General features: G+C 61.8%; 51 protein-coding genes, 4 tRNA genes and 2 pseudogenes (1 of these 57 only partly in view). 42 read left to right on the top strand and 15 right to left on the bottom strand.

Annotated elements, in window-relative coordinates; all coding sequences use genetic code 11:
* A tRNA-Met gene (locus QQL85_RS14405) sits at positions 1–71 on the bottom strand.
* A 136-nt stretch (positions 72–207) separates the two neighbouring features.
* A tRNA-Met gene (locus QQL85_RS14400) sits at positions 208–284 on the bottom strand.
* A gap of 220 nt (positions 285–504) precedes the next feature.
* Between QQL85_RS14400 and dinB the strand changes: the two genes are divergently transcribed.
* On the top strand, positions 505–1,563 hold the full coding sequence (gene dinB / locus QQL85_RS14395; RefSeq protein WP_284354244.1) for a DNA polymerase IV: 1,059 nt from the start codon (positions 505–507) through the stop codon (positions 1,561–1,563).
* Positions 1,564–1,603: 40 nt separating this feature from the next.
* Here the strand turns inward: dinB and QQL85_RS14390 are convergent, their stop codons facing one another.
* From QQL85_RS14390 to QQL85_RS14380, 3 genes are all read right to left on the bottom strand, one after another.
* Positions 1,604–2,554: a hypothetical protein gene (locus QQL85_RS14390; RefSeq protein WP_284354204.1), complete on the bottom strand. Its 951-nt coding sequence runs from the start codon at positions 2,552–2,554 to the stop codon at positions 1,604–1,606.
* A gap of 20 nt (positions 2,555–2,574) precedes the next feature.
* Positions 2,575–4,290, bottom strand: coding sequence for a proline--tRNA ligase (locus tag QQL85_RS14385; RefSeq protein WP_284354203.1), 1,716 nt, complete (start codon positions 4,288–4,290; stop codon positions 2,575–2,577).
* Positions 4,291–4,449: 159 nt separating this feature from the next.
* Positions 4,450–5,730, bottom strand: a complete 1,281-nt coding sequence (locus QQL85_RS14380; protein ID WP_284354202.1) for an OprD family porin — start codon at positions 5,728–5,730, stop codon at positions 4,450–4,452.
* Between the two features lie 692 nt (positions 5,731–6,422).
* Here QQL85_RS14380 and QQL85_RS14375 point away from each other — a divergent pair.
* Together QQL85_RS14375 and QQL85_RS14370 are read left to right on the top strand one after the other, a co-directional pair.
* Positions 6,423–6,842 (top strand): HIT family protein, encoded by a 420-nt coding sequence (locus QQL85_RS14375; RefSeq protein WP_284354201.1) that lies wholly within the window; start codon positions 6,423–6,425, stop codon positions 6,840–6,842.
* Between the two features lies 1 nt (position 6,843).
* Positions 6,844–7,050: a SlyX family protein gene (locus tag QQL85_RS14370; protein ID WP_016712002.1), complete on the top strand. Its 207-nt coding sequence runs from the start codon at positions 6,844–6,846 to the stop codon at positions 7,048–7,050.
* A 60-nt stretch (positions 7,051–7,110) separates the two neighbouring features.
* On the opposite strand, the gene QQL85_RS14365 is transcribed toward QQL85_RS14370, so the two are convergent.
* Positions 7,111–7,704 (bottom strand): cold-shock protein, encoded by a 594-nt coding sequence (locus QQL85_RS14365; protein WP_284354200.1) that lies wholly within the window; start codon positions 7,702–7,704, stop codon positions 7,111–7,113.
* A gap of 281 nt (positions 7,705–7,985) precedes the next feature.
* Between QQL85_RS14365 and QQL85_RS14360 the strand changes: the two genes are divergently transcribed.
* From QQL85_RS14360 to QQL85_RS14225, 28 genes and pseudogenes are all read left to right on the top strand, one after another.
* Positions 7,986–8,459 (top strand): Dps family protein, encoded by a 474-nt coding sequence (locus QQL85_RS14360; protein ID WP_170031573.1) that lies wholly within the window; start codon positions 7,986–7,988, stop codon positions 8,457–8,459.
* Positions 8,460–8,599: 140 nt separating this feature from the next.
* Positions 8,600–8,929, top strand: coding sequence for a ribbon-helix-helix domain-containing protein (locus QQL85_RS14355; RefSeq protein WP_284354199.1), 330 nt, complete (start codon positions 8,600–8,602; stop codon positions 8,927–8,929).
* Positions 8,930–9,021: 92 nt separating this feature from the next.
* The gene (locus QQL85_RS14350; RefSeq protein ID WP_003254776.1) at positions 9,022–9,243 is read left to right on the top strand and encodes an FmdB family zinc ribbon protein; all 222 of its coding nucleotides are present in this window, start codon (positions 9,022–9,024) and stop codon (positions 9,241–9,243) included.
* Between the two features lie 93 nt (positions 9,244–9,336).
* Positions 9,337–11,112, top strand: coding sequence for an aspartate--tRNA ligase (aspS, locus tag QQL85_RS14345; RefSeq protein WP_284354198.1), 1,776 nt, complete (start codon positions 9,337–9,339; stop codon positions 11,110–11,112).
* A 114-nt stretch (positions 11,113–11,226) separates the two neighbouring features.
* Positions 11,227–11,973, top strand: coding sequence for a YebC/PmpR family DNA-binding transcriptional regulator (locus tag QQL85_RS14340; RefSeq protein WP_284354197.1), 747 nt, complete (start codon positions 11,227–11,229; stop codon positions 11,971–11,973).
* Between the two features lie 121 nt (positions 11,974–12,094).
* Complete coding sequence (gene ruvC / locus QQL85_RS14335) at positions 12,095–12,619, top strand: crossover junction endodeoxyribonuclease RuvC (protein ID WP_012273769.1); 525 nt, start codon at positions 12,095–12,097, stop codon at positions 12,617–12,619.
* 109 nt (positions 12,620–12,728) lie between these two features.
* Positions 12,729–13,346: a Holliday junction branch migration protein RuvA gene (gene ruvA / locus QQL85_RS14330; protein ID WP_110743812.1), complete on the top strand. Its 618-nt coding sequence runs from the start codon at positions 12,729–12,731 to the stop codon at positions 13,344–13,346.
* Entirely contained in the window at positions 13,343–14,389 is a 1,047-nt protein-coding gene (gene ruvB, locus QQL85_RS14325; RefSeq protein WP_284354196.1) for a Holliday junction branch migration DNA helicase RuvB, read from the top strand. Before ruvA ends, ruvB begins: the two co-directional genes overlap by 4 nt.
* Before the next feature lie 125 nt (positions 14,390–14,514).
* A complete protein-coding gene (ybgC, locus tag QQL85_RS14320) occupies positions 14,515–14,967 on the top strand; it encodes a tol-pal system-associated acyl-CoA thioesterase (RefSeq protein WP_284354195.1) in 453 nt (150 codons plus the stop codon).
* 2 nt (positions 14,968–14,969) lie between these two features.
* Positions 14,970–15,665, top strand: a complete 696-nt coding sequence (gene tolQ, locus QQL85_RS14315) for a protein TolQ (protein WP_010952367.1) — start codon at positions 14,970–14,972, stop codon at positions 15,663–15,665.
* A gap of 14 nt (positions 15,666–15,679) precedes the next feature.
* Complete coding sequence (gene tolR / locus QQL85_RS14310; RefSeq protein ID WP_003254760.1) at positions 15,680–16,132, top strand: protein TolR; 453 nt, start codon at positions 15,680–15,682, stop codon at positions 16,130–16,132.
* Complete coding sequence (tolA, locus tag QQL85_RS14305) at positions 16,132–17,250, top strand: cell envelope integrity protein TolA (protein ID WP_284354194.1); 1,119 nt, start codon at positions 16,132–16,134, stop codon at positions 17,248–17,250. The genes tolR and tolA overlap by 1 nt, the downstream gene beginning before the upstream one ends.
* A 26-nt stretch (positions 17,251–17,276) precedes the next feature.
* Positions 17,277–18,548, top strand: coding sequence for a Tol-Pal system beta propeller repeat protein TolB (gene tolB, locus QQL85_RS14300; protein WP_012051477.1), 1,272 nt, complete (start codon positions 17,277–17,279; stop codon positions 18,546–18,548).
* 54 nt (positions 18,549–18,602) lie between these two features.
* Positions 18,603–19,103 carry a peptidoglycan-associated lipoprotein Pal gene (gene pal, locus QQL85_RS14295; protein WP_012273762.1) on the top strand — a complete coding sequence of 167 codons (501 nt, stop codon included), beginning with the start codon at positions 18,603–18,605 and terminating at the stop codon, positions 19,101–19,103.
* Positions 19,104–19,109: 6 nt separating this feature from the next.
* Entirely contained in the window at positions 19,110–19,916 is an 807-nt protein-coding gene (ybgF, locus tag QQL85_RS14290) for a tol-pal system protein YbgF (RefSeq protein WP_284354193.1), read from the top strand.
* Between the two features lie 168 nt (positions 19,917–20,084).
* The gene (gene queE / locus QQL85_RS14285) at positions 20,085–20,732 is read left to right on the top strand and encodes a 7-carboxy-7-deazaguanine synthase QueE (protein ID WP_284354192.1); all 648 of its coding nucleotides are present in this window, start codon (positions 20,085–20,087) and stop codon (positions 20,730–20,732) included.
* Between the two features lie 17 nt (positions 20,733–20,749).
* Positions 20,750–21,424: a 7-cyano-7-deazaguanine synthase QueC gene (queC, locus tag QQL85_RS14280; protein WP_284354191.1), complete on the top strand. Its 675-nt coding sequence runs from the start codon at positions 20,750–20,752 to the stop codon at positions 21,422–21,424.
* 62 nt (positions 21,425–21,486) lie between these two features.
* A tRNA-Lys gene (locus QQL85_RS14275) sits at positions 21,487–21,562 on the top strand.
* Positions 21,563–21,973: 411 nt separating this feature from the next.
* Positions 21,974–24,154, top strand: a complete 2,181-nt coding sequence (locus tag QQL85_RS14270) for a hypothetical protein (RefSeq protein WP_284354190.1) — start codon at positions 21,974–21,976, stop codon at positions 24,152–24,154.
* Positions 24,155–24,166: 12 nt separating this feature from the next.
* Positions 24,167–25,813: pseudogene (locus QQL85_RS14265) on the top strand (glycosyl transferase family protein); the annotation flags it as partial.
* 68 nt (positions 25,814–25,881) lie between these two features.
* Positions 25,882–28,656 (top strand): NfrA family protein, encoded by a 2,775-nt coding sequence (locus QQL85_RS14260; RefSeq protein WP_284354189.1) that lies wholly within the window; start codon positions 25,882–25,884, stop codon positions 28,654–28,656.
* A gap of 11 nt (positions 28,657–28,667) precedes the next feature.
* On the top strand, positions 28,668–29,651 hold the full coding sequence (locus QQL85_RS14255) for an alginate O-acetyltransferase AlgX-related protein (protein WP_284354188.1): 984 nt from the start codon (positions 28,668–28,670) through the stop codon (positions 29,649–29,651).
* 3 nt (positions 29,652–29,654) lie between these two features.
* Entirely contained in the window at positions 29,655–30,782 is a 1,128-nt protein-coding gene (locus tag QQL85_RS14250) for an alginate O-acetyltransferase AlgX-related protein (protein ID WP_284354187.1), read from the top strand.
* Positions 30,772–32,346 carry an MBOAT family O-acyltransferase gene (locus tag QQL85_RS14245; RefSeq protein WP_284354186.1) on the top strand — a complete coding sequence of 525 codons (1,575 nt, stop codon included), beginning with the start codon at positions 30,772–30,774 and terminating at the stop codon, positions 32,344–32,346. The genes QQL85_RS14250 and QQL85_RS14245 overlap by 11 nt, the downstream gene beginning before the upstream one ends.
* Positions 32,347–32,360: 14 nt before the next feature.
* On the top strand, positions 32,361–32,594 hold the full coding sequence (locus tag QQL85_RS14240) for an acyl carrier protein (protein WP_284354185.1): 234 nt from the start codon (positions 32,361–32,363) through the stop codon (positions 32,592–32,594).
* A gap of 33 nt (positions 32,595–32,627) precedes the next feature.
* The gene (locus QQL85_RS14235; protein ID WP_284354184.1) at positions 32,628–34,100 is read left to right on the top strand and encodes an AMP-binding protein; all 1,473 of its coding nucleotides are present in this window, start codon (positions 32,628–32,630) and stop codon (positions 34,098–34,100) included.
* Positions 34,097–34,756, top strand: coding sequence for an alginate O-acetyltransferase AlgF (locus tag QQL85_RS14230; protein WP_284354183.1), 660 nt, complete (start codon positions 34,097–34,099; stop codon positions 34,754–34,756). Before QQL85_RS14235 ends, QQL85_RS14230 begins: the two co-directional genes overlap by 4 nt.
* Positions 34,757–34,762: 6 nt before the next feature.
* Positions 34,763–35,893, top strand: a complete 1,131-nt coding sequence (locus QQL85_RS14225) for an acyl-CoA dehydrogenase family protein (protein WP_284354182.1) — start codon at positions 34,763–34,765, stop codon at positions 35,891–35,893.
* A 14-nt stretch (positions 35,894–35,907) separates the two neighbouring features.
* On the opposite strand, the gene QQL85_RS14220 is transcribed toward QQL85_RS14225, so the two are convergent.
* The 5 genes and pseudogenes from QQL85_RS14220 to QQL85_RS14205 all read right to left on the bottom strand — a co-directional run bounded on the left by QQL85_RS14220 (position 35,908) and on the right by QQL85_RS14205 (position 41,472).
* Positions 35,908–36,912 (bottom strand): DUF4434 domain-containing protein, encoded by a 1,005-nt coding sequence (locus QQL85_RS14220; RefSeq protein ID WP_284354181.1) that lies wholly within the window; start codon positions 36,910–36,912, stop codon positions 35,908–35,910.
* 31 nt (positions 36,913–36,943) lie between these two features.
* Positions 36,944–37,903 carry a cation diffusion facilitator family transporter gene (locus QQL85_RS14215; protein WP_060498628.1) on the bottom strand — a complete coding sequence of 320 codons (960 nt, stop codon included), beginning with the start codon at positions 37,901–37,903 and terminating at the stop codon, positions 36,944–36,946.
* An 83-nt stretch (positions 37,904–37,986) separates the two neighbouring features.
* Positions 37,987–38,742 (bottom strand): methyl-accepting chemotaxis protein, encoded by a 756-nt coding sequence (locus tag QQL85_RS26785; protein ID WP_434482135.1) that lies wholly within the window; start codon positions 38,740–38,742, stop codon positions 37,987–37,989.
* A gap of 102 nt (positions 38,743–38,844) precedes the next feature.
* Positions 38,845–39,834, bottom strand: a pseudogene (locus QQL85_RS26780) (PDC sensor domain-containing protein); the annotation flags it as partial.
* A gap of 285 nt (positions 39,835–40,119) precedes the next feature.
* On the bottom strand, positions 40,120–41,472 hold the full coding sequence (locus QQL85_RS14205; protein ID WP_284354179.1) for an APC family permease: 1,353 nt from the start codon (positions 41,470–41,472) through the stop codon (positions 40,120–40,122).
* A 446-nt stretch (positions 41,473–41,918) separates the two neighbouring features.
* Between QQL85_RS14205 and QQL85_RS14200 the strand changes: the two genes are divergently transcribed.
* The gene (locus tag QQL85_RS14200) at positions 41,919–43,427 is read left to right on the top strand and encodes a YdgA family protein (protein WP_284354178.1); all 1,509 of its coding nucleotides are present in this window, start codon (positions 41,919–41,921) and stop codon (positions 43,425–43,427) included.
* A 295-nt stretch (positions 43,428–43,722) separates the two neighbouring features.
* Positions 43,723–44,781, top strand: a complete 1,059-nt coding sequence (nadA, locus tag QQL85_RS14195) for a quinolinate synthase NadA (RefSeq protein ID WP_016711984.1) — start codon at positions 43,723–43,725, stop codon at positions 44,779–44,781.
* A gap of 108 nt (positions 44,782–44,889) precedes the next feature.
* Here the strand turns inward: nadA and QQL85_RS14190 are convergent, their stop codons facing one another.
* Positions 44,890–46,326 carry a M48 family metalloprotease gene (locus tag QQL85_RS14190; protein WP_284354177.1) on the bottom strand — a complete coding sequence of 479 codons (1,437 nt, stop codon included), beginning with the start codon at positions 46,324–46,326 and terminating at the stop codon, positions 44,890–44,892.
* A 121-nt stretch (positions 46,327–46,447) separates the two neighbouring features.
* Here QQL85_RS14190 and QQL85_RS14185 point away from each other — a divergent pair, with 121 nt between their 5' ends.
* Positions 46,448–46,687 carry a sulfurtransferase TusA family protein gene (locus QQL85_RS14185; protein WP_016498337.1) on the top strand — a complete coding sequence of 80 codons (240 nt, stop codon included), beginning with the start codon at positions 46,448–46,450 and terminating at the stop codon, positions 46,685–46,687.
* 20 nt (positions 46,688–46,707) lie between these two features.
* A complete protein-coding gene (locus tag QQL85_RS14180) occupies positions 46,708–47,778 on the top strand; it encodes an AI-2E family transporter (RefSeq protein ID WP_284354176.1) in 1,071 nt (356 codons plus the stop codon).
* A gap of 34 nt (positions 47,779–47,812) precedes the next feature.
* On the opposite strand, the gene QQL85_RS14175 is transcribed toward QQL85_RS14180, so the two are convergent.
* Both QQL85_RS14175 and QQL85_RS14170 read right to left on the bottom strand, forming a co-directional pair.
* A complete protein-coding gene (locus tag QQL85_RS14175; RefSeq protein ID WP_284354175.1) occupies positions 47,813–48,286 on the bottom strand; it encodes a peroxiredoxin in 474 nt (157 codons plus the stop codon).
* A gap of 11 nt (positions 48,287–48,297) precedes the next feature.
* Positions 48,298–48,861 (bottom strand): glycine cleavage system protein R, encoded by a 564-nt coding sequence (locus QQL85_RS14170; protein ID WP_016488638.1) that lies wholly within the window; start codon positions 48,859–48,861, stop codon positions 48,298–48,300.
* Between the two features lie 259 nt (positions 48,862–49,120).
* Between QQL85_RS14170 and dapA the strand changes: the two genes are divergently transcribed.
* The 5 genes from dapA (at position 49,121) to QQL85_RS14145 (ending at position 52,826) form a co-directional block, all read left to right on the top strand.
* Complete coding sequence (dapA, locus tag QQL85_RS14165; protein ID WP_019098479.1) at positions 49,121–50,008, top strand: 4-hydroxy-tetrahydrodipicolinate synthase; 888 nt, start codon at positions 49,121–49,123, stop codon at positions 50,006–50,008.
* A 15-nt stretch (positions 50,009–50,023) separates the two neighbouring features.
* Positions 50,024–51,145, top strand: coding sequence for an outer membrane protein assembly factor BamC (gene bamC / locus QQL85_RS14160; RefSeq protein WP_284354174.1), 1,122 nt, complete (start codon positions 50,024–50,026; stop codon positions 51,143–51,145).
* A complete protein-coding gene (locus QQL85_RS14155) occupies positions 51,146–51,904 on the top strand; it encodes an MBL fold metallo-hydrolase (RefSeq protein ID WP_284354173.1) in 759 nt (252 codons plus the stop codon). It begins immediately after the preceding gene.
* Positions 51,905–51,934: 30 nt separating this feature from the next.
* The gene (gene purC, locus QQL85_RS14150) at positions 51,935–52,645 is read left to right on the top strand and encodes a phosphoribosylaminoimidazolesuccinocarboxamide synthase (RefSeq protein WP_016498342.1); all 711 of its coding nucleotides are present in this window, start codon (positions 51,935–51,937) and stop codon (positions 52,643–52,645) included.
* A 91-nt stretch (positions 52,646–52,736) separates the two neighbouring features.
* Positions 52,737–52,826 (top strand) — tRNA-Ser (locus tag QQL85_RS14145).
* 53 nt (positions 52,827–52,879) lie between these two features.
* Here QQL85_RS14145 and QQL85_RS14140 read toward each other — a convergent pair.
* Positions 52,880–53,152, bottom strand: a complete 273-nt coding sequence (locus QQL85_RS14140) for a DUF3077 domain-containing protein (protein WP_016711970.1) — start codon at positions 53,150–53,152, stop codon at positions 52,880–52,882.
* A 589-nt stretch (positions 53,153–53,741) separates the two neighbouring features.
* Between QQL85_RS14140 and QQL85_RS14135 the strand changes: the two genes are divergently transcribed.
* Positions 53,742–54,905, top strand: coding sequence for an ATP-binding protein (locus tag QQL85_RS14135; protein ID WP_284354172.1), 1,164 nt, complete (start codon positions 53,742–53,744; stop codon positions 54,903–54,905).
* Between the two features lie 343 nt (positions 54,906–55,248).
* Positions 55,249–56,072, top strand: the 5' portion of a protein-coding gene (locus QQL85_RS14130) for an SH3 domain-containing protein (RefSeq protein WP_284354171.1). 37 nt of this gene lie beyond the right edge of the window; only the first 824 of its 861 coding nucleotides appear in the window; it begins with the start codon at positions 55,249–55,251; the stop codon falls past the right edge of the window.

Raw genomic sequence — 56,072 nt, 5'->3', positions numbered from 1 at the left:
CGGGAGCCGGATTTGAACCGACGACCTTCGGGTTATGAGCCCGACGAGCTACCAGGCTGCTCCATCCCGCGCCTGTGGGATCGAATTCTACAGTTTATAAATGGCACGTCAAGCGCTATGTGTTGATTTTTCTAGGTTTTTTACGCAGTGCCTTTTCAGCGGGCAAAGAAAAAGGCCACTGCGTTAACAGTGGCCTTTTCTCGAATCTGGTTGCGGGAGCCGGATTTGAACCGACGACCTTCGGGTTATGAGCCCGACGAGCTACCAGGCTGCTCCATCCCGCGCCTGTGAGATCGAATTCTACGGATTTGCTTCCCATTGTCAAGCAAATATTCAGGAAAAACCTTTTTTGTTCAAACCCTTAGCGTTTGATAACAAGGTGCAGCTCAGGCGCGGCGGGGCTTTCAGGCCGATTATCGTGTAGCGAAGCGGTGAGCTGTTTCAGAGCAGGGTGCATGCGATACTATCTGTATGAATTTACAGTGCTGACGGTCATCCATGTCCTTGCGCAAGATCATCCACGTTGACTGCGATTGCTTTTACGCCGCAATCGAGATGCGTGACGACCCGCGCCTGGCCGGTCGGCCTATGGCAGTGGGGGGCTCGCCCGGCCACCGTGGGGTGATCGCCACCTGCAACTATGAAGCACGTGCCTATGGCGTTCGTTCTGCCATGTCTTCCCGGCATGCGCTGAAGCTGTGCCCCGACCTGTTGATCGTCAAGCCACGCTTCGAGGCCTACCGGGAGGCCTCGCGGGAAATCCACACGATATTCCGCGACTACACCGAACTGATCGAGCCGTTGTCGCTGGATGAAGCCTACCTGGATGTGAGCGACAGCCAGTGGTATTCGGGCAGTGCCACGCGCATTGCCGAGGATATTCGCCGGCGGGTCGCCCGCACCTTGCATATCACCGTGTCGGCGGGCGTGGCGCCAAACAAGTTCCTGGCCAAGATCGCCAGTGACTGGCGTAAACCCAACGGGCTGTTCGTGATTACCCCGGGCGAGGTGGAGGTGTTCGTTGCCGCCTTGCCAGTGGCCAGGCTACACGGGGTTGGCAAGGTGACGGCAGATAAGCTGGCACGGCTGGGCATCGAAACCTGCCTTGACCTGCGTGAATGGTCGCGCCTGGCCTTGGTGCGTGAGTTTGGTAGCTTTGGCGAGCGTTTATGGGGGCTGGCGCGGGGTATAGATGAGCGTGCCGTACACAATGACAGCCGCAGGCAGTCGGTCAGTGTGGAAAACACCTACGACACTGATCTGCCGGACCTGGCCAGTTGCCTGGCGCGGCTGCCCGAACTACTGGAAAGCCTGAACGAACGCATTGCCCGCATGGACAGCAGTTACCGGCCGGACAAGCCCTTCGTCAAAGTGAAATTCCACGACTTTAGCCAGACCACCATGGAGCAGGCCGGAGCCGGCAGAGACCTGGAGAGTTATCGGCAGTTGCTGGGGCAGGCGTTCGCGCGTGGAGGCAAGCCGGTACGCTTGTTGGGGGTGGGGGTGAGGCTGCGCGATTTGCGCGGGGCGCATGAGCAGTTGGAATTGTTCGTACCTGAATAAAAAGGGCCGCATATGCGGCCCATCGCGAGCAAGCTCGCTCCTACTGTCCGGGATCAGCTACCAGCCGGCCAGTGGCCTTGGTCAGCGACTGCAGAAATTCCTGCTGCAGCTCCGGATCGTTGCGGGTCAGCTCGATCAGGCTTTGTTCCATTTCACTGGCTTCTTCTTCCAGACCCAACTCGGACAGGCGCTTGACCCGGTGGACCCATTGGCCGACATCGTCATCTTCGAGGTCATCGAAGATCAGCTCATGGGCTTCGAGCAGCTTGTTGCGCAGGGTGGCGCTGACCAGCAGGCTGGCATCACCCCGTACCGCGTTGTCCTCGTCGAGTACCTGCAGGTGCAGGGTGCCGATGTGGTTGAGGTTCTGCTCGGAGAACGGGCTGTCGAGCAGGTTCAGGCGCAGCACGCCGTTCCTGTCGGTCGTCAGTTCGTGGGTCATCTTGCCAGCCTTGACCTCGACCAGGCGCTCGCTCCAGGGCACGCTGGTCGATTCCTCGCGTTTGCCTTTCTGCACTTCGCTGATTCCGGCCAGGTTCTGCTGGGCGCGGCCGTTGGACGGCACGTTCATGAACGGGTTCAGCCCGTCTACGCCGTAGCTGAGCCAGTCGTGGGTAATGCTTTCCGGCAGGTTGCCCAAGGCGAAGACATTGACCACGTTGGCGCCAACGCCCGCCACCACGGCCACTGCACCCAGCGGGATCTCGTAGATTTCTCGCCAGGGCTGATAGGGCGTGTAGCGGTCATAGCGCCGGGTAACTTCGAACTCGGTGACTTCGAAGCGCTTCTGCTCATGCACGCGCACGCGTCGTTGCGGAAGCTCCATCACCTTCGGCTCGCCGACATCGATCTGCAGGGTGTGCTCGAGCAGTTTGCGCTCGACGCGCTCCTCATGGTCGCTGCGCTGGGACATCTGGTTGGCGCAGCCGCTGACGAGCAGGGCGCCGCACAGTGCGGCGCCCCCCAGGGTAAAGGTACTTCGCTTGAACATGATCACTCGTGCATTGGTTATCAGCGGCGAACGCGGGCCTGCAGGAAGCTCAGCACTTCATTGAGCGGCAACGCCTGGGCGTCCTGCTCGGTGCGGTGCTTGTACTCCAGGTTGCCTTCGGCCAGGCCGCGATCGCTGACGACGATGCGGTGCGGGATGCCGATCAGCTCCATGTCGGCAAACTTGATGCCTGGGCTGGTCTTCTTGTCGCGGTCGTCCAGCAGCACTTCAAAGCCGGCGGCGGTCAGTTCGGCGTACAGCTTGTCGGTTGCCTCGCGGACTACTTCGGTTTCGTAGCGCAGCGGTACCAGGGCGATCTGGAACGGGGCCAGGGCGTCGTTCCAGATGATGCCCTTGTCGTCATAGCTCTGCTCGATGGCCGCTGCAACTACGCGGGATACACCAATGCCGTAGCAGCCCATCGACAGTACGACCGGTTTGCCGTTCTCGCCCAGTACCTGGCACTTCAGCGCCTCGCTGTACTTGGTGCCCAGCTGGAAGATGTGGCCCACTTCGATGCCGCGCTTGATTACCAGGGTGCCCTGGCCGTCCGGGCTAGGGTCGCCTTCCACCACGTTGCGCAGGTCGGCGACCTGTGGAACCGGCAGGTCACGTTCCCAGTTGACGCCAAAGTAGTGCTTGTCGTCGATGTTGGCACCGATGCCGAAGTCGCTCATCAGGGCAACCGAACGGTCGATGATGCATTCCAGCGGCAGGTTCAGCGGGCCGAGCGAGCCGGCGCCGGCGCCAATGGCGTCGCGCAGTTCGGCTTCGGTGGCCATGACCAGTGGGTCGGCAACCTGTTCCAGCTTGGTGGCCTTGATTTCGTTCAGTTCGTGGTCGCCACGGACGATCAGGGCAATCAGTTTGCCCTCCTCTGCGCCGCGTACGATCAGGGTCTTGACGGTCTTTTCGATCGCCAGGCCGAAGTTTTCCACCAGCTGGGCGATGGTCTTGGCGTTTGGCGTGTCGACCAGGCGCAGCTCCTCGGTAGGGGCTGGGCGCACGGTTTCACGCGGGATGGCCTCGGCCTTCTCGATGTTGGCGGCGTAGTCGGAGCTGTCGCTGAAGATCACGTCGTCTTCGCCAGACTCGGCCAGTACATGGAATTCGTGCGAATAGCTGCCACCGATCGAGCCGGTGTCGGCCTGCACTGGGCGGAAGTCCAGACCCAGGCGGGTGAACACATTGCTGTACGCCTGGTGCATGCGGTCGTAGGTTTCCTGCAGGGAAGCCTGGTCGGCATGGAACGAGTAGGCGTCCTTCATGATGAACTCGCGGCCACGCATCAGGCCGAAGCGTGGGCGGATCTCGTCACGGAACTTGGTCTGGATCTGGTACATGTTGAGTGGCAGCTGTTTATAGCTGGACAGCTCGTTACGGGCCAGGTCGGTGATGACTTCTTCGTGGGTCGGGCCAACGCAGAAGTCGCGCTGGTGACGATCCTTCAGGCGCAGCAGCTCCGGGCCGTACTGTTCCCAGCGACCGGATTCCTGCCACAGCTCGGCAGGCTGGATGCTCGGCATCAGCACTTCCAGGGCGCCGGCGGCGTTCATTTCCTCACGCACCACGGCCTCGACCTTGCGCATTACCCGCAGGCCCATCGGCAGCCAGGTGTACAGGCCAGAGGCCAGTTTGCGGATCATGCCGGCACGCAGCATGAGCTGATGGCTGATGACCACTGCGTCGGCAGGGGTTTCTTTCTGGGTGGCGAGCAAATATTGACTGGTGCGCATGGTTAGCCGTGTCGATTGCCTAAGACGTTGAAATAGCCCCGCATTGTACGGGGGTGAAACGAAGGCGTACAGGATGCCCCAGGGCGTGACGCTTGTCAGCCAAGAAAAAGCCCGGCGTGATCGCCGGGCTTTTCAGGTGCGGGGCACTGCAAGCCAGGCTTACAGGATGCTCAGCGGGTACTCCACGATCAGGCGCAGTTCGTCGATCGAGCTCGAACCGTAGTAAACGCCGTCGCTGGAGCGGTAGGTAGCCTGACGTACGCGGAAGCTCAGGTCTTTGGCCGGGCCGCTCTGCAGCACGTACTTGACGTCTACGTCGCGTTCCCATTCTTTACCGTTGTTGGTGCTTTCGGTCGTGGCGCCCGAGCCGCGGACATAGCGGGTCATGAACGTCAGGCCAGGTACACCGTACTCGGCGAAGTTCAGGTCGTAGCGAGCCTGCCAGGACTTCTCGTCTTCGGCGTTGAAGTCGGAGCGGGCAACGGAGTTGGCCAGGAAGATGGTGCCGCCACCGTCGACGCCGTAGGCGTAGTCGCCGTCGCCGCTGACTTTCTGGTAAGCCAGGGTGAAGGTGTGGGCGCCAATGTTGTAGGCGGCCGAGAGGCTGGCTGCGATGTTGTCCAGTTCGTTGCTGCCGTCGGCCTTGCTGACGAATGCACCGGTCAGGTTGTCGCCGATGGACTTGGTGTCATAGATGTTGAAGTCGAACACCAGGCCTTGCTTGTCGCTGATCGGCAGCGCCCAGTTGATGTTACCGTACCACTTGCGGAAGTGATCTTCGATGCGCGAGTAGTAGACGCTGGTGCTGAGGTTGTCATTGATGGCGTAAGTGCCACCGAAGACGTTGGCCTCGGTCAGGCGCAGGCTGTCGTGGTAGGTCTGGGCCTGCGCGTTCAGGGCAGTGAAGTGACCGGCGTGCAGGGTCAGGCCATCGATTTCGTTGCTGGTGATCAGGCCGCCTTCAGCAACCTCTGGCAGCAGTCGGCTGTCGTCGGTGGCGAGCACTGGCAGGGCGGTGAACTGGTCACCGAACTTCAGTACGGTATTGGAAACGCGCAGTTTCACTGCGCCGCCGCCTTCGGAGTAATCATCTTGCGAACGGCCGTCAGAGGCGGTCGGGAACAGGCCGGTGCCGGCGCGGCCTTTGCCGCTGTCCAGTTTCAGACCCAGCATGCCGATGGCGTCTACGCCGAAGCCCACGGTGCCTTGGGTGAAGCCCGACTCGAAGGTACCCAGGAAGCCCAGGCCGGTTTCTTCGACGCGGCTCTTGCCGCTGTCGTTGTTACGGAAGTCACGGCTGAAGTACAGCATGCGGGTTTTTACGTTCAGCTTGCTGTCTTCGAGGAAACCTTTGGACTCGTCTTGTGCCGAGGCCATTGCCAACTGCGAGGTCCCTGCCGCAACGGCCAGGGCGATCATGCTCCACTTCATCACGCGCATCGTGATTTGCTCCTTTGGTTTTTAGGAAGAGTACCGCTGCATCCATGTGTTTTAGTTATATGGAGCAGCTCTTTCTTGTTATGTCGGCGAAAATGTATAGCACGCTGACTGTTGTTGGCGATATGGCTATAAGCACTCTTTTCGGAACTTTTTCACCCTGTCGCTTTTAGGTATTTCCATGTCGCAAATCACGCCCTGGTATAAGGGCCGTACAACCCCAGCGCTGTTTCTGTAACCGTAACGAACCTGTAACTATCGGTTCTGGTTAGGGAAACTCCCTGGTAACCAATGCCGCTGTTGTTATTTGTCGCGCTCACCTGCTCATTGCAGATGTCGTGCCGACTTGGCGTGAAGGGAATGCAACAAGCGTGCTCAAAATTCGCAACACTTCATGAAATTTTCACAAAACCTGCTACCGAGGGTCGGAAAGTCCCGTAAACACGGGGTGAAGTCGGCTTTCGCACATGTTGGAGTCGAGAATCATTAAAATTTAAAAAGCTGCCATGAAAGTCAATGTGTTACCGCAACTTGTTCATCCAGAGTCGTTTGTGGGGTGACAGGTGTGGAGAGCGTGGACAGACGGCCTCATTTTGGTGCGAAAAGTAGCGCTGTGTTACCGGGAATGTGCAAGGTATCCTTGCAAGCCTGTTTTCCGCTTGAAGCGGGTTGGTTTTGCCTGAAGGAGATGTGCCGTGTTCGTTCTCGATTCGCGTTTGCAGCAGGATTCCCTGGTGCTGGGGGAGTTTGCGTTGTGCCAGTTGCTGCTGAGCAAGGATGCCAACTACCCATGGTTCATCCTGGTGCCCAAGCGTGCGGGTGTCAGCGAACTGTTCGAGCTTGATGCGGCGGAGCAGCAGCAGTTGTGGCAGGAAACCACCCTGTTGGCTGAAGCGCTGAAAACCAGCTACGGCGCCGACAAGATGAACGTGGCCACCCTGGGCAATGTGGTCAGTCAGTTGCACATGCATGTGGTCGTACGCCAGCGTGACGACGCCGCCTGGCCGGCACCGGTATGGGGCAAGTGCCCGGCCGTGGCCTATGGCGATGACCAGGTGCAAGCCATCCGTCAGCGTCTGCGTGGGCTGCAACTTGCTGGTTATCAGGAGGCCTGACATGTCGCTGGAGTTACGTATTGTCGAACTGGAAACCCGTCAGGCGTTTCAGGACGACACCATCCAGGCGTTGAATGACGTGGTGGTCGAGCAGGCGCGGGTGATCGAGCGGCTGCAATCGCAGATGGCCGAGTTGATCAAGCGTTATGAAGAGATGGTCGGCCAGTACGGCAGCGAAGGGGAAGAGGCGCCACCGCCTCATTATTGATACGTCGCCAAGGCCTGTTCACCGGCATGCCGGTGAATAGGCCTATGCATGAGGCGGCAATCAGCGGCGGGTTACCGCAACCACATCTTCGGCCTGCAGGCCCTTGTCGCGGTGCATCACCGAAAACTCCACGCGCTGGCCTTCGACCAGGATGCGATGGCCTTCGCCGCGAATGGCGCGAAAGTGCACGAAGATGTCATCACCCGAATCGCGGGAGATGAAGCCAAAACCTTTCGAGGTGTTGAACCACTTTACGGTGCCGGTATCACGGCTGCCGCCCTCTTGCGCCGTGTGCTGGCTGTTGCGTGCCTTGCGCGGGCTGCGGGCAAAACCAACGGCCAGGTGCAGGGCCACGGCCAGTGCTACGCAGACCAGCGCAGCTAGGTTGCCCATTTCCGGGCGGGCCAGCAGTGTCAGGGTCTGTAGCACCACCGCCACCACCACCAGGGCGCAGGCAAGGTGCTGCAGCTGCTGTCGTGCGCCGCGGTAGTAAAGCGGCACGACCGGGGCCAGGACCAGGTTGAGCAGGCCGAGCAGGGCCAGGTAGACCGCGTCAGGTTGTTGCAGGAAGGGTGTCGCATCGGTTTTCAGGCTGGGTAGGAGCGAGAGCAGCAAGGCTGCCACGCCCGTCACCAGATGGACGATCTTGAACATGGGGTTGGCTCACAGTTGATAAGGCCGATCACAGGAAGAGCTGGCAGCACGGTGCGCATGAGGTGTAGAGCGCGAACACGCGGCAGGCCAGCCTATGCACCCGGCAATGACAGTCCGCACGGGTGGCACGGTGCCTATTTAACAGTAAAGCCGCAGCCTACTCAAACCGCAGGCCGCCCGGCGGGCGATGTGTTGCTCCATGTCACAGGCGGCATGCGCCAAGTGTTGCTACAGTGGTCGGCGTCCGCTTGAGTCTCAAGCCTTATGGAAAGGGGAGCTTCATGGCAATCGATATCGGTATCAGCGAAGAAGATCGCAAGTCCATCGTCGATGGGCTGTCCCGCCTGTTGTCGGATACCTATGTGCTGTATCTGAAAACCCATAACTTTCACTGGAACGTCACCGGTCCGTCGTTCCGCACCCTGCACCTGATGTTCGAAGAGCAGTACAACGAACTGGCGCTGGCGGTCGATTCGATTGCCGAGCGTATCCGTGCCCTGGGCTTCCCGGCGCCCGGGTCGTATGCATTCTATGCGCGGCACTCTTCGATCAAGGAGGAGGAAGGCGTACCCCCGGCGGACGAGATGATCCGCCAGTTGGTCCAGGGGCAGGAGGCTGTGGTGCGTACCGCGCGCAGCATTTTCCCGGTGGTGGACAAGGTCAGTGATGAGCCGACCGCCGACCTGCTGACCCAGCGCATGCAGGTACACGAGAAAACCGCCTGGATGCTGCGCGTGCTGCTCGACGGCCAGTAAGCACGCTCGTGCATTAAAGTGCCGGTCGGGCAAGCTCGGCCGGTAACCGCATTTTGAGCGGGAAGATTTTGCCGCTGCTCTAAGCTCGCCTATCAGCGCTTCATACGTCACCTGGTACCTGTGACGAGGAAGTGTGGCGCATGATGCAAGCGAGCAAGCGTATGGCGGGGCAGGGGAGTTGGCCTGCAAAACAGTGCATTGATCCGTTCAAGGCGGATTTCGACATGTTGCAGATACAGCCAGTGTCGCGTTCCGTGCGGCTCAACGGGTTTTCCACTTGCCTGCGCCTGGAGGCCGTCTACTGGGGCATCCTGGAGCGTATCGCCGCTGCGAACCGCTGTTCGGTCAGCGCGGTGTTGTCCTATGTGGACCGCGAAGTACACCTGCGCCAGGGTGGGGTGCGCAACTTCAGTGGGCTGATTCGGGTTATCTGCGTCGCTTGGCTGCAGAACCCGCCAAGTGTGCGCTGATCGCCGGGCGGGCTGCGCAGTGCCTGTTAACCATATATAATCCCGCTTTTTGCTGCCCCGGCAGCCAGCGTTGTGGTTGACGAGAGACACCCATGCCCCTTTATGACTATCAATGTGCATCCTGCGAGCACCGCATGGAAGTGCTGCAGAAGATCAGCGCCGCGCCGCTGACCGATTGCCCGGCCTGTCAGGCGCCAGCGCTGAAAAAGCTGCTGTCGGTGCCAGGCTTTCGCCTGAGCGGTAATGGTTGGTACGAAACCGACTTCAAGACCGGGGCAAAAAAGAATCTGGCAGGCGGCGACAAGGCCGACTGAGTTGAATGCTGTGACCGGGTCTTGCAGTATTAGCCCTCCGGGCGGCCAAGGCCTCCACCGAATACACGAATCACGAGAAGCGAAACCACCATCATGATGCGCAGCCATTATTGCGGCCAACTGAACGAGAGCCTGGACGGCCAGGAAGTCACCCTTTGCGGCTGGGTCCATCGTCGCCGCGACCACGGCGGGGTGATCTTCCTCGACATCCGTGACCGCGAAGGCATGGCCCAGGTCGTGTTCGACCCGGACCGCGCCGAAACCTTCGCCGCCGCCGACCGCGTGCGCAGCGAATTCGTCGTGCAGATCACCGGCAAGGTCCGCAAGCGTCCTGAAGGTGCAGTGAATGCCAACATGGCTTCCGGTGCCATCGAGATCCTCGGCTATCAGCTGAATGTGCTCAACGAAGCGGAAACCCCTCCGTTCCCGCTGAACGAGTACTCCGACGTTGGCGAGGAAACCCGTCTGCGTTATCGCTTCATCGACCTGCGTCGCCCGGAAATGGCCGACAAGCTGCGTCTGCGTTCGCGCATCACCAGCAGCATCCGTCGCTTCCTCGATGAGAACGGCTTCCTTGACGTCGAAACGCCGATCCTGACCCGTGCCACTCCGGAAGGCGCGCGTGACTACCTGGTGCCAAGCCGTACCCACGCGGGTAGCTTCTTCGCCCTGCCGCAGTCGCCCCAGCTGTTCAAGCAGCTGCTGATGGTTGCCGGCTTCGACCGCTACTACCAGATCGCCAAGTGCTTCCGTGACGAAGACCTGCGTGCCGACCGCCAGCCGGAATTCACCCAGATCGACATCGAGACCAGCTTCCTCGATGAAAGCGAGATCATGGGCCTGACCGAAAGCATGATCCGCAAGCTGTTCAAGGAAGTGCTCGACCTGGAATTCGGCGAATTCCCGCACATGACCTTCGAAGAAGCCATGCGCCGCTACGGTTCCGACAAGCCAGACCTGCGTAACCCGCTGGAACTGGTCGACGTTGCCGATCAGCTGAAAGACGTCGACTTCAAGGTGTTCGCCGGTCCGGCCAACGATCCGAAGTGCCGCGTTACCGCCCTGCGTCTGCCAGGCGGCGCCAGCATGCCTCGCAGCAAGATCGACGAGTACACCAAGTTCGTCGGCATCTACGGTGCCAAGGGCCTGGCCTACATCAAGGTCAACGAGCGCGCCAAGGGCGTCGAAGGCCTGCAGTCGCCGATCGTCAAGAACATCCCTGAGGCCAACCTCAACAACATCCTCGACCGCGTGGGCGCCGTAGACGGCGACATCGTGTTCTTCGGTGCCGACAAGTTCAAGGTGGTCAGCGAAGCCTTGGGCGCGCTGCGTATCCGCCTGGGCCACGATTTCGAGCTGCTGACCTGCGAGTGGGCACCGATGTGGGTCGTCGATTTCCCAATGTTCGAAGAGAACGAAGACGGCAGCTTCACTGCACTGCATCACCCGTTCACCGCGCCGAAGTGCACCCCGGAAGCGCTCGAGGCCAACCCGGCTACCGCGTTGTCCCGTGCCTACGACATGGTCCTGAACGGCACCGAGCTGGGTGGCGGTTCGATCCGTATCCACCGCAAAGAGATGCAACAGGCGGTATTCCGCCTGCTGGGTATCGAGGCAGAGGAACAGGAAGAGAAGTTCGGCTTCCTGCTCGATGCCCTGAAGTTCGGCGCTCCGCCTCACGGCGGCCTGGCCTTCGGTCTGGATCGTCTGGTCATGCTGATGACTGGCGCCCAGTCGATCCGTGAAGTGATCGCCTTCCCGAAAACCCAGAGCGCTGCGTGCGTCATGACCCAGGCACCTGGCCTGGTCGATGCCAAGGCCCTGCGCGAGCTTCACATCCGACTGCGCGAACAGACCAAGGTCGAGTAAGCAGTCCCCGGGCGCATCCACATGGATGCGCCTTTGCGTTTCGGCGCAGGTATTTTTCCGTCCCGCCCCGTACAGGGGCGGGGCTGTTTGTGAAACAAAGGATTCGGAGTCGTTATGGCTGGTCATTCGAAGTGGGCGAACATCAAGCACCGCAAAGAGCGCCAGGATGCCAAGAGAGGCAAGGTCTTCACCAAGTGGATCCGCGAGCTGACGGTTGCTGCCAAGCAGGGTGGCCCTGACCCGGCATCCAACCCGCGTTTGCGCCTGGCGCTGGACAAGGCCCTGGGCGCTAACATGAGCCGCGACATCATCGATCGCGCTGTGGCCCGGGGTGCTGGCACCAACGAAAACGACAACGTCGAAGAGCTCAGCTATGAAGGTTACGGCCCGGGCGGCGTGGCGATCATGGTCGAAGCCATGACCGACAACCGCAACCGTACCGCCGCCGCCGTGCGTCATGCCTTCACCAAGTGTGGTGGCAACCTGGGTACCGACGGTTCGGTGGCCTACCTGTTCGAGCGCAAAGGCCAGATCAGCTTTGCGCCGGGCGTGGACGAAGACGCGTTGATGGAAGCAGCGATGGAGGCTGATGCCGACGACGTGGTGGCCAACGACGACGGCTCGTTCGACGTGTTCACCTCGTTCAACAGCTTCTATGCCGTGCGCAACGCCCTGGAAGAGGCGGGTTTCAAGGCCGCTGACGCAGAAATCGTCATGCAGCCGACCACCAGCGCCGAGCTCGACCAGGAGGGTGCCGAAAAGGTGCTCAAGCTGATCGACATGCTCGAAGACCTGGATGACGTGCAGAACGTCTACTCCAATGCCCAGATTTCCGATGAGATCATGGAAAACCTCGGCTAAGGTTCTTTCGTTGGCCTTGAGGGCCTATTCGCGGGCAAGCCCGCTCCCACAGGGGCCGTGCGGTCTTTGTGGGAGCGGGCTTGCCCGCGAAAGGGCCGTACATTTTGAACAAACAGGCACTATGACTCTGATTCTTGGTATCGACCCCGGCTCACGCATCACCGGCTACGGCGTAGTACGTCAGACCGCCCGTGGTTGCGAGTACGTGGCGTCGGGCTGTATCCGCACCGGCAGCGGCGAGCTGCACGAGCGGCTGCAGATCGTTTTTCGTGGTGTCAGTGAAATCATCGCCCAGCACGGCCCGGTAACCATGGGCATCGAGCGGGTGTTCATGGCCCGTAACGCCGACTCGGCGCTAAAGCTCGGCCAGGCCCGCGGCGCGGCTATCGTCGCAGCTGCCGAAGCGGGCCTGGAAATCGCCGAATACAGCGCCACACAGGTCAAGCAGGCAGTAGCCGGCACAGGTGGGGCCAACAAGGAGCAGGTGATGATGATGGTCATGCACCTGCTGAAATTGACTCAAAAACCGCAGATCGACGCCTCCGACGCCTTGGCCATTGCCCTGTGCCATGCGCACACCCGTTCCAGCCTGGTGCCACACGGTCTGGCCACGGCACGGCGACGCGGTGGGCGCTTGCGTCTGTAGGCGCTTCATGCGCTGATACACATTTTGTTCGGGTGATGCGTTCACCCGTTGCATTTGCTGATAGGGTTGAGCGGTCTTTGACCGGCTCCCCGAGAGGAAGGATCGGAACGTGATTGGACGTTTGCGCGGCACCCTGGCGGAGAAACAGCCGCCGCACCTGATTATCGACGTCAACGGCGTGGGTTACGAACTGGAAGTTCCCATGACCACGCTGTACCGTCTGCCCAAGGTGGGCGAAACCGTCACCGTGCATACTCATCTGGTTGTGCGCGAAGACGCCCACTTGCTCTATGGATTTGCCGAAAAGCGCGAGCGCGAGCTGTTTCGCGAGCTCATCCGGCTCAACGGCGTTGGCCCGAAGCTGGCACTGGCGCTGATGTCTGGCCTGGAAGTCGACGAGCTGGTGCGCTGCGTGCAGGCCCAGGACACGTCGGCCCTGGTGCGAGTGCCCGGTGTCGGTAAGAAAACCGCCGAACGCCTCCTGGTCGAGCTCAAGGATCGCTTCAAGGCCTGGGAAACCTCCCCTGCCATGTTCACCCTGGTGTCCGATGGCCCGTTGCCGGTCGCCAGCGAGTCCAGTGCCGAAGCTGATGCCGTCAGTGCCCTGGTCTCGCTGGGCTACAAGCCGCAGGAAGCGAGCAAGGCAATCGCCGCGATCAAGGACAAGGCCGGCCTGAGCAGTGAAGAGCTGATCCGCCGCAGCCTGAAAGGGATGATTACCAAGTGATCGAAGCCGACCGCCTGATCGCCGCCAGTGGGCGCGACCGCGAAGAGGTCCAGGACCGTGCTATTCGCCCGCTGAGCCTGGACGAATACATCGGCCAACCGGTGGTGCGCGAACAGATGGCGCTGTTCATCCAGGCCGCCCGTGGTCGCAGCGAGTCGCTCGATCACACGCTGATTTTTGGCCCGCCCGGTCTAGGCAAGACCACCTTGGCCAACATCATTGCCCATGAAATGGGCGTATCGGTCAAAAGCACCTCGGGGCCGATTCTCGAGCGCCCCGGCGACCTGGCAGCGATGTTGACCAACCTCGAACCGCACGACGTGCTGTTCATCGATGAGATTCACCGCCTGTCGCCGGTCGTCGAAGAGGTGCTGTACCCGGCCATGGAGGACTTCCAGCTCGACATCATGATTGGCGAAGGGCCGGCCGCCCGTTCGATCAAGCTCGACCTGCCGCCGTTTACCCTGGTCGGCGCGACTACCCGTGCCGGCATGCTCACCAACCCGCTGCGTGACCGCTTCGGTATCGTGCAGCGTCTGGAGTTCTACAGCGACAAAGACCTGGCCACCATCGTCAGCCGTTCGGCCAACATCCTTGGCCTGGTCATCGAGGATCAGGGCGCCTTCGAAATTGCCCGTCGTGCCCGTGGCACGCCGCGTATCGCCAACCGCCTGCTGCGCCGCGTGCGTGACTACGCCGAGGTGCGCGGCAAGGGCCAGATCACCAAGGCCGTGGCCGACATGGCGTTGAACCTGCTGGATGTCGACGAGCGCGGTTTCGACCATTCCGACCGCCGCCTGCTGCTGACCATGATCGAGAAGTTCGATGGCGGCCCGGTGGGCGTGGACAACCTGGCTGCGGCCATCAGTGAAGAACGCCATACCATCGAAGATGTGCTGGAGCCGTACCTGATCCAGCAAGGCTACATCATGCGAACGCCACGCGGCCGTGTGGTCACCCGACATGCCTACCTGCACTTTGGCCTGAATATTCCCGGGCGCTTGGGGGAGGGCGGTGATTTTTCCGAGCGGGGCGATGAATGACAGATCAAAAACGACTTTTCGTGGTCCTACCGCTGGCATGCCAAGGGTGCGCTGGCAATAAGACATTAATGAAGAAAAAACAGTTGCCACAGCGGATTGGCAAGCTGAGGAGTAAGCACTAGAGTATGCGCGCGCAAAATCAGCTCGAACCGTTCGCACACCGTTGTCGCGTCTACTACGAAGATACCGATGCGGGCGGCGTGGTGTATTACGTCAACTACCTGAAATTCATGGAGCGCGCGCGCACCGAACGCCTGCGGCACCTGGGTTTTTCCCAGTCGCAGCTGGCGCAAGACAACCTGCTGTTCGTGGTCCATTCCAGCGAAGCGCGCTACCACGCGCCGGCGCGGCTGGATGACGAATTGCGGGTGACCGCGCATGTACTTGAACTGAATCGCGCCAGCCTGCGTTTTGTACAGCAGGTCTGGCGGGAAAAGGATGAAACGCTGCTTTGCGAAGGGCAGTTCCTGGTGGCCGCCGTGCGCGCCGACACTTTCAAACCCCGAGCCATACCCCCCCAGCTGCGCGAAGCCTTTGCGTCGGACGGCTCGGGTAATCAATCGAATGCAGGAGAATAAGCGTGGAAGCTAACGTCGTCGACCATACCTCCATGTGGAGTCTGGTCAGCAATGCCAGCGTGGTAGTACAGCTGGTAATGCTGACCCTGGTGGCCGCCTCGGTCACTTCATGGATCATGATTTTCCAGCGCAGCACCATGCTGCGCGCCGGTCGTCGTGCGCTCGATGCCTTCGAGGAGCGCTTCTGGTCGGGTATTGACCTGTCCAAGCTGTACCGTCAGGCAGGCAGCAACCCAGACCCGGACTCCGGCGTCGAGCAGGTGTTCCGTGCCGGCTTCAAGGAGTTCTCGCGCCTGCGCCAGCAGCCGGGTGTTGACCCGGACGCCGTGATGGAAGGCGTTGGCCGTGCCATGCGCGTGGCCATCTCGCGCGAGGAAGAAAAACTCGAGCAGAGCCTGCCGTTCCTGGCCACCGTCGGTTCCACCAGCCCGTACATCGGTCTGTTCGGCACCGTATGGGGCATCATGAACTCCTTCCGCGGCCTGGCCAGCGCCCAGCAGGCTACCCTGGCGACCGTTGCCCCGGGTATCGCCGAAGCGCTGATCGCCACCGCCATCGGCCTGTTCGCGGCAATCCCGGCAGTCATCGCCTACAACCGTTTCGCCGCGCGCAGCGAAGTGCTGATCGGTCGTTACTACACCTTCGCCGACGAGTTCCAGGCGATCCTGCACCGCAAAGTGCACACCAGCGAAGAGTAATCAGGTAGAAGCCCATGGCCCGAGTTCGCCACAAACGCAAGCCCGTCGCCGAGATGAACGTGGTGCCCTACATCGACGTGATGCTGGTGCTGCTGGTCATCTTCATGGTGACGGCGCCCATGCTCAACCAGGGCGTGAAGGTCGACCTGCCCAAGGTTTCCAGTGAAGCCTTGCCGCAGGACAACAACGTCCAGATCCTCACCATTTCCATCAAGGCCGATAAAACCTATTACTGGAACCTTGGCAGCGAAGTCGATACCGACAAGCAGATGGACAAGGCCATGACCTTGCCCGCCATGACCGACGCCGTGACCAAGATCATTGCTGCCGGCCGTGACCAGGGCAAGCAGACCCAGGTGTTCATTCGTGGCGACAAGGCTGTCGACTATGGCGCGGTCATGGGTGCCATGGGCGGGTTGCAGAAGGCCGGTGTCGGTAACGTTGGCCTGATTACCGAGGCGCCCTGATGCAACAGCGAGAGCCATCCGCCTCGGAAAGCTACTTCTGGCCCAGTGTCTGGGCCATCGGCCTGCATGTGCTGGTGTTCGCCCTGCTGTTCGTCAGTTTTGCCATGACGCCTGAGCTGCCGCCATCCAAGCCGATCGTTCAGGCTACCCTGTATCAGCTCAAGTCCAAGAGCCAGGCGACTACCCAGACCAATCAGAAGATTGCCGGGGAAGCGAAGAAAACCGCTTCGCGCCAGACCGAGGTCGAGCAGCTGGAACAGAAGAAGGTCGAGCAGGAGGCCGTGAAGGCCGCGGAACAAAAGAAGGCCGATGCTGCTCAAAAGGCCGAAGAGGCCCGCGAGGCCGCCGAAGCGAAAAAAGCCGAGGACGCTGCCAAGGCTGCTGATGCCGCGAAGGCTGCCGAGGCCAAGAAAGCCGCAGAAGCCAAGAAAGCCGACGAAGCGAAGAAGGCCGCCGAGAAGCAGCAGGCCGACATCGCCAAGAAGAAGGCCGAGGACGAAGCCAAGAAGAAAGCCGAAGAAGAGGCCAAGAAAGAGGCCGCTGAAGAGGCGAAGAAGCAAGCCGCCGAGGACGCCAAGAAAAAGGCAGCCGAAGAGGCCAAGAAGAAAGCAGCCGAGGACGCCAAGAAGAAAGCGGCGGCCGAGGACGCGAAGAAGAAGGCAGCTGAAGAGGCCAAGAAAAAGGCCGCTGCAGACGCCCAGAAGAAGAAGGCACAGGAAGCGGCCCGCAAGGCGGCAGAAGACAAGAAAGCCCAGGCCCTGGCCGAGCTGTTGTCTGACACCACCGAGCGGCAGCAGGCGCTGGCCGACGAGCAGGGTGACCAGGTGGCCGGCGACTTCGACGACCTGATCCGGATGCGCGCGGCCGAGGGCTGGGCACGTCCGCCTTCCGCGCGCAAGGGCATGACGGTGGTCCTGCAGATCAACATGTTGCCGGACGGTACCATCACCAGTGTCAGCGTGGCCCGTTCCAGTGGTGACGGCCCGTATGACAGTTCGGCGGTGGCTGCGGTGAAGAACATTGGTCGTTTGACCGAGATGCAGGGTATGAAGCCGAGCGATTTCAACCAATATCGTTCGTTCAAGATGACATTTACACCTGAGGATCTAGCGTTGTGATTAAACGTCTGAGAGGACTGCTGGTCATGCTGTGCTGCGTGGCAGGCATGGCCGTGGCAGAGGAAAAGAACATCCTGGTCACCAGCGGCAGCGACCGGGCTACGCCCATCGCGGTAGTGCCGTTCGGTCTGCAGGGCGGCAGCGTGCTGCCCGAGGACATCGCCGACATCATTGGCAATGACCTGCGCAACTCCGGCTACTACTCGCCAATTCCGCGGCAGAACATGATCAGCCAGCCGTCGCAGGCCAGCGAAGTGATCTTCCGTGACTGGAAAGCGTTGGGTGCCCAGTATGTGATGGTGGGCAGCATCGTGCCGTCGGGCGGTCGCCTGCAGGTGCAGTACGCCCTGTTCAACGTCGCCACCGAGCAGCAAGTGCTGACCGGCAGCGTAGCGGGCAGCACCGACCAGCTGCGCGACATGGCGCACTACATCGCCGACCAGTCGTTCGAGAAGCTCACCGGCATCAAGGGTGCGTTCTCTACCCGCATGCTGTATGTAACGGCCGAGCGCTTCTCCACCAACAACACCCGCTACACCCTGCAGCGTTCGGACTACGACGGTGCACGTGCGGTCACCCTGCTGCAATCGCGTGAGCCGATCCTGTCGCCGCGCTTTGCGCCGGATGGCAAGCGTATCGCCTATGTGTCGTTCGAGCAGAAGCGCCCGCGTATCTTCGTGCAGAACATCGATACCGGCCGCCGCGAGCAGGTGACCAACTTCGAAGGCCTGAACGGTGCGCCAGCCTGGTCGCCGGACGGTTCGCGCCTGGCGTTCGTGCTGTCCAAGGACGGCAACCCGGACATCTATGTGATGAATGTGGCTTCGCGCCAGATCAGCCGTGTTACTGCGGGCCCAGGTATCAATACCGAACCGTTCTGGGGCAAAGATGGCAACACCCTTTACTTCACGTCCGACCGTGGCGGCAAACCGCAGATCTACAAACAGTCGGTCAGTGGTGGTGGTGCCGAACGGGTAACGTTCGTGGGTAACTACAACGCCAACCCGAAACTTTCGGCAGACGAAAAGACCTTGGTGATGATCCATCGCCAACAAGGCTTTACCAACTTCAAAGTGGCGGCACAGGACTTGCAGCGCGGAAGTGTAAAGATTCTGTCTGAAACAAGTCTTGATGAGTCTCCCACTGTTGCGCCAAACGGCACCATGCTAATCTACGCCACCCGCCAGCAGGGCCGGGGAGTCTTGATGCTCGTGTCGCTTAATGGCCGCGTGAGGCTCCCACTTCCTACCGCTCAAGGCGAAGTCAGAGAACCGTCCTGGTCCCCTTACCTGAACTGATTGCGGCGTAATACGTTTTGCTTAACACACTGGGGTTTCATTAGGAGTTTCACGATGGAAATGCTGAAGTTTGGTAAATTTGCTGCGCTGGCTCTGGCCATGGCTGTAGCTGTAGGTTGCTCCTCGAAGGGCGGTGACAACGCAGGCGAAGGCGCTGCTGTAGACCCTAACGCTGGCTACGGTGCCAACACTGGCGCTGTTGACGGCTCCCTGAGCGAAGAAGCCGCCCTGCGCGCAATCACCACCTTCTACTTCGAATACGACAGCTCGGACCTGAAGCCAGAAGCCATGCGCGCTCTGGACGTTCACGCCAAGGACCTGAAGTCCAACGGCAACCGCGTTGTTCTGGAAGGCAACACCGACGAGCGCGGCACCCGCGAGTACAACATGGCTCTGGGTGAGCGTCGTGCGAAAGCCGTTCAGCGCTACCTGGTTCTGCAGGGCGTTTCCCCTGCTCAGCTGGAACTGGTTTCCTACGGCGAAGAGCGTCCAGTTGCCACCGGCAACGACGAGCAGTCCTGGGCTCAGAACCGTCGCGTAGAACTGCGTAAGTAAGTTCTTATGCGTATGTGCCGCCGTGTAGTAACTGTCCTCGCACTCAGCCTGCCGCTTGCGGCCTGGGCTGAGGTCCCTGTAGTAGATGACAACGCAGGCAGTTATCCGCCTGCGGGTTATGGCACGAGCGGCGCCTATGCCGGGACAGGGGCTTCGGCCCCTGCCTCTGCACAGGGCCAGCTGTTCATGCAGCTGCAACAGATGCAGGACCAGCTTTCCCGCCAGCAAGGCATCATCGAAGAGCTGCAGAACGATGTGTCGCGCATGAAGCAGGAAAACCTGGAGCGATACCAGGACCTGGACCGTCGCATCAACAGTGGCGCTGCGCCTGCCGCAACCCCTGACAATTCCTCCGGTGGTGGTGCATCCAATGCCGCCCCCGATGCAGCAGCGGGTGCTGCTGCGCAACAACCGGCCGCCAGTGGCGAGCCCGGTGATCCGGCGAAAGAAAAGCTCTATTACGATGCTGCTTTCGACCTGATCAAGCAGAAAGATTTCGACAAGGCCAGCCAGGCGTTCAACGCCTTCCTGCGCAAGTATCCCAACAGCCAATACGCCGGCAATGCCCAGTACTGGTTGGGTGAAGTGAACTTGGCCAAGGGTGACCTGCAAGGTGCCAGCCAGGCCTTTGCCCAGGTCAGCCAGAAGTATCCGAAGCACAGCAAAGTGCCGGATTCGCTGTACAAGCTGGCCGACGTCGAGCGCCGCATGGGCCACACCGACAAGGTCAAGGGCATCCTGCAACAGGTCATTACCCAGTACCCCGGCACTTCTGCCGCGCAACTGGCGCAGCGTGACTTGCAGAAGCTCTGAGCCTTGTAGCTGCACCGTTCGAAAGAAACCCGCGCCTGTCGCGGGTTTTTTCGTTAGAATCAGTGCCCTTTTTTCGTAAACACGCTGCTGCGGATAACGCGATGTCGAGTCCGCGACAGTGCCTGACGGAGGCGGACAGCCTGTTTAGCTGTCACGCCCGTGGCGAGCATGCAAGACACATTACGCATCACCGAAGTCTTTTACTCTTTGCAGGGTGAAACGCGAACGGCTGGGTTGCCCACGGTTTTCGTGCGCCTCACCGGTTGCCCCTTGCGCTGCCAATACTGCGACAGTGCCTATGCCTTCACTGGCGGCACCATTCGCACCCTTGATTCGATCCTTGAGCAGGTGGCCGGCTTCAAGCCCCGCTACGTCTGTGTCACCGGTGGCGAGCCATTGGCCCAGCCGAATGCCTTACCGTTGCTGCAGCGCCTGTGTGACGCCGGTTATGAGGTGTCGCTGGAAACCAGTGGCGCGTTGGATATCGCCGGTACCGACACCCGCGTCAGCCGCGTGGTCGACCTGAAGACCCCAGGCTCCGAGGAGTCGCACCGTAACCGCTACGAGAACATCGCGCTGCTGACCCGCAACGACCAGGTCAAGTTTGTCATTTGTTCCCGTGAGGACTACGACTGGGCGGTATCCAAGCTTATCCAGTACAACCTGGCCGAGCGCGCCGGCGAGGTGTTGTTCTCGCCGAGCCACCATCAGGTGAATGCCAGTGACCTGGCGGACTGGATCGTTGCCGACAACCTGCCCGTACGTTTTCAGCTGCAGTTGCATAAGCTGCTGTGGAACGACGAACCCGGACGTTGATTGAGGAGCAAGCACACATGACAGACAAGCGCGCAGTAATCCTGTTGTCCGGCGGCCTGGATTCGGCCACCGTGGTTGCCATGGCCAAGGCCGAAGGCTACAGCTGCTACACCATGAGTTTCGACTATGGCCAGCGCCACCGCGCCGAACTGAATGCCGCCGCCCGCGTGGCCCGTGACCTGGGTGTGGTCGAGCACAAGGTGATCGGCCTGAACCTCGACGGTATAGGCGGCTCGGCGTTGACCGACAGCAGCATTGACGTGCCAGAGGCTCCGAGTGAAGGCATCCCGGTCACCTATGTGCCGGCGCGTAACACCGTGTTCCTGTCGTTGGCCCTGGGGTGGGCAGAAGTGCTGGAGGCGCGCGACATCTTTATCGGCGTCAATGCCGTGGATTACTCCGGTTACCCCGATTGCCGCCCCGAGTTCGTCGAAGCCTTCGAGCGCATGGCCAACCTGGCGACCAAGGCCGGGGTCGAAGGGCAGGGCTTCCGCATACAGGCACCGCTTCAGAATATGAGCAAGGCGCAGATCGTGCAGGCGGGTATGGCGCGTGGCGTGGATTACAGCCTGACCGTTTCCTGCTACCAGGCTGACGATGATGGCCGTGCCTGTGGTAAATGTGACAGCTGTCGCCTGCGCGCAGACGGCTTCAAGGCCGCCGGTGTAGCGGACCCGACACGCTATGCTTAACAAAAAATGTTGATGGAGTATTGATTTCTCGTTAGAAATCAGTATTATACGCGCCATCCAACGGGTCGTTAGCTCAGTTGGTAGAGCAGTTGGCTTTTAACCAATTGGTCGTAGGTTCGAATCCTACACGACCCACCATACTCAGTACGTCAAAGCCCGCTACCGGCAACGGTCGCGGGCTTTTTCGTTTCTGCCGGGTGTCACGGATCCTTCGCGTTCGGCATCGCCACCCTATGGTGCCGCTTGGCAGCTCAAGACCTGCCTCGAACATTCAATTGAATAGTCAAAAAAACGTCTAATTTTGATATCGCGCATTTTTCTTATGGTTTTTAATCAAAATATTGACATTGGCACTTTGATCCTAGAGAGTACGCCCCCGTTGTCGCCTGGAAGCGGCATCGCGCTGGAGTAACGGATGGGTGTCGATTCCACTGTGCCGTTTCCCCCCAGTCCCCGAGCGAAGACGTGCGCTGTGTGCGCCTGTCCACGCATTCGTCTGCACGCCCGCTGTGGCTGCGATGCCACTCAACCTTTGCAAGGACTAGATCGTTGAGCCTCACGTCTTACCGTTTGCAGTTCGTGGTGCTGAGTACCGTTCTGACTGCCCCGATTTTCGCTTGCGCCACACCGGCCAGTGATGCCATTCAAGCGCTGGCCGCCCAGGATTGGGTGGCGCGCAGTGTCTCGCTCAAGGACCTCGGCATCACCAACCCGGTGGTGCTCGACCAGGCCGACAACCGCCAGGTGTTCTTCCTGCCAGTGCCCAAGGGCGTGGCGATCAGCGATGCGCATATCGCGCTTGAAGGCGAGTTCATCAAAGGCGAAGCGCAACCTGCCACACTGCGCCTGGCGGTGGATGGCCTGCCTCGCGTAGCCGAGCGTATCAATCAGGCGCGCGGCAGCCTGCCCCGCACGTTGCCGGTGGACAGTGGCCAGCACGCCAGCGGTTTCGTCGATTTTGCCCTGGACTGGAGCTCGCCGGTTTCTGAAGACTTCTGTGCGCCACCGCGCGCTACAGCCAATGTGTTGACGTTGTCGCCAGAAACACGGCTTGTTTACCGCTATTCGATGTCGGCATTGTCCAGCCTGACCGATGTGTGGGGCAGCCTGCCTGCCGAGCCATCTATCCTGGTTGCCGCTGGCGCGCTTGACCGTGCCAGTTTCGACAGTGCCTGGCGCTTGGGTGTGGCGTTGGAGCGCAGTGCACGCCGTGCGCAGGTGCGGGCCTTGCCGCAAGTAGGCGATAGCGTACAGCTGGCAGGTATTGAAGTGCCGGCTGCGCTGACCACGGTGCCGGCGTTCGCAGCGCTGGCCGGGCAGCAGCGCCACACGCTGGCCAACCCTGCGGAGCTGGGGGCATTGCTGTTGCTCGATGCGCCAGCGACACGCGCTGATTTGGCCATTGCCGACAGCGCACTGATCACGCAGCTCAACGCAGCCCTGGATGCACTGGGCCATCAGTTGCAGGGTGACCCGGAGGCATTTGGCGCACTGAATCAGTGGCGCCAGCAACGGGCAAGCCTGGCGCTGGAACCCGTACCAGGCCAGCAGTTGCAATTGCGTAGCCTTGGCCGCCAGGTAGTGGTGGCTATTGCGGCTGATGCGGGGGCCAAGGCAGCGGGTGTGCTCGATGCACACTGGCGTGACGTGCTGGTATCGCAGCAGGCTGAGGTGAGGGCAGTAGGTGAGGCGCTGCGCAACGAGCATGGTCATTTGCGCCTGAGCAGCCTGGGTGGCAATTTCGGCACCTTCGATGTGGTCAGCCGTGGCGAGTGGACGGCCACATTCCCGCTGAGTGCGGTATCGGTCAATGGCCTGATACCGGGCGAGCTCAACCTGGATGTTGCTGCCGCACCCGGCGCCTCGAGCACCCGGCCGGTGGCATCGGTGATCTGGAACAACGTGCTGCTGAGCGCGGCGCAACTTGATGCCGACGGCCACCCTGAACGGCTCAAGGCGCGTATCCCCGGCTACGCCCTGGGGGTAACCAATACTGTGCAAGTACGCTTCCAGCGCCAGCCAAGCTCACCCGATTGTGCCGAGGTGCCGCAAGCCTATCCAGTCAATGTGCTGCCCAGCAGCTACCTGATTTCGGCAGATGCCGAGCCTGATGGCACCTTTGTCGGCTTGCTGCCGCTGCTGGCCAACAAACCACAGGTATTTGTTGATGAAGCGGCGTTGAAGGCGCCGGTTGCAAGCGTGGGTAAGCTGATCCGCCTGGCCAGTGCCGCTGCACTTTCGCCGGTCAACGCTGAACTGGTGTTGACTACCGGCAAGGCTGATGCCGCACCGTCGCGGCCTTTCCTGGCGCTGGATGTCCCGCTGACGGGCGCCAAGCCCTTGCTGGGTGTAGCCGAGTTGCAGCGCCTGCAGGCTCAGGGTAATCAGGCGCTTGCGCTTGACCTGCAAGGGCCGCAGGGCCTGGGTACATTGTCGGTGGTCAGCGCCAATGGCCAGAGCGGCGTGCTATGGAACAGCCTGGGTAACCCCAACATGGTACCGAAAGTGCCGTTCCTGCTGTCCCAGGGCAATGCCGTTGTCGTGGGTGAACAGGGCCCGCTGACCTGGGTCGACACCACAGACCCTGAGCTGAACCTTGGTGGCACGCCGTTCCATCAGTGGCGCAAGCAACTGGTATGGGCGCTGCCGACCTTGTCTGGCGTGGTGCTGCTGCTGTTGCTGCTGGGCGTGATTGCCCGCCGGCTGCGCTTGAAGAACAAAGGCAAATAAGGCGCGGCGAGCATGTCTTCCCTCTATTGGCCGTACCTGCTGGCGGATTACTACCGCGTGCTGGAAATCGTCACTGCCTGTGTTGGCGTGCTGATCCTGCTATCGAGCCTCGATGACCTGTTCATCGACCTTTGGTACTGGGTGCGTCAGGCGTATCGCAAGCTGCTCGTCCGTCGTAAACGCTACCAGGCGCTGACGGTAGAGCAACTGCGAGGCAAGCCTGAACAGCCGCTGGCGATCATGATCCCGGCGTGGCTGGAATACGACGTGATCGCTCCGATGCTGGAGAACATGGTCGGGTCATTGGACTACAAGAACTACTACATCTTCGTGGGTACTTACTGCAACGACCAGCGCACCATCGATGAAGTTGAACGCATGCGGCGGCGCTACAAGCAGCTGGTGCGGGTCGAGGTGCCTCACGAAGGCCCAACCTGCAAGGCCGACTGCCTGAACTGGATCATCCAGGCCATTTTTGCTCAGGACGCACGCATGCCCGAGCCGTTTGCCGGGGTGATCCTGCACGACAGCGAAGACGTACTGCATCGCCTGGAGTTGCATTACTTCAACTATCTGTTGCCACGCATCGATTTCATTCAGTTGCCGGTCACCTCGCTGGAACGTGACTGGTACGAACTGGTGGCGGGTACCTACATGGACGAATTTGCGGAATGGCACACCAAGGACCTGGTGGTGCGCGAGAGCATGTCGCGCATGGTGCCGTCAGCCGGCGTGGGCACCTGTTTTTCGCGCAGGGCATTGCTGGAGCTTTCCGCCGAGACCAACAACCAGCCGTTCAACACCGACACCCTCACCGAGGACTACGACATCGGTGCGCGACTTGCGCGGCGCGGCATGAAGCAGATTTTCGGCAAGTTCCCGGTCGATTATGTGGCCCGACGCAGCACCTGGTTCGGCATGGGCAAGGAAAAGAGGGTGGCCGTGCATATGCCGCTGGGTGTGCGCGAGTACTTCCCGGATACCTTCCGCACCGCCTACCGGCAGAAAGCCCGCTGGACCCTGGGCATCGGCCTGCAAGGCTGGAGCCAGGTAGGCTGGGCGGGCTCGCTGGCAACCAAGTATCTGCTGTTCCGCGATCGCAAGGGTTTGATCACGTCGTTCATCGCCATCCTTGCCTATGTATTGCTGGCTCAGCATCTGCTGTTTCTGGCTATCAGCGTTACCGGTCACTGGAGCCTGTTCTTCCCGTCGGCATTCGGCCCAAACAGCTGGCTGCTCGACCTGATGTGGGCCAACACCGTGGCATTGAGCCTGCGCATTCTGCAGCGTGCGTACTTTGTCGGGCGTCTGTATGGCTGGGAGCATGCCCTGCTGTCAGGGCCACGCATGATCATTGGCAATTTCATCAATGCCATGGCGGCGGCCCGGGCCTGGCGTCTGTACCTGGGTTACCTGTTCCTCGGCAAGCCGTTGGTCTGGGACAAGACCATGCATGACTTCCCGTCCGCCGACCAGTTGCAACAGCAGCGGCTACGCCTTGGCGAGTTGCTGGTGTCGTGGCGAGCCATTGACGAAGGCACGTTGACCAAGGCACTGGACGCGCAGGCCGAGGCACACAAACCGTTGGGTGAAATCCTGCTCGACTACGGCTTCCTGGATGCCGAAACGCTCAACGAAGCGATCCTGTTCCAGCAAGAGAACGACGATGTTACCCCCGCTCCCGCAGCTGCTTCGGCGCTGAAGAAGAAACAGGTTGCCGCACTGTCATGATGCTCATTCGTCCCGCCACTTTATTGATTGGCGCGGTGCTGGGTTGCGCCAGCCTGCCTGCCGTCCTGGCTGCCGAGGCACCCCTGCAAGGTGTAGCCTGGGAACAGGCCGACCTTGCCTACCGCAGCTACCAGCAGGGGCGTTACCGAGATGCCCTTCAGCAGGTGGACGCCGCGCTCAGGCTGCGTCCCGAGGTTGCCCGGCTGAACCTGCTCAAGGTCTACACCTTGCAGAAGCTGGGCCGGCGCAATGAAGCACGGCAGGCTGCGCAACGTGCGCTCAAACATGGCGTGCGCGACCCGGGCCTGTTGGCGGCGGTGACCAACCTGCAAGGTCAGTCGACTGTCAGGGGTCCTGCACCAACGGCGGCCTATCAGCGCGGTTTTCCACTGGCGACCAAGGCCTTTGCAGCCTACAACGCTGGCGACATGGCAAGCGCCGAGCGCGATGCCGAACGCGCGTTCCGCACCGACCCAAGCCAGGGTACCTGGGCGTTGCTCTGGCTCGATAGCCTGGAGGCGCGGCAGCGCTGGCCCGAGGCGGTTGCGGCGGCAGCTACTGCGATCAGTCTCGGGGCGCCCAACACCGCCGACCTCGAAGCGCGCCGGCAAACCCTGAACCGGCGTATGGCTGTGCGCCCGGCGGAGCAGGCCTATCAGGCACTGATCGGTAACCGGCCGGGCGATGCCGTGCCGCTGGCCCGTGAGGCGGTGCATCTGGCGCCTGATATCGCCAGTCATCGTCTGCTATTGGTTACCGTTCTGCTGCTCGACAATCAACCTGGCGCTGCGGAACAGGCGGCCAGCGAAGCGATTGAGGCCGATGACGAAAGCACGGTGATGATCGTGATGCGCGGCTACCTGCGTCAGTTGCAGGGTAATGCCCCGGCGGCCAATGCCGACTTCGACAGTGCACTGTCCCAGGACTGGCTGGACGACGAGCAACTGCGCAATGTGCGCCTGATCGCCACCGATGCCGCGCTGGCGGGTGGCGACAAGGGCCGTGCTGCCACGTTGTTGGCACCGCTGGATACGCAGGATGAAGCCGTTGCCCGGCGCCATGAGGCGCTGTCCGCCCAGCGTGGCCCGGCCGGCGCATTGAGCCTGGCCAATTACCCAGCGCCACGCCAGTCGTGCCAGGATACGCCCTACGGCACCCAGTGCGAATTGCTGCCGGCCGACGCCGGTGGCGCGGCGGGGCCGGCTGGCGAAGCTTATGCCGCCTACGCCAGGCAGGATTACCAGACGGCCATTCGTCACGCACGCAGTGCCACAGAACAGGAGCCGGACAACCTGGCGTTCCAACGCCTGCTGACCACCGCGCTGGCTGCGGGCAACGAGCAGCAGGCTGCTGAAGCCGAACAGCGCCTGAGCGATGCCATTGCCAACACGCCCACCGATGCCGACCTGCTGATGCAGCGTGGCTACCTGCGCATGCGCACTGCCCAGCCAGCGCGCGCCCGTGAAGACTTTCGTGCCGCCCGCGACAGTGGCAAGGCGCCGAAAACCGCCATCCTCGACGAGGCCTATGCCCTCTCGGCAATGGGGGACAAACCGGCGGCGGTGCAGCAGCTCAAGCACGCCATCGACATGGACGACTACGGCACCCTCGACCTCGACGCCGAGCAGCGGCACAACACCCGCAGTGCCATCAGCGGTTTCGACCGTGAATGGGGCGCCACCGTCACCACGAGCTACCGTGGCGCCAGGCCGACCACCACCATTGCCAACGCCGGGCAGAGTTCGGCGGGAGATTCGGTGTTCAGCACCGCAGAACTGTACTGGCGGCCGAGCCAGTTCAATGACCAGCGCGGTGTGCTGGAAGTGTACGGACGCCTGAGCAATACCCTGTGGGACGAGGGAGGGCGCTTCAAGTCGCAGGGCGCGATCGATCCTTGCAGCAAAGCGTCCGTGGACGATGACGGTGTCAGTGATTCGCAGTCTGTCAGTGGTTTCCCCAGCACGATCGGGTCGTTGGGTGTGCGCTACATGCTCGCTGATACGGGCTTCACCTTTGGCCTGGAGCGTCGCTTTCTGCTGGGTTCGGCAACCCGCGAAGGGACTGCAAACCCGGCAAAGAACAGCGTGCGTTGCGAGATCCAGGAAGCCATCGCGACAGAAAACCAGAACCGTGCACCGACCGAGCGTATCAACGGTGCGCTGATGGCGTACAAGCTCAAGGACAGTGCCGGCGGCTGGTTGGCCTACGCGACTTACGGCTTTTACCGGGGCACGGAGCTGCGCATGGAGAGCAGTTGGTGGACGGTGGATGCCTATTCGCAGCTGGGTTATTCGCTGGAAGACAATGCCGCCACCTTCAGCCTGTATGACGTCGATAGCGAAGGCTCGCGTACGGACAAGCTGGCAGAGGCCTCGGGCCGCCTCAAACGCCAGCAATTGTTCCTCAGCAACGAAGTGCGCCTTGGGCGCAGCTTCCGGTTACCCGGGTTGCCATCGAACCTGGTTGTTTTTCCGCACGTTGTGGGCGCTGCCGATGTGATTTGGCAAAAGGATGAAGCCAGACAACTGAAAGGAAAAGGTGGCCTGTTCGCCGATGACCTTGACGGCGGGAGCTACTCCTTGACCCGTGATCAGGGCACCTGGTCGATGGGCATGGGGCCAGGTGTGGCCCTGCGTTACTACTTCCGTGAAGACCATTACCACGCGCCACGCTCCTACCTCGACTGGACAGCCCAGTACCGCTTCGCCATCGGCGGCGGTGCCCGCGAGCGGGCCGAAGGGCTGTTCATGAACCTGACCTTGTCGTATTGAGGACCCTGCACATGTCTTCTCTGTTCAACCGCTCCATCAAACACCTCGCCACCGGCCTGTTGCTGGCCGGCCTGGCATGGCCCGGCGCTTATGCGGACGATTCGTCGATCGTGCTGCGCGGTAACGACGGCTGGCTGTTCCCAGGCTGGGGCAGCCTTACCGAAGTCGATCACCGAGGCATCGAAGCCTCTACCGCACTGATCGAAGAGGCCCGGCAGGCCCTGGCCGCGCGTGGCGTTCAACTGCAAGTGCTGGTGCTGCCTGACAAGACCCGCTTCTACCAGGACAAGCTGCCAGCCGGCAAAGCGCTGAGTACGCCGGTGCAGCAACGTTACCAGACCATTCTTGCCAGCCTGCACAAGGCCGGCATCAGTGCTGTCGACGATGAGGCCGTGCTGCGCCAGATCAAAGACAGTGGCCAGGAGGTGTTCTACCGCACCGACCAGCACTGGACACAGGCAGCTGCGGATGCCACGGCACAGGCCACCGCCGCGCAGGTTCGCCACGATGCGCCGGCGCTGAAGGGTAATGCCGGCAGCGGCATGGCGCTGGGCAGTGAGTTCAAGGAGCGCCGTTACGGCGACCTGGCCGAGCGCTTCCTTACCCCCGAGCAACGCAAGCAGACTGGCCGCGAAACGTTCACCGTGCGCCGCCAGGTGGCCACTGGCGGTTTGCTGGATGACGCTCCGGCGCCGTTGCATGTGACTGGCCACAGCATGGTGCAGCCGTACTTCGGCTTCCCGCAGAAGCTGTCCAACAGCATCGACCGCCCGGTGTCGGTGAACTGGAAACCGGGCAATGTCGGCCAATGGATCATGTTGCTGGAGTACCTGGAGTCTGCCGACTTCAAACGCAACCCGCCGCAGGTACTGGTGTGGCAGATGTTCGAGCCTACCTACGCGCAGGGGCCCCAGGCCAGCGGCCTGTGGGACAACGCTTCGATCATGAGCGCCGACAGTTGGCGCCAACGTCTGCGCGCAGCCACCGGAAAATGACCCATGGCTGACCAGGCTTGCACCGTGACCAAGTCGCACCGTGGCTACACCGCTGCGGTCGTCGCCCTGCTGCTTTTCGCCCAGGCCTGCGGCCTGTGGATGCTGTTCAACAGCAAGCTCGATGCCGCGCAACTGCGCCCGCAGGCCTGGCTTGACGGCAGCGCCGGCAAGGCGTTGGGCGATGCGCTGCAACCGCACCTGCAACAGGATGCCGACACCCTGAGCGCCGCCGTACGCTATCGGCTGCTGGGGGACCTTGGCGACCAGGTGGTGCAGGGCTGCCCCGGCTGGTTGTTCTACCGCGACGGGTTGCTCGCTCAGCCAGGCGTAAACGGGGCCTATGAAGCCCGCCTGCAATTGATGCGGCACTGGTTTGGGCAGTTGCGGGGTCAAGGGTTGCAGGTGTTGCTGGTGGCTGTGCCGGATAAATCGCGTATAGAAACCCAGGCCCTCTGCGGCCTTCGCCAAGTGCCACCGTTGCAGGCGCGGCTGGGGCAATGGCAAGCCACCTTGGCCGGTCTGGGTGTGCCTTATGTCGACCTGGCCCAGGCGTTGGCTGCAGGCCCGCAAGCGATGCCGAGGTTCTTCCGTACGGATGTGCACCTCAATGCCCATGGGGCTCAATTGGCTGCCGATGCGGTGGCCGCCAGCGCGTTGCCGCTGCTGGCCGGCAAGCGCGACCAGCTGTTTGCTGGCAGCCCGCCAGGCACCGCGCAGCCGCGCATGGGTGACCTGATTGTGCTCGCCGGCCTGGAGCATGCGGCCTCAGCCTGGCGCCCGGCGCTGGAACGTGAGCGCCCCGAGCAGATCCAGGTTCAGCGCAGTGGTGGCCTGCTCGACGATACGCCGCCGGTAGAGGTACTGCTGGCCGGCAGCTCCAACGGCAGGCGCAGCGCCTTTGCAGAACGGCTGGGACGCAACCTTGGCCAGCAGGTGTGGAACCAGAGCCTGGACGGTGGCCAGTTCAGTGGCGCGTTGCTGGCCGCGCTGGCCCGCCGTGAGCGTTGGCCGGGCAGCCTGAAACTGGTGATCTGGGAGTTTTCCGAAAGCGCCTTGTCATTGCCATTGACTGCCGATGAACGAACCGCGCTGGCTGCGCTCGCCGAAGGACAGGCCGCCCATGCTCTTTAACTCGTATCTGTTTTTGCTGCTGTTTCTGCCGCTGACGCTGGCTGCGCACTACCTGATCGCGGCGCGCAGCCTGCGAGGTGCGGCGCTGTGGCTGTGCGTGACATCGATTGTCTTCTATGGCTGGTGGAACCCACAGTTTGTGTTGCTGCTGATCGGATCGATCGCCTTCAACTACCTGGTCAGCCTGGCCATCCTTGGCTGTGCAGGAAGGTCGCGCCTGCAGTTGCTGGTGACCACGCTGGGTGTTGCTGCCGACCTGGCGCTGCTGTTCCATTACAAGTACTTCGTCACACTGGTGAACTTCGCCCAGGACTGGGGGCTTGCCGGCACTCGCATGGACGACATCATCCTGCCGTTGGGTATCTCGTTCTTCACCTTTACCCAGATCGGCTACCTGCTCGACTGCCGTGCCGGTATCGTCAAGGAACGCAGCCTGCTCAGCTATGTGCTGTTCGTGACCTTTTTCCCGCACCTGATTGCCGGGCCGATCCTGCACCACAAGGAGATGATGCCGCAGTTCGCCCAGCCGGATAACTACCGTTTCCGCGCCGAGAACCTTAGTGTCGGCAGCATGCTGTTCGTCATAGGCCTGGCCAAGAAAGTGCTGTTGGCCGACCCGATTGCGCCGTATGCCGACGCCGGTTTTGCCGAACCAGGTACGCTTGGCTTGTGGGCGGCGTGGGGGACCGGCATCGCCTACGCGCTGCAGCTGTATTTCGATTTTTCCGGTTATTCGGATATGGCCCTGGGCCTGGCCAAGATGTTCGGCATTCGCTTCCCGTTGAACTTCAACTCGCCCTACAAGGCCAGCAACATCATCGACTTCTGGGCCCGCTGGCACATGACCCTGACCCGTTACCTGACCGCCTACCTGTATTACCCGGTGGCCATGGCAGTGTCGGAGTGGCGTGGCAAGCGTGGCCTGCCAGTGGGTACTCAAGGGGCGGCGACCGCCGGCGGCTTTGCTGCGGCGATCATCCTGCCGACCACCTTCACCATGGGCCTGGCTGGCATCTGGCACGGGGCAGGCCTGCAGTTCTTGATCTTTGGGCTGCTGCATGCTGCCTACCTGTCGATCAACCATGCCTGGCGTATCTTCGTCGTCGGCCGTGCGCCCAAGGGCAAGCAGCATCCACTGAAAGTGGCGGGCTATGTATTGCTGACCTTCGCGGCGGTGATCATTGCCCAGGCATTTTTCCGCGCCGAATCAACCCACGATGCTGTGCTGCTGGTCGAGGGCATGTTCGGCTTGCGTGGCCTGGGCAGCCTGCCCGACATCCTGTACCCGGCCGGTATCGCCTGGGGCGACGCCTGGCGGCTGCTGGTCGGTCGCCACCTGGAGGCGCTGCATGTACTGGCGGTGCTGGCCGTGGCCTGGTGCCTGCCCAATTCGCAACAGATCATGGGCGGCTTCTCGCCGTCCTTGGCCCGCGCGCAACTCGATGGCCCGGCAGCCCTGCGCTGGGCACCCAGCCTCAAGTGGCTGGTGATCATGTTGCTTCTACTGGCGCTGTGCCTGATGAACCTGCACAAGGAAGCGCGCTTCCTGTACTTCCAATTCTGACCGGAGTGAAAGACATGAATGACCTGACCCTCAAGCAACAACTGGCCGACATCATCGAGAACGTGATCGGTACTGCCGTGGCGCACGACGACCTGTTGATCGAATCAGGCCTGGTCGACTCGATGACTGCCGTGGATATCGTCATGGCGGTGAAGACCCACTTTGGTTGCAAGGTGCCGGCGACTGAAATCGATGAGCACCTGGAGTCGGTCGACGCCTTGGCCCTGTTCGTTCAGAACAACCGCTGAGCCTGCCTGGGCACACAAGGAGGAGGGCGCCTGATGCACTTCGATTTCGACCAATGCGTGTTTGCCGACTGCTGTCAGGGCACCGATGCCCCAGCCTTGCGAGACGCCCACCGGGTGCTGGACTGGGCGGGGCTGCAGGCCGCTGTCGAAGCCTGGGTAGTGCGTGCCGGTGAGGCTGGCATCAGTCCGGGTACGGCGCTGGCGCTCAGCGGCCACAAGCAGATCGAGTTCGTGGTGGCCATGCTCGGCTGCCTGCGCATGGGCGTTACCTATGTGCCGCTGGACAGCATCAACCCGCCCCAGCGCTTGCAGCGCATCATCGAACTGGTCGGCGCCGGACACTGCTACGATGCGCAGTCCGACCAGTTCCTGGCTGGGCTTGCAGTGGCCACGCCGCTGCTGGAAAAGGGCCTGGCCTACATCATGTTCACCTCTGGCAGCACTGGCGACCCCAAGGGCGTGCAGATCGGCCGTGACAGTCTGGCGCTGTTCGCTGGCTGGATCCGCGACTGCCTGGCCTTGGGCGCACAGCCGACGTTCATGAACCAGATGCTGTTCAGTTTCGACTTTTCGCTGTTCGACCTGTGTGGCGCGCTGGCGCTGGGTGGCCAGTGCGTGCTGTGCCCGCGCGAAGTGATTGGCGACCCCGACGGTTTTATTGGCTACCTGGCCGACAGCCAAGTGCAGGTGTGGGCGTCGACCCCGTCGTTCGTGCGTCAGCAACTGCTCAACGAGCGTTTCGACAGCCAGCATCTGCCGGCCTTGCAGGTGTTCGTGTTTGGCGCCGAGTCGCTGACGCCGACCTTGGCCAACCAGCTGTGGCAGCGTTTCCCTGGTGCCCGCATCATCAACTCTTATGGCCCCACCGAAGCGACGTGCTCCACCACCTGGATCGAGATCCTGCCGCCGCTTGAACCAGGTGCCCAGCCGCTGTCGATTGGCCGGGCCAAGCCTTACGCTGAACTGTTCCTTGACGACGGTGAACTGTGTATTGCCGGTGATCATGTGATGCGCGGTTACCTGAACCGCCCGGACCTGACCCAGGCGGTGCTGTTCCAGCACAATGGCAAGCGTGCCTATCGCAGTGGTGACCTGGCCGAAATCGACGCCCAGGGCAAGGTGTACTTCCATGGCCGACGTGATGACCAGATCAAGCTGCATGGCTACCGTATCGAGTTGGGCGAGGTGGATGCCGGCTTGGCCAGGCTGCCGGGTGTGAATGCTGCCGCTACGGTTGCCCTGCGCCGCCCCGACGGCACACTGGTGCGCATGGTCGGTTTTATCGAGCTGGCCGAGCAATTGCCGGTGGCGACCCTGGGCCCGCTGCCGCCAGTGCTGGCTGACTGGAAGCAGCAGCTGGCCAGTTACCTGCCTGCCTATATGATCCCTTCCGAACTGCTGGCTTGCGGTCGCTTCCCGGCAACGTTGAGCGACAAAGTCGACCGCAAGTGCCTGGCCGCGCTGTACCAGCAGGCCCGCGCGAAACGCCCCAAGGAGACTGTATGAAAGCCCGTATTTTGCTGCTTGCCACGTTGTTGGCGGGTGGCGCATTGCCGTGCGCAGCCCAAGCTGAGGGCAAACTGGCCCAGCTTTATGCGCCGCGCCCGCCAGCCGGCTCAGCGTTCGTGCGGGTGTTGCAGCCTGCCGACAACGCAATCGACGTGCAGGTTGGGCAGAACCCGTCGCAGCAGTTGGGGGCGGGCAAGTTGGCCAGCGGCTACAACGTGGTCAAAGGGGGGGAGCCCTTTACCGTGCGCATGGCGGGTAAAGCCGTTGGCACCTTGACCGTGGCCGCCGACACCTACCAAAGCCTGGTGCTGCACCAAGGCACGTTGCTGGTGCTGGACGATGGTGCCGCCAGCGAGGATGCCTTGAAGGCCGAGTTACGTTTCTACAACCTGGCCGGCAATTGCCCTGCGGGCCAGTTGCAGGTCCAGGGTGGCCCCGCCCTGTTCACTGAGGTGGCTGCACGTTCCAGCAAGGCACGGGCGATAAATCCGGTCAGTGCGAGCCTGACTGCAGGTTGCGGCGCAACCCAGGCCAAGGCACTGGCGTTGCCGCCCTTGCAGCCAGGCGATCACTACGCGCTGTTTCTCACCGGCGATGCCAGCCAGCCGGTGCTGCGCGGCGAGCTCGGCAGCACTGCCCCCTTCACCCGGTAATCGACCATGCGCACATTCTTACGCGACGACCACCTGCTGTTTCGTGACCAGGTTCGGCGCTTTATCGACGAGCGAATCCAGCCGTTCTATGCCGACTGGGAGCGTGATGGCCTGACCCCGGCAGCGTTGTGGCGCGAGGCCGGTGAGCAGGGCCTGTTGTGCAGCGCGCTGCCACCCCCGTATGGCCCAGGCGGAGACTTTGGCCATGCCTTGGTCGTGATCGAGGCGTTGGCGCGGGCCAACTGCCTGGGAATCGGTTTTTCGATCCATTCCGACATGGTTGCGCCTTACCTGTACAACCTTGGCACACCGGCACAGAAGGACCGTTGGCTGCCGGCCATGGCCGCGGGCGAGCTGATCGGTGCCATTGCCATGACCGAGCCCGGTGCAGGCAGCGACCTGAAAGCGGTACGTTGCCGAGCTCGGCGCGAGGGTGACCACTTTGTGCTTGACGGCCAGAAGACCTTCATCACCAACGGCGTCAATGCAGGGCTGGTCATCGTGGTGGCCAGCACCGAGCCCGAGCTGGGCGCCCGTGGGCTGTCACTGTTCTGCGTCGAAGCCGGCCTGCCAGGCTTCGGCAAGGGGCCGGCCATGAGCAAGATCGGCCAGCATGCGCAGGACACCTGCGAACTGTTCTTCGACGAATTACGCGTGCCTGCCGACTGCCTGCTGGGCGAAGAAAATGCCGCGTTCGAGTACATGAGCCGCGAATTGGCGCGTGAGCGCCTGGCCATTGCCTTGCGTGCCGCTGCCCATGCTGAAGGCATGCTCGAGCAGACGCTGGCTTACACCCGCGAACGCAAGGTATTTGGCAAGCGCGTCAGCGATCACCAGCACAACCGCTTCATCCTGGCCGATGCCCACGCGCGGCTGACCATGTTGCGGGTGTTCCTCGATGATTGTGCCCGTCAGTTGATCGAAGGCCGCCTGGACCCGGTGCTGGCAGCGATGGCCAAGCTCAATGCCAGTGAGCTTCAAGGCGAGGTGCTTGACCAGTTGCTGCAACTGCACGGTGGCTACGGTTATAGCAGCGAATACGGAATTGGCCGGGCTTGGGCTGATGCCAGGGCGCTGCGGATCTTCGGCGGCACCAGCGAGATCATGCGCGAGATCATTGGCCGCAGCTTGCCTTGAGTGGGCCTTCAGGGCTAGCCGCGTAGCCAGTCCTGATGCAGCCGGCGGGCCTGCGGCTCGTCGCCCAGTGCCCACGGGTCGAGGGCGAATGCCACCACGTGCTCGGCGCCCGTGGTGCGTGCCCACTCCAGTTGGCGACGCACCCGGGTGTAGTCGGCCGAGCGTGCCTTGAAGTCGCTGCCGTCGTTCTTTTCCGAGGGCAGCTGTTCAAACAGCTCCACCACCACATCGAACGGCACCTGCCGGCGGCGCAGCTCCAGCAGTAGCGGCTCGATGGCCTGCAGGTTGGCCCAACCGGCTACGCCGACGCCGTCCTGCACCACCGGGCGCAGCGCGGTGCTGTCGAGCAGCGTGCGCCACAGCTGTACCAGCGAGCCTTGGCTCGGCAGCACGCTGTAGTAGGTGGAAATGGCTGGCACCTGATCACTGTGCTGACGGGTCAGGTTCGACATGTCGCCCAGCCAGAGCGCCAGACGTTGCTGGCTGTCGGCGCTGGCCCAGTGGTACTGCTCCAGCTCGTAGGGGATGTACCAGCCGGCAAAAGCTCGATGCTGCGGCCATGGGGCACTGGCCAGGTAATGCCGGGCGTCGGCCAGGGACTTGGCGAAGAACTGGCCTTGCCCTTGCGCATCTGCCGACAGCGCCTGCCACCAGGCGTTGTCGTAGGGCAGGCCGACCTGCACCTGCATGCCTTGGTCATGTGCGATATCGAACACGGTGCGCAGCGTGTCCTCGGGCATCATCCACGGTGAGTCGCCGCCGATCAGGCCGACCCACTGCAGCGTCACGCTTTGGCAACCCATGTCGGCCATGGCCGCCAGGCGCTGGCGCCATTGCCCAGGGGTCAGTTCGGTGTGGCTTTGCCACAGTTGCAGGAAGCTGCCCTGCAAACCGGTGCTGCGGCTGCAGCCTGGCAGGCTGGCCACGAGGGGCGCGGTGGCCAGCAGGCAGAGCAGGCTGCGGCGGCTCAGGGTGAAGGTGGAAATGGCGAATGTCCTTATAGGCAGCTTTTGAAGCACAAGGCCACAGACTACCCGAATTGTGCCCAGGCTACTCAGCCCATTCCGGATCCCCGGTAAATACCACCGTCAGCCAGCGGTCTGGCCCTTCGCCACCGACGGCATCACCAATCTCGTTGCGCCATGCATCCCATTCATCGATGGTCTTGGCAGCCATGGCCTTTGGCACGATGAAATACAGCTCGATCTCCCGCGAGCGCCCGACCTTGGCCACATAGGCGCGGTATGACTGCAGCCCGTGGCGGGCAACGAAGGCCTTGGCCACTTCATCCACATGCAGCTTGAGGTCGCCGGGGGTGACCAGGAATATTTCCGACAGCGCCTGGCGCACCACCGACATTGGCAACGGCACGATGACCAGGCACACCAGCGCCAGCACTGCCGGGTCGATGTACGGCGACACCCACTCCAACGACGTGCCCTGCACCGCGTAACCAAAGCAGAACGCAATCAGCAGCGCGGCGGTGATGCTGGCCGACATGACCCAGCCCTTGACGTCCATGCGCACGAAGTCTGACTTCAGCTTGCGGTTGGCGCGGGCCTCGACGACGGCGATGGTCACGCAGGTGATCACGGTCAGCACCGCATAGATCATGGCGATGCCGAACTCAAGGTGACGCCCGCCTTGCAGCAGGCTGCTGACGGCGTTGATCAGTGCGTAGATGGCCACGCCACTGAGCAGGATGCCGTTAAGTGCCAGCACCATCGGTTCCAGGTGCCAGAAGCCCATGGTGAAGCGCTCGCGCAGCTTGCGCGACATCTGCACGCTGGTGGTGTGCGAGGTGATCAGCTTGACCACTACGAGCGACAGGCCGCTCATGCTGGCGTCGACCAGCGAATAAACGCCGTCGAAGACGATGGAGTAGGAGCCGGAGGCTACGCCGAAGGCGATGCCGATGCTGGCGATGAACAGGGTGACGGCGATCGAGGTGCGTAAAAGGCCCTGTTCGCTGGTGATGTCGAAGAAGGTGGATCGGGTTGCGGTTTGCATGATTGTGCTCGGTAAATAGCCCTGCTGCTGTGTTGTATGCTCTGGCCTGTTCGCGGTGTTACCCGCGAACAGGCCCTTACAGGCTAGACGCGGAATTGCTCCATCAGCGCCTGTTGTTGATTGGCCAGCCGGTTCAAGGCTTGGCTGATGCGTGCCGACTCATCAGCCTGGCCTGCCAGCGACTCGGTCACGTCCCGAATGCCAGCCACGTTGCGGTTCACTTCCTCGGCCACTGCGCTCTGTTCTTCTGCGGCCGAAGCAATTTGCAGGTTCATGTCGCTGATCACAGTCACCGCCTCGCCAATGCGCTGCAGTGCCGGTAGCGCCTGCTCCATGCGCGCTGCGCTTTCCTGAGCCTGGCGCTGGCCCTCGTGCATGGCGCCCACGACATCCTGGGTGCCTAGCTGCAGGCCTTCGATGACCTGGCGAATCTCCTCCACCGACACTTGTGTGCGCTGGGCCAGGCCGCGCACTTCATCGGCGACCACGGCAAAGCCACGCCCGGCTTCGCCAGCGCGAGCCGCTTCGATAGCGGCATTCAACGCCAGCAGGTTGGTTTGCTCGGCGATGGTGCGGATCACTTCCAGCACCGAGCCGATCTGCCCGCTGCGGTCTTCAAGCGCGCGCGCCTCGGCCATGGCGGTGTCCATACCGGCAGCCAGGCGGTCGATGCCCTGGCGGGTGCTGTCGATCAGTTGCAGGCCTTCGCGGCTGGCCTGGTCGGCGGCGCGTGCGGCCTGGGCCGCCTGCGAGGCGTTGTGGGCGACATCCAGGGCGGTGGCGCTCATCTCGTTGGCCGCCGTGGCCACCTGCTCGATTTCGCGGTGTTGCTGTTGCATGCCGTTGCTGGTCTGGCTGGCGATGGCGGCTGACTGGTCAGCGGTGTCGCGGGCTTCGTGCAGCGAGCCTTTGACCTGGGCGATGACCGGCTGCAGCTTGTCGAGGAAGCGGTTGAAGCCGCCGGTGAGATGGCCCAGTTCGTCCTGGCGGGCGTAGTCCAGGCGGCGGGTCAGGTCGCCCTCGCCACTGGCGATGTCTTCCAGGCGTGCGGCCACGGCCAGGATGGGCCGGGTAACGCCGCGTGCGGTCAGCCATACCAGCAGCAAACCCACCACTGCCGCGCCAAGGCCGATCAGCAGGCTGGTGAGATTGGCGCTTTGGTTGTGTGCGTCCAGGCGCTGATTGAGGGCCACGGCGGGTGCCTGCAGCACGCTTTCTGGCAGCTCCAGCAATACCTGCCACGGCGCGGCGTCAGGGATTGGCGTGAAGGGGTGGGCCACGCGTAGCAGGCCGTCGGCGACCGCCTTGTCCATGGGCTGGCCGAGCGCGCTGTCGTCGCGGCTGTTGCCAGCCAGCAGGCCGGCAGCGCTGGCGATACTCACTTGGCCTTGGCCGTCGAACAGTTCGCGGCGGCCATCCACGCTCAGTTGCTGCAGGTTGGCAAGTCCAATGTCCAGGCCGACCACGCCCACCACCTTGCCGCGCTCAAGCAGTGGCAGGGCAATGCTGGTCATCAGCACCTGGCGGCCGTTGACTTCGTCCAGGTACGGCTCGAGCATGCACGTTCTGGCGGTGTCCTGCGGGCAGGTCAGCCAGCGGTTCTTTGCCGCGCCGTTGCTGCCGATGCTGGCGTCGCCGAGCATCGATTCCGGCATGGCCTCACGTTCCAGTGCGCCGGGGCTGGGCTGCGACCAGTAGAGCGAGAAGCGTCCGCTTTCGTTGCTGCCTGCGGCATCCTGGCCGACGAACTGGCTGTCCTGCTGATCCAGCGCGTTGGGCTGGAACACCAGGTACAGGCCGATCACGTCCGGGTTACCGGCCAGGCTGGCACGCGCCTGGCGGGTCAGCTCGGCGCGCAGGTCGCTGCCGCCACGGGCTTTTAGCACTTGTACCAGGCGGGCAAAGCCATTGCCGTACTGGTAGGCGTCCATGAAATAGCGTTGGATGCGCAGGGCCTGGGTTTCGGCGTGGGTCTGCAGGCGCTGGCGGGCGCTGCTGTCGAGCATGGCGGTGTTGGCCTGGTTGACCAGCGCGGCGCTGCGTTGTGCCTGGGTCAGCGAGGTGGTCACCAGCAAGGCGACGATGGCCAGCAGGCACAAGCCGGCGAGCAGGGTGATCTTCCATTGGATGGAGAGGCGACGCAGCGGCATGAGGGCTTTCCTTTTCGATCAAGTACAACGCCCGCGGTCAGGCGCGGGCGTTGTCGGCAGCGTGGGTCATTCAGCAACGTAGTTGGGCGGTGCCGAGCGGAAGGCCTTGGTCAGCCAGCCCAGGTAGACCAGCCCGAGCGCAGCCCAGATGCCGCCAAACATCAGCGAATGTGCATTCAGGTCCAGCCACAGCGAGACGATGATGCAGAAGCCGATGGTGGGCAGCACCAGGTACTTCAGCTGGTTGGCCAGGCCTTTGCGGTTGCCTTCGCGCAGGTAGCAGTGGTTGATGACCGACAGGTTGACGAAACTGAATGCGACCAGCGCACCGAAGTTGATGATCGAGGTGGCGGTCACCAGGTCGAAGAAGATCGCCGACAGCGAAATCAGCCCCACTACCGCAATGTTCAGCACGGGTGTCTTGTAGCGTGAATGCAGGCGGGCGAAGACGCTGGCCGGGATCACGTTGTCGCGGCCCATCACATACAGCAGTCGCGACACGCTGGTTTGCGAAGCCAGGCCCGAGGCGATGGTGTTGATCACGGTGCAGGCGATGAAGATCGACTGGAACAGCTTGCCGCCGACGTACAGGGCAATTTCTGGCAGGGCGGCTTCCTGGTCATGGAAGCGCGCCATGGTCGGAAAGTAGGCCTGGATGAAGTACGAAACAGTGATGAACACCACGCCGCCGATCAGTGCGGTCAGGAAGATCGCCTTGGGAATGGTCTTGGCCGGGTCGCGGGTTTCTTCGGACAGGCAGGTAACCGCATCGAAGCCCAGGAACGAGAAGCACAGGATGGTTGCCCCGGCCGCCAGTGCGCTGAACTGGGTCTGGCTGTCACCGAATGGCATCAGGCTCCAGGCGGTACCCAGCCCTTCACCGTGGTCCAGGCCACGGAAGCACAGGTAGATGAACACGGCAATGATCGCCACCTGCACGCCCACGAACAACAGGTTGAAGTGCGCCACCAGGTTCACGCTGCGCATGTTGATCAGGCTGATCAAGGTGACGAAGCCGGCCACCCACATCCACGCCGGTACTTCCGGAAACATGGCCGAGAGGTACAGCTTGGCCAGCAGCGCATTGACCATTGGCAACAGCAGGTAGTCGAGCAGCGACGACCAGCCGACCAGGAAGCCCACATGCGGGTTGATCGCGCGCTGGGTGTAGGTGTAGGCCGAACCCGACTGCGGGAAGCGTTTTACCAAGGTGCCGTAGCTCACGGCGGTGAACAGGATACCGGCCAGCGCCAGGATGTAGGCGCTGGGTACATGGCCTGCGGTGATCCCGCTGACGATGCCGAAGGTGTCGAACACGGTCATCGGGGTCAGGTAGGCCAAGCCGATGATGATCACATGCCAGAGGCGCAGGGTTTTGCGAAGTTGGCCGTTGCCGGAAGCGCTGTGGTCAGGCTGCATGCTGGCATGGCTCCTGCGGCTGGGCGTAAATGGCGGGCACGGTGTATTGCGCATGCGGCAAGGGCGAGCGGGTGGGCTCCATGTTGTTCACCTTTTTTGTAGGAGCGGCGGAAGGCGCGGGGGGGGGGGCGCGCTAAGTGGTGAAAATAAAAAACGATGGGTAGGTGGGTGTCAAGTTAAACATGACAAGATGTTACTGAATTGAAATATTTATCGATTTAAAGCGGGTTTTGTTCGGTTTTTGCGCGGTTTTTTGCGGTTTTGATCAATTTGAATGTTCGTAAAAATTAACGATTGGGCAGCGTCCTTGAGCGGGGTGTCAGACGCTTCCCAAAAATGCCATTTCTCGACCCGCACCAGCCTGTGTCACCTGTTGCAGTGGTAATCTTCGCTGCGTGGCCTTTGGCCGCCCAACAAGCCCTTACGGACAGCATTCGGTTCTATTCATGAAGAAATCAGTTGGCATCCTTTCCGGCCTGGCTATCGCCATTGCCGTCGCAACCACCGCTGGCGCCTGGTACACCGGCAAGCAGCTGCCGGCCGAGCTGGACAATGCCCTTGCCCGCAGCAACGCCGAGCTGAAGAAAGCCCTGGTGACCACCGGTGGCAGCATGAGCATCGAGCGGGTGTCGCTGGAGCAGCATTTCTTCAGCAGTACCGCCCAGTACCGCCTGAAGGCACGCGACATCAACGTGGGTGACGGCGAGGTGTTGAGTTTCGACGTGGGCGTGACCGACCAGATCGAGCACGGCCCGTTCCCTTGGTCGCGGGTCAAGGCGTTCAAGCTGATGCCGGTGCTGGCGGTCAGCAACAGTAGCCTGCAAAAGGACGAAGCCACCGCACCGTGGTTTGCCGCAGCGGGTGAGCAGGCTCCGGTCAGTGCCCAAACCAGCCTGGGCTACGACGGTAATGTGGTCAGCCAGGTTCGGCTGGCGCCGGTCAAGTTCGACGAAGCGGACGGCAATAGCCTCGACTTCTCGGGCATGCAGCTGGAGGTCAGTGGCGACGAGGAAGGCAAGGCATCTAAATTCCACGGCCAGGCCGACCGTTTCGTGATGAAACTGGTGCATGACGACCAGCCACCTGCCACGTTCGAGCTCAAAGGCCTGAAGCTTGGCGGTAACCTGGCAGCCACCGCGCACGACGCCATCTATGTCGGTAATGCCGACCTGGCGCTGGCTGAAACCAAGGTCACCCTGGGGCCTAAACAGCAGGTACTGCTGGTCAAGGGCTTTGAGCAGAATGCCCTGCAGACCCTTGATGGCCCGGATACCGTGGGCGGTCGTGTGGAGTACAAGGTTGGCGACATCACCTGGGATGGCCGTGCAGTGGGTAAGGCACAGATGGCGGTGAGCATTACCTCGGTCAACGCACCGGCGCTGCAGGCATTGTCGAAGTGGTACCAGGCGCATCTGGCGGAGTTCGAGGCCGCCGCCGCCGCCGGCCAGCCGGTGCCGCAAATCCAGATGGACGACGCCGAGAAGGCCCGTTTCCAGGGTGACCTGCAGAAGCTGCTCGCTGCCAGGCCCAAGGTGGCGATTGAAAACCTGTCGTTCAAGACCGCCAACGGCGAGAGCCGCTTCAACCTGTCGATGGACTTTGCCGCCCCGTCCAGCTTCGACCTGCCGCCGGACCAGTTGAGCAAGCAGATGATCACCGAGGTGAAGAGCAAGCTGTCGTTGTCCAAGCCGATGATGGGTGACCTGGCGACCTTGCAGGCACTGCTGGAGGGTCAGACTGACGCTCAGGCGATTGCCATGCAGTCGAGCCAGGCGGGGGAGATGGTTGGCATGATGGCGCTGCAGAGTGGCATGGCGACTGTCGAAGGTAATGATGTGGTGAGCAGCCTGCACTATGCCGATGGCATGGTTGACTTCAACGGCAGGAAAATGACCGTGGAAGAGTTCGCCATGCTGATGGCGGCGCACCTGGCCGCGTTGTCGCCGCAGGGTTGATCGCCACCCTGTACTGGCCTCTTCGCGGGTAAACCCGCTCCCACAGGTCTATCACTGCCCTTGAGGGCGATGCGATACCTGTGGGAGCGGGTTTACCCGCGAAAGGGCCGGTGCAGCCAACACAAAAACCACTTTAGAATTCGCTGGATTGTCTGTAGCCTTCGGCCTCCGATAATAATCCGCGCCCGCAGAGGGCCGTGGCGGCCCAAGTGCCGTCCGGCACCCTTAGCCGATCTGCCAGGGCCGGGTGATACACTCGATTTGACGCGCACGCGCGCCTGCAGGTCCAGCGATCATGACCCAGATTTCCGAACGCCTGTTGGTTCAGGCCCACCTCGACGCCAAGCAGCCCAACCCGCTGACAGCCGAGCAGGAGGCCGAATACCGTGCGGCCATCGCTGCCGAGCTCAAGGCCCAGAATGCCGTGCTGGTCGCCCACTATTACTGCGACCCGGTCATCCAGGCGCTGGCTGAAGAAACCGGCGGTTGCGTGTCCGACTCGCTGGAAATGGCCCGCTTCGGCAAGAACCACCCGGCCGAGACCGTGATCGTGGCCGGTGTGCGCTTCATGGGCGAGACGGCGAAAATCCTCACCCCGGAAAAGCGCGTGCTGATGCCGACCCTGGAGGCGACCTGCTCGCTCGACCTGGGTTGTCCGGTCGAAGAGTTTTCTGCGTTCTGCGACCAGCACCCTGAACGCACCGTGGTGGTCTACGCCAACACGTCCGCTGCCGTAAAGGCCCGTGCCGACTGGGTGGTGACCTCAAGCTGCGCGCTGGAGATCGTCGAAAGCCTGATGGATAACGGCGAGACCATCATCTGGGGGCCGGACCAGCACCTGGGCCGTTACATCCAGAAGCAGACCGGTGCCGACATGCTGCTGTGGGACGGTGCCTGCATCGTTCACGAAGAGTTCAAATCGCGCCAGCTTGCCGACATGAAGGCGCTGTACCCGGATGCAGCGATCCTGGTGCACCCCGAGTCGCCGGAAGCGGTCATCGAACTGGCCGACGCAGTGGGTTCTACCAGCCAGCTGATCAAGGCAGCGCAGACCCTGCCGAATAAAACCTTCATCGTCGCCACCGATCGTGGCATCTTCTACAAGATGCAGCAGCTGTGCCCGGACAAGGAATTCGTCGAAGCGCCTACTGCCGGCAATGGCGCGGCCTGCCGCAGCTGCGCGCACTGCCCGTGGATGGCGATGAATACCCTGGAGCGCGTGCTGCACTGCTTGCGTAATGGCGGTGATGAGATTTTCGTCGACCCGGCGCTGGTGCCCAAGGCGATCAAGCCGCTGAACCGCATGCTGGACTTTACCCAGGCTGCAAGGCTGAAACTGTCCGGTAACGCCTGACTTTAACCCGCGTTGCCGTCTTCGCGGGCAAGCCCGCTCCCACAGGTACTGCACCGCCCTCAGAAGCGATGCAGTACCTGGGGAGTGGGCTTGCCCGCGAAAGGGCCCTCAACGGCCCATCATCTCCCGAACCATGCGCTGCTGCTCCATGATCTCGCGCTGGCGCTGGTCAATCTGCGAAGCCAGCGGGAAGTTGCTGCCCGACCGGCGCTTGGCGTAATCCAGTTGCTGGATCGCCTGGTCAAAGTCCCCCACCAGGGTGAAATACTCGGCCCGTGCGCGGTGCAGGCCAATGGTATTGCCCGACAAGCCCCGCACTTCAGCCATGTCGTACCACACGTCCGGGTCATCCGGCCGGCTCTTGACCAGTTCGTTCAGCACCTTCTCCGCTTCGGCAGGCTTGTTCTGCTTCACCAGCAAATCGGCGCGGACCTGTTTCAGCGGGTAGTTGCCCGGGTACAGCCCCTGCAGCCGCTCGGCCCGCTGCTGGGCGTCGGCCAGGCGGTTGTTGGTGATGTCCAGGTCGATCTGCGCCAGGTTGTAGGTGATGTCGTTGGGGGCCTTGGCCAGTAGCGGCTTGAGCATTTCACGCGCTTCGTTCAGCTGCCCGCCTTTGATCTGGGCCAAGGCCAGGCCGTAACGCGCGGCGTCCAGTTTCGGGTCTTCGTCCAGCTGGGCACGGAAGCGCTTGGCGGCAAGCCCCGGTGTACCTTCGTAGGTCAGCGCCACGCGGGCACGAATCAGCTGGTAGCGCATGCTGTCTTCAACACCGCCTTTGGGGGCCTGGTCGGCCCGGTTGCGGGTATCGGCAATACGCGATTCGGTCACCGGGTGGGTCAGCAGGAATTCTGGCGGCTTGGCGTCATAGCGATACTGGCGTGCCAGGCGCTCGAACATGGTCGGCATGTTACGTGGATCGTAACCGGCCTTTTCCAGGTTCTGGATGCCGATGCGGTCGGCTTCCTGTTCGTTCTGGCGTGAGAAACGCCGTTGTTCCTGGATGGCCGCTGCCTGGGTGCCGGCAATCATGCCGATACCCGCATCGCCGGCGCCACCGGCGGCCAGCACGATACCGGCCAGCAGCGCTGCCATCATTGGCAGCTGCATGCGCTGTTGCGCCTCGACGCCGCGGGCGAAGTGGCGTTGTGACAAGTGCGCCAGTTCGTGCGCCAGTACCGAGGCATACTCGCCTTCGGTCTGGGCGTTGAGGAACAACCCGCCGTTGACCCCGACAATGCCACCCGGGGCGGCAAAGGCGTTCAGCTCGCGGCTGTCGATAAGGATGAACTCCAGGCGCCGGTCCTGCAGTTGGCTGGTTTCGGCCAGCTTGTACACGCTGGTCTCGACGTAGTCCTTGAGCTGCGGGTCGTTCAGCTGGTTGACCTGGCCACGCAGCAGGCTCAGCCAGGCGCGGCCCAGTTGGTGCTCCTGTTGCGGCGAAACGATCGCGGAACTGGCGTCACCCAGCGATGGCAGGTCGTCAGCGTGGCCGGGGAGGGCCAACAGGCAGGCCAGCGTCAGCAGGGTAGGGCGCAGTAGATTCATGCATGAAGCTCGCGTCGGTCAAAGATACCTACTGTAGCGGGCTCACACGTTGGCGACCAGTGGCGCTATCCTAGCCGACCCTGCCAGCAAGCAGCGTGGCAATGCCTTTGGAGACCCTGCGATGAGTGACACCCTGACCTGCGACGCCGAACTGGACGCCAGCGGGCTGAATTGCCCTTTGCCGCTGCTCAAAGCCAAGATGGAGCTCAACCGACTGGCCAGCGGCGCGGTGCTCAAGGTGATCGCCACGGATGCAGGCTCGCAGCGCGACTTCCGCACTTTCGCCAAGCTGGCCGGTCATACCCTGCTGCAGGAAACGGCTGAGGCCGGCACCTATACCTACTGGCTGCGCAAGGCCTGAGTCTTTTCCAAGGATCGTCAATGTTCAAAGTGCTTCGCGACTGGATGCAGCGCTACTTCTCCGATGAAGAAGCCGTGGTGTTAGCGGTCCTGTTGTTCCTGGCTTTTACTGCGGTGCTCACCCTGGGCGGCATGCTGGCGCCGGTGCTGGCGGGCATGGTGTTGGCATTCCTCATGCAGGGGCTGGTCAACGCCCTTGAGCGGGTGCGGGTGCCGACCCGGCTGGCGGTGATGTTGGTGTTCGCCTTGTTCATGGGCGCGTTGGCGGTGTTCATGCTGGTGCTGGTGCCGCTGCTGTGGCATCAGTTGATTACCCTGTTCAACGAGCTGCCGGGCATGCTCGGCAAGTGGCAGTCGCTGTTGTTGCTGCTGCCCGAGCGTTACCCGCACCTGGTGTCGGACGAGCAGGTGCTGCACGCCATCGAGTCGGTGCGCGGTGAAATTGGCAAGTTCGGCCAGTGGGCGCTGACGTTCTCGTTGTCGAGCCTGCCGCTGCTGGTCAATGCGATGATCTACCTGGTGCTGGTGCCAATCCTGGTGTTCTTCTTCCTTAAGGACCGCGAGCTGATCGGCCGTTGGGTCAGCGGCTACCTGCCCAGCCAGCGCACCCTGTTGAACCGGGTGGGCAGCGAGATGAACCGGCAGATCGCCAACTACATTCGCGGCAAGGGTATCGAGATCCTGATCTGCGGGATTGCCACCTACATTGCGTTCATCAGCCTGGGGCTCAACTACGCCGCGTTGCTGGCGCTGTTGGTGGGGTTGTCTGTGGTGGTGCCCTATGTGGGGGCGGTGGTGGTGACGGTGCCGGTGACGCTGATTGCGCTGTTCCAGTGGGGGTGGGGCGACCAGTTCATCTACCTGATGACGGTGTACGCGATCATTCAGGCGCTGGACGGCAACGTGCTGGTGCCGCTGCTGTTCTCCGAGGCGGTGAGCTTGCACCCGGTGGCGATCATTTGCGCGGTGCTGTTGTTTGGCGGGTTGTGGGGGTTCTGGGGGATCTTCTTCGCCATCCCGCTGGCGACGCTGATCAAGGCCGTGCTGGACGCTTGGCCACGGCAGGAGCCTAGCGTTTCACCGATGCTTTGATGTTATTGGGGCCGCAAAGCGGCCCCAAACGATCTCAAGCCTTGTTCATGGCTTGTGCGGCCGCCAACACGGCATCCACATGCCCCGGCACCTTCACCCCACGCCATTCCTGGCGTAGCACACCGTCCTTGTCGATCAGGAAGGTACTGCGGTCAACGCCCATGTATTCCTTGCCATACAGTTTCTTCAGCTTGATCACGTCGAACAGCTGGCACAGGGCCTCGTCCTTGTCGCTGATCAGCTCGAACGGGAAGCTTTGCTTGGCCTTGAAGTTCTCGTGCGACTTGATGCCATCGCGCGATACCCCGAACACCACGGTATTGGCTGCGGCAAAGGCGTCATGCTGGTCGCGGAACCCCTGGCCTTCGGTGGTGCAGCCAGGCGTGCTGTCCTTCGGGTAGAAGTACACCACCACCTGCTGGCCCTTGAGCCCGGCCAGGCTGACGGTTTGCCCGCTGGTGGCCTGGGCCTGGAAGTCGGCGACGGGTTGGTCGAGTGCTACAGCCATGGTCGGTTTCCTTACATTGGGTTCTGTGGACGCCATGGCTCGATCAGCGCATCGAGGTTCAGGGCGTCGGCAAAGTCCAGGAACTGGTCGCGCAGCCAGCTGATTTGCGTGCCGGCCGGCAGGATCACGGTGAACTGGGCGTTGAGCATGCTGCTGCCGGTCTGTGGCGCCAGGTAGGTGTCGCAGGTCATGGCTTCCAGCTCGACGCGGTGGTCGAGGAAGAACTGGCACAGCTCGTTGATGATGTCCGGGCGATAGGCGGCGCTGACATAAGCCACATAGGGCAGGGCCTGCGGGCGCACTTCCTGGTCGGCGCTGCGCACCACGTCCAGGGTCAGGCCGTGCTTCTTGCCCAGGCCCGGCAGGGTGGATTCGAGGCGCGCCAGGGCGTCCCAGCTGCCGCCCACCTGCAGCACCAGGGCGCTGGTCTCTCCATGGCGGCTCAGGCGCGAGGTGACCACCGCGCAGCGGTTTTCGAAGGCAGCGCGGCTGAGGACGTTGGCCAGTTCCATGGGATTGGGGCCCAGGGCACTGATGACAAGGAATTGTTCGCGGACAGTGGTGGGGGTGGACATGCAGCATTCCTAAAGCGATGAGCGGTCGGTGCAGGACAGTCAAAAGCCTCCTGTCGGCAGGGCCCGGGGCTCGCATGCGAGGTCTTGGACGCTGGCGGGGAGCAAGGTCGACGGCCCGGCGGGCCGCGCTGCACCGATCAAAGGGTCAAGGGTAGCGAAATAAGGCGCCGAGGGGAATGCTCCGCCCGCCTGCTTCGCTTGTGCAAGGTCGATGCCCCCAGTACCATTACCGCTCTCTTTTTCCGGCAGGAGCAGTTACATGATTGCGGGCAGTATGGTGGCATTGGTCACACCCATGGATGCACAAGGGCGTGTTGACTGGGGCAGCCTCGACAAACTTGTAGACTTCCACCTGGAAAACGGCACCCATGCGATCGTCGCTGTCGGCACCACCGGTGAGTCCGCCACGCTGGATGTCGAAGAACACATCCTGGTCATCAAGCATGTGGTCGAGCGCGTCAAGCGCAGCAGCCGCCGCGTACCGGTCATCGCTGGCACCGGTGCCAACGCCACTGCCGAAGCCGTGCACCTGACCCAAAACGCCAAGAGCGCCGGTGCCGACGCCTGCCTGCTGGTAGTGCCGTACTACAACAAGCCGACGCAAGAAGGCCTGTACCAGCACTTCAAGCACATTGCCGAAGCCGTCGACATTCCGCAGATCCTCTACAACGTACCCGGCCGCACCTCCTGCGACATGCAGGCCGAGACCGTGATCCGCCTGTCGACCGTGCCGAACATCATCGGTATCAAGGAAGCCACCGGCGACCTGGTCCGCGCCAAGGCCATCCTCGATGGCGTCAGCAAGGACTTCATCGTCCTGTCCGGCGATGACCCGACTGCCGTCGAGCTGATCCTGATGGGTGGCAAGGGCAACATCTCTGTTACCGCCAACGTCGCCCCGCGCGAAATGGCCGATCTGTGCGAGGCCGCCCTTGAGGGCAATGCCGAGAAGGCCCGCGCGATCAACGAAAAACTCATGCCGCTGCACAAAGACCTGTTCTGCGAGGCCAACCCGATCCCGGTGAAATGGGCGCTCGTCGAAATGGGCCTGATGCAAAAGGGTATTCGCCTGCCACTGACCTGGCTGAGCGAAGGCTGCCACGAAAAAGTCCGTACTGCCTTGCGCCAGTCCGGCGTACTGGTTTAAGAGGAAGTACACCGCATGAAGCGACTGGCTGGTCTTTCCGCCCTTGCCCTGATTATCTCCAGCACCAGTGGGTGTGGCTGGCTGTGGGGCGAGGATGGCTATTTCCGCGACCGCGGCAGCGACTACCTGCAGGCGCACCCGACCGCACCAATGCAGCTGCCGCCGGACGCCAGCAACGTCAAGCGCCTTGATCCGCTGCTGCCGATCCCGCGTAACGTCGCCGACGATCACGTCGCAGGCGAGTTCGAAGTGCCGCGCCCGCAACCGCTGACAGGCGGTGCCGCCCAGGTCACCGACTACAGCCTGCAACGCAGCGGCAGCAGCCGTTGGGTGCTGGCTCAGCATTCGCCAGCCGAAGTGTGGCCGGTGGCCCGCCAGTTCTTCGAAGACAACGGCTTCCGTATTGCTGAAGAACGCCCGCAGACGGGTGAATTCAACACCACCTGGCAGCGTTTCGACGAGCTGTCGGCATCGCTTGGCCAGCGTCTGGCCAGCACCGCCAGCAGCGGTGATAGCGAAGTACGCGTGCGAGTACGCATGGAGCCTGGCGTGCAGCGCAACACCTCCGAGGTGTATGTGGTCAGCGTCGAGCGCCCGGCGGGCAGTACTGCCGAGCCTGATTTCCCGTCCACGTCCAGCAACACTGGCGCCGACGCCCTGCTGGTCGACGAAATGCTTGCCAGCATGAACCGTAGCGCCGAGAAAGGCGGTTCGGTGTCGCTGCTGGCCGCGCGCGATTTCGACGCGCCAAGCCGCGTCAGCCTGAGCGAAGACGGCAGCGGCAACCCGGTGCTGTACCTGGGCTCCGACCTGGACCGTGCCTGGTCTGGCGTAGGCCGTGCGCTGGAGCAGGGGGGCGAGTGGCGTGTCGAAGACATCAACCGCAGCCTGGGCCTGTACTACATCAACTTGTCGGAAAAACCGGACGACAAGCAGAACCAGCCTGGTTTCTTCGGCCGTATGTTCGGCAGCGAGCCGACCAAGGAAGAGCGTGAAGCCCGTGCCGAGCGCTATCAGGTTCGCCTGAGCAAGGTGGGTGAGAGCGTGCAGGTCACGGTCGAGAAAAACATCAACACCGTGGCTCCGGCCGATGTCGCCCGCCGCGTGTTGAGCGCCATTCAGGACCACCTGGGCTAAGTGCGCTTCGCGGTACTCGGAAGCGGCAGCCAAGGGAACGGCACGCTGATCGCCAGTGGTGACACGTTCATCCTGGTTGATTGCGGTTTTTCCCTGCGTGAAACCGAGCGGCGCCTGGCGCTGCTCGGTGTGTCGGCGGCCCAGCTCAATGCGGTACTGGTCACCCACGAACATGCCGACCATGTGCATGGGGTCGGCTTGCTGTCACGGCGCTACAATGTACCGGTCTACCTCAGCCAAGGGACTTTGCGCGGCATGCGCAAGCCGGTGGAGGTGGCCGGTTTTCTCGCTTGCGGCCAAAGCCTGCGTGTCGGCAGCCTGGAAGTGACCGCGGCGCGGGTCGAGCATGACGCCTACGAGCCGCTGCAGTATGTGATCAGCGACGGTCAGCGGCGTTTCGGCATGCTGACCGACCTGGGCTCGTACGACGCACTGCTGCTGGAGCGTTACCAAGGCCTGGACGCACTGCTGATCGAGGCCAACCACTGCCGTGACCTGCTGGCACGTGGTCACTACCCGGCCTTTTTGAAGCAGCGGGTAGGTGGCATGCAAGGACATTTGAACAATCATCAGGCCGCGCGCCTGGTGCACGAGTTGGGCTGGAGCAACCTGCAACACCTGGTGCTGGCCCACCTCAGCAGCAAGAACAACCTGCCACACTTGGCCCGCCAGTGCTTCGTCGATACCCTTGGGTGCGACCCGGACTGGCTCCAGGTGGCGAATCAGGAACACGGGCTCGACTGGCGCGAAATCGCCTAGCCCAACACCTCAAGCAAGCGGAGCCCAATCATGGAAAAACGCGACGAACTCTACCGCGGCAAAGCCAAATCGGTTTACAAGACCGACGACGCCGACCGCTTGATCCTGCTGTTCCGTAACGACACTTCGGCGTTCGACGGCAAGCGCATCGAACAACTGGACCGCAAAGGCACCGTGAACAACAAGTTCAACGCCTTCATCATGCAGAAACTGGAAGAAGCCGGCGTGCCGACCCAGTTCGACAAGCTGCTGGGCGACAACGAGTGCCTGGTGAAGAAGCTGGACATGATCCCGGTCGAATGCGTAGTGCGTAACTACGCCGCTGGCAGCCTGGTCAAGCGCCTGGGCGTGGAGGAGGGCATCAAGCTGGAGCCGTCCACCTTCGAGCTGTTCCTGAAGAACGACGAGAAGGGTGACCCCTTCATCAACGAATCCCACGTTGTCGCGTTCGGCTGGGGCACTGCCGAGCAGCTGGTCGAAATGAAAAAGCTGTCGTTGAAGGTCAACGAAGTGCTGACCAAGCTGTTCGATGACGCCGGCCTGCTGCTGGTCGACTTCAAGCTGGAATTCGGCGTATTCCACGGCCAGATCGTGCTGGGCGACGAGTTCAGCCCGGACGGCTGCCGCCTGTGGGACAAAGAAACCCGCAAGAAGATGGACAAGGACCGCTTCCGCCAGGGCCTGGGCGACGTGATCGAAGCCTACGAAGAAGTTGCCAAGCGCCTGGGCGTGCCACTGTAAGCGGCGCGTTCACGCAAGCGCCTGATACCACGCGATTTTTTTGAAAAAAAGGTTTGCGTTTTAAAAAAACGCTGGTAAGATGCGCGGCATTGGAGAGATGCCGGAGTGGTCGAACGGGACGGATTCGAAATCCGTTGTACTGGCAACAGTACCTAGGGTTCAAATCCCTATCTCTCCGCCATACAAGATGAAGCCCCTGGAAGCGAAAGCTTTCAGGGGCTTTTTCGTTGTGCCTTACTTTTTCATCATCCCCAATTCAGCATCGTCCAGCAGCGCCTTTGCCATCGCACTCAGGTAGTGCGAGGCCCAGATCAGTTTCTGGTCGCCGTCCATCAGGCCGGTGATGATCAGGTCGCGGACGTAGCCCATCAGTTCTGATGCCTGTTCGCGGGCGTCCTGGCAGGGGATGCCGGGCTCGATGCGGAACAGCGGGTGGGTGCTGTTTTCGCCTTGATAGAAGCAGGTTTTGCCGACGGTGGTGGGTTCTTTGGTGTTGTCGGTTGGCATTGTTTTTACTCCCTGAAATCTTGGTTGTCTGGGCTGGCCCCTTCGCGGGCATGCCCGCGAAGAGGGCGGGCCACAGACAGGGCGCAGAGTATGTACTCTGAGGACTGGACCAGGGTGTCTTGCAGTACCTGGGTGGAATCGAGGGAGCAGGGTGGATCGGGGACCATCATGCGCATGTAAGCTCCTTGGGTAGTGGAGCCGCCTGGCAACGCTGTCAAACGAATGGAGGCAGCTATACATGGGTTGACAGACCGGTACCCAAGGACCCGGCGCACACGAATGTGCCCCATGCACAGCTGCCATTAAGCGCTGCAACGGAAACTTGAGTAGTCGGCCTGTCAAAGCCGGTCGTTGGGTAGCAACGACAAGCCGAGACTAGAGCGCGACATATTCCGTCGCAAGTGTTAAAGCGGTTTGGCAGTATGTTTGGGAAATGGCCTACAGGGAAGGGGATAATTCTGATCTCAAGCTGTAGGGCAGGGTCTAACTTGCAGCACCACAGGGTAAGTGCTACCAAAATCTACTAATAGATAGCAAAAATCGCTAGACTTCGCTATCTATCGCTATAACCCGTGCCTGGAGGTAGCCCATGGACCCATATCGCAACCCTTTCGCGCCTGGCGCAGGCAGCCGACCGCCCGAGCTGGCAGGGCGTGACGTGGTGCTTGAACACGCGCGCGTTTCGTGTGGTCGGGCTATCAACGGGCGTAGCGCACGGTCCATGATGTTGCTTGGTTTGAGAGGTACCGGCAAAACCGTGCTCTTGAACGAAGTCGGGAAAATTGCCGAACAAGAGGGCCTGCTGGTCTCCAAGGTCGAGTCGCCGGAAGAAGAAAGCCTGGCCCGCCTTCTTTATCCGGAAATGCGTAAGGTCATGCGCTCGCTGTCTACGGTGGAAGCCGCCAAGCAGATTGCAAACCGGGGCCTCAAGGGCTTGCGCGGGTTTGCCTCCATCTTCAAGATCGATATCGCGGGTGTGGAGGTTGGAGTAGAGCCAGAGCCTGGGCTTGCGGACAGTGGCAACCTTCAATACGACCTGCCAGACCTTTTCAATGTGATTGGGCGTGCAGCAAAGGCCGCAGGCAAGGGCTGGATTCTGCTGATCGACGAAGTGCAGTACCTGAGTGAGGCCGATCTCAGGGCGTTGATCGTCGCCATGCACCGCATGTCGCAAGAAGGTCTGCCAATATTGCTTGTGGGCGCTGGGCTGCCTCAGGTCGCGCGCCTGGCAGGGGAGGCGAAGTCATACGCAGAGCGGCTGTTCCTCTATCCCGAAATCAATGCACTGGATGCCGAGGCAGCTACTCAGGCTGTTCTTAAACCGATTCTTGACGAGGAGGCTTCCATTACAGAGGCCGCCTTGAAGGAAATTGTCGTTCGAACGAAGGGCTATCCATTCTTTCTTCAGGAGTGGGCTTCCACGGCCTGGAACTGCTCTGAAGGACCGGAAATTTCGCTAGACGATGTTGTTCAGTCTTATTCGGAGACCTTGGCTTTGCTCGATGCGGGTTTCTTCAGGGTGCGTATCGATCAGTTGACCCCGAGTGAAGTGCTCTTCGTCCGGGCCATGTCGGAGCTTGGTGATGGCCCTTATGCGGTCAGTGATATCGCCAAAGTTCTGGGGCGCACCCAATCCTCATTGGGGCCGACGAGGGCCAAGGTTATTGCCAAAGGCATGGCCTACAGCACTGATCACGGCGTACTGGATTTCACCGTACCGCTTTTCGCAGAATTCATGCGTCGTCAGCGTTGATCCTCCGCGCCGTAGGGCTTGAGGTAGAGCGGCTTTTCGCAACATTTTGTCTTGAACTGCCATTGGCACCTTGCGCTACAATGCGCTCCTCTAATACGCCACTCACGCCCAGGCCAAACGCCGTAATGATTACGCGCGCTGGGCGATGACCTCTTCCTGACATGGATTCGTTGGATGCTTCGCGCCGTACTGGTCTTCCTCTACGCCCTTCGTTCGACGGCTAAATTGCCGTTCGCGTCCAGTGCTGCCCGCTCACTCATAAAACCGCACAACGTCGAATGCTGCCGCCAGGTCCTGGCGGCGGTACGCGGCTGTGCGCCCCACCGAAAATGGAGTGCTCCACTTGCGTAAGAAATTCGTCGCGTCCCTCTTGGCGGTTGCCATCGCCTCTACCTCGGCCTGTGCACAGCTCGGGATCAGCAAAGAGCAAGCGGGCACCGTGATCGGTGGCCTGGCCGGTGTGGCCATCGGCTCGACCATGGGCAGTGGCAACGGCAAGATCGCTGCGGCCCTGATCGCAGGTGGCATCGGTGCCTACGTCGGTAACCGTATCGGCCACATGCTGGACGAGAAGGACCAGCAGGCCCTGGCGCTGCGCACCCAGGAAGTGTTGAGCCAACAGCAGACCACCGCCAGCGCCCAGCCAGTGACCTGGACATCCGACCACTCGGGCGCCACCGCGCAGATCGTGCCGGGCAAGGAATACACCCAGACCAAGAAGGTCGAGGTGAAGCGTGCACCGAAGATCCAGGCGGTGCCGTCGATGAAGCTGATCAACGAGCCCTATGTGACCATCAGCGACAACCTGAACGTGCGCGCGGCGCCTAACCAGAACGGTGAAAAGGTTGGCAGCCTGAAGAACCACACCGAGTTCACCGCTGTTGGCTCCAGCGGTGACTGGATCCTGGTCGGCCGCAAGGGCGTGACCGTTGGCTATGTGCACAAGAATTACGTCGAACCCAAGGCGCAAGCAGTCGCCAAGCGCGTGACCCCGGCGGTGAACCTGGACGAGCTTGATGTAGCCGCCAGCAAGGAAACCCAAGGCTTCGACCTGGATTCGGTGCAGTCGCTGCCTACCGAGACGGTCGCCGCCGAAGCCGCCTGCCGCCCAGTCACGGTCAACCTGAAGTCGCAAAGCGGCAAGACCGAGCAAGAGCAGAACACCTT

The sequence above is a fragment of the Pseudomonas putida genome (assembly GCF_030159595.1).
GTDB classification, from domain to species: Bacteria; Pseudomonadota; Gammaproteobacteria; order Pseudomonadales; family Pseudomonadaceae; genus Aquipseudomonas; species Aquipseudomonas putida_AC.
The sequence above is the reverse complement of the archived record's forward strand: the minus strand, read 5'-3'. Positions and strand labels throughout refer to the sequence as shown.

Coding starts and splice junctions, on each gene's coding strand:
- QQL85_RS14260 (WP_284354189.1), top strand. CDS start 25,882: ATGATGCTCATTCGTCCCGCCACTTTATTGATTGGCGCGGTGCTGGGT.
- queC (WP_284354191.1), top strand. CDS start 20,750: ATGACAGACAAGCGCGCAGTAATCCTGTTGTCCGGCGGCCTGGATTCG.
- QQL85_RS14360 (WP_170031573.1), top strand. CDS start 7,986: ATGGCAATCGATATCGGTATCAGCGAAGAAGATCGCAAGTCCATCGTC.
- QQL85_RS14200 (WP_284354178.1), top strand. CDS start 41,919: ATGAAGAAATCAGTTGGCATCCTTTCCGGCCTGGCTATCGCCATTGCC.
- queE (WP_284354192.1), top strand. CDS start 20,085: ATGCAAGACACATTACGCATCACCGAAGTCTTTTACTCTTTGCAGGGT.
- QQL85_RS14225 (WP_284354182.1), top strand. CDS start 34,763: ATGCGCACATTCTTACGCGACGACCACCTGCTGTTTCGTGACCAGGTT.
- QQL85_RS14205 (WP_284354179.1), bottom strand. CDS start 41,472: ATGCAGCCTGACCACAGCGCTTCCGGCAACGGCCAACTTCGCAAAACC.
- nadA (WP_016711984.1), top strand. CDS start 43,723: ATGACCCAGATTTCCGAACGCCTGTTGGTTCAGGCCCACCTCGACGCC.
- QQL85_RS26785 (WP_434482135.1), bottom strand. CDS start 38,742: ATGCAACAGCAACACCGCGAAATCGAGCAGGTGGCCACGGCGGCCAAC.
- QQL85_RS14215 (WP_060498628.1), bottom strand. CDS start 37,903: ATGCAAACCGCAACCCGATCCACCTTCTTCGACATCACCAGCGAACAG.
- QQL85_RS14390 (WP_284354204.1), bottom strand. CDS start 2,554: ATGTTCAAGCGAAGTACCTTTACCCTGGGGGGCGCCGCACTGTGCGGC.
- ruvC (WP_012273769.1), top strand. CDS start 12,095: ATGACTCTGATTCTTGGTATCGACCCCGGCTCACGCATCACCGGCTAC.
- tolB (WP_012051477.1), top strand. CDS start 17,277: ATGCTGTGCTGCGTGGCAGGCATGGCCGTGGCAGAGGAAAAGAACATC.
- tolA (WP_284354194.1), top strand. CDS start 16,132: ATGCAACAGCGAGAGCCATCCGCCTCGGAAAGCTACTTCTGGCCCAGT.
- pal (WP_012273762.1), top strand. CDS start 18,603: ATGGAAATGCTGAAGTTTGGTAAATTTGCTGCGCTGGCTCTGGCCATG.
- QQL85_RS14250 (WP_284354187.1), top strand. CDS start 29,655: ATGGCTGACCAGGCTTGCACCGTGACCAAGTCGCACCGTGGCTACACC.
- QQL85_RS14230 (WP_284354183.1), top strand. CDS start 34,097: ATGAAAGCCCGTATTTTGCTGCTTGCCACGTTGTTGGCGGGTGGCGCA.
- QQL85_RS14235 (WP_284354184.1), top strand. CDS start 32,628: ATGCACTTCGATTTCGACCAATGCGTGTTTGCCGACTGCTGTCAGGGC.
- QQL85_RS14350 (WP_003254776.1), top strand. CDS start 9,022: ATGCCCCTTTATGACTATCAATGTGCATCCTGCGAGCACCGCATGGAA.
- dapA (WP_019098479.1), top strand. CDS start 49,121: ATGATTGCGGGCAGTATGGTGGCATTGGTCACACCCATGGATGCACAA.
- QQL85_RS14370 (WP_016712002.1), top strand. CDS start 6,844: ATGTCGCTGGAGTTACGTATTGTCGAACTGGAAACCCGTCAGGCGTTT.
- QQL85_RS14175 (WP_284354175.1), bottom strand. CDS start 48,286: ATGGCTGTAGCACTCGACCAACCCGTCGCCGACTTCCAGGCCCAGGCC.
- QQL85_RS14340 (WP_284354197.1), top strand. CDS start 11,227: ATGGCTGGTCATTCGAAGTGGGCGAACATCAAGCACCGCAAAGAGCGC.
- QQL85_RS14245 (WP_284354186.1), top strand. CDS start 30,772: ATGCTCTTTAACTCGTATCTGTTTTTGCTGCTGTTTCTGCCGCTGACG.
- aspS (WP_284354198.1), top strand. CDS start 9,337: ATGATGCGCAGCCATTATTGCGGCCAACTGAACGAGAGCCTGGACGGC.
- QQL85_RS14140 (WP_016711970.1), bottom strand. CDS start 53,152: ATGCCAACCGACAACACCAAAGAACCCACCACCGTCGGCAAAACCTGC.
- bamC (WP_284354174.1), top strand. CDS start 50,024: ATGAAGCGACTGGCTGGTCTTTCCGCCCTTGCCCTGATTATCTCCAGC.
- QQL85_RS14180 (WP_284354176.1), top strand. CDS start 46,708: ATGTTCAAAGTGCTTCGCGACTGGATGCAGCGCTACTTCTCCGATGAA.
- QQL85_RS14365 (WP_284354200.1), bottom strand. CDS start 7,704: ATGTTCAAGATCGTCCATCTGGTGACGGGCGTGGCAGCCTTGCTGCTC.
- QQL85_RS14240 (WP_284354185.1), top strand. CDS start 32,361: ATGAATGACCTGACCCTCAAGCAACAACTGGCCGACATCATCGAGAAC.
- QQL85_RS14190 (WP_284354177.1), bottom strand. CDS start 46,326: ATGAATCTACTGCGCCCTACCCTGCTGACGCTGGCCTGCCTGTTGGCC.
- ybgC (WP_284354195.1), top strand. CDS start 14,515: ATGCGCGCGCAAAATCAGCTCGAACCGTTCGCACACCGTTGTCGCGTC.
- ybgF (WP_284354193.1), top strand. CDS start 19,110: ATGCGTATGTGCCGCCGTGTAGTAACTGTCCTCGCACTCAGCCTGCCG.
- QQL85_RS14255 (WP_284354188.1), top strand. CDS start 28,668: ATGTCTTCTCTGTTCAACCGCTCCATCAAACACCTCGCCACCGGCCTG.
- QQL85_RS14355 (WP_284354199.1), top strand. CDS start 8,600: ATGATGCAAGCGAGCAAGCGTATGGCGGGGCAGGGGAGTTGGCCTGCA.
- QQL85_RS14135 (WP_284354172.1), top strand. CDS start 53,742: ATGGACCCATATCGCAACCCTTTCGCGCCTGGCGCAGGCAGCCGACCG.
- QQL85_RS14385 (WP_284354203.1), bottom strand. CDS start 4,290: ATGCGCACCAGTCAATATTTGCTCGCCACCCAGAAAGAAACCCCTGCC.
- QQL85_RS14170 (WP_016488638.1), bottom strand. CDS start 48,861: ATGTCCACCCCCACCACTGTCCGCGAACAATTCCTTGTCATCAGTGCC.
- QQL85_RS14380 (WP_284354202.1), bottom strand. CDS start 5,730: ATGCGCGTGATGAAGTGGAGCATGATCGCCCTGGCCGTTGCGGCAGGG.
- tolR (WP_003254760.1), top strand. CDS start 15,680: ATGGCCCGAGTTCGCCACAAACGCAAGCCCGTCGCCGAGATGAACGTG.
- purC (WP_016498342.1), top strand. CDS start 51,935: ATGGAAAAACGCGACGAACTCTACCGCGGCAAAGCCAAATCGGTTTAC.
- QQL85_RS14185 (WP_016498337.1), top strand. CDS start 46,448: ATGAGTGACACCCTGACCTGCGACGCCGAACTGGACGCCAGCGGGCTG.